Source organism: Streptococcus sp. 10F2 (assembly GCF_054331515.2).
Map to the genome: position 1 here is coordinate 1 of NZ_JBTGGE020000005.1, position 57,671 is coordinate 57,671.

50 protein-coding genes and 3 pseudogenes (1 of these 53 running past the window's edge) are annotated in these 57,671 nt (G+C 41.8%); 23 read left to right on the forward strand and 30 right to left on the reverse strand.

Features of this window, described 5'->3' with window-relative positions; all coding sequences use genetic code 11:
* The first annotated feature begins 640 nt into the window (after nucleotides 1-640).
* From ACXM1Q_RS02155 to ACXM1Q_RS02175, 5 genes and pseudogenes are all read left to right on the forward strand, one after another.
* Nucleotides 641-997: a helix-turn-helix domain-containing protein gene (locus tag ACXM1Q_RS02155; protein WP_458515732.1), complete on the forward strand. Its 357-nt coding sequence runs from the start codon at nucleotides 641-643 to the stop codon at nucleotides 995-997.
* 5 nt (nucleotides 998-1,002) lie between these two features.
* Nucleotides 1,003-1,398 (forward strand): ImmA/IrrE family metallo-endopeptidase, encoded by a 396-nt coding sequence (locus ACXM1Q_RS02160; protein WP_458515826.1) that lies wholly within the window; start codon nucleotides 1,003-1,005, stop codon nucleotides 1,396-1,398.
* A gap of 49 nt (nucleotides 1,399-1,447) precedes the next feature.
* Nucleotides 1,448-2,095, forward strand: coding sequence for a DUF4190 domain-containing protein (locus ACXM1Q_RS02165; protein ID WP_458515734.1), 648 nt, complete (start codon nucleotides 1,448-1,450; stop codon nucleotides 2,093-2,095).
* Between the two features lie 181 nt (nucleotides 2,096-2,276).
* A pseudogene (locus ACXM1Q_RS02170) lies at nucleotides 2,277-3,847 on the forward strand (IS3 family transposase).
* A gap of 113 nt (nucleotides 3,848-3,960) precedes the next feature.
* Nucleotides 3,961-4,719, forward strand: coding sequence for a trypsin-like serine peptidase (locus ACXM1Q_RS02175; RefSeq protein WP_458515736.1), 759 nt, complete (start codon nucleotides 3,961-3,963; stop codon nucleotides 4,717-4,719).
* Nucleotides 4,720-4,770: 51 nt separating this feature from the next.
* Here ACXM1Q_RS02175 and ACXM1Q_RS02180 read toward each other — a convergent pair whose 3' ends face one another.
* From ACXM1Q_RS02180 to hisS, 5 genes are all read right to left on the reverse strand, one after another.
* Nucleotides 4,771-5,439 (reverse strand): NYN domain-containing protein, encoded by a 669-nt coding sequence (locus ACXM1Q_RS02180; RefSeq protein ID WP_135038922.1) that lies wholly within the window; start codon nucleotides 5,437-5,439, stop codon nucleotides 4,771-4,773.
* A 183-nt stretch (nucleotides 5,440-5,622) separates the two neighbouring features.
* On the reverse strand, nucleotides 5,623-6,558 hold the full coding sequence (locus tag ACXM1Q_RS02185) for a YitT family protein (protein ID WP_458515739.1): 936 nt from the start codon (nucleotides 6,556-6,558) through the stop codon (nucleotides 5,623-5,625).
* Nucleotides 6,545-8,299: an aspartate--tRNA ligase gene (gene aspS / locus ACXM1Q_RS02190; RefSeq protein ID WP_458515741.1), complete on the reverse strand. Its 1,755-nt coding sequence runs from the start codon at nucleotides 8,297-8,299 to the stop codon at nucleotides 6,545-6,547. The genes ACXM1Q_RS02185 and aspS overlap by 14 nt, the downstream gene beginning before the upstream one ends.
* Before the next feature lie 4 nt (nucleotides 8,300-8,303).
* Nucleotides 8,304-8,507, reverse strand: a complete 204-nt coding sequence (locus ACXM1Q_RS02195) for a hypothetical protein (RefSeq protein WP_458515743.1) — start codon at nucleotides 8,505-8,507, stop codon at nucleotides 8,304-8,306.
* 4 nt (nucleotides 8,508-8,511) lie between these two features.
* Nucleotides 8,512-9,804 carry a histidine--tRNA ligase gene (hisS, locus tag ACXM1Q_RS02200; RefSeq protein WP_458515745.1) on the reverse strand — a complete coding sequence of 431 codons (1,293 nt, stop codon included), beginning with the start codon at nucleotides 9,802-9,804 and terminating at the stop codon, nucleotides 8,512-8,514.
* A gap of 1,147 nt (nucleotides 9,805-10,951) precedes the next feature.
* On the opposite strand from hisS, the pseudogene ACXM1Q_RS02205 reads away from it, so the two are divergent.
* The 4 genes and pseudogenes from ACXM1Q_RS02205 to rpmG form a co-directional block, all read left to right on the forward strand.
* A pseudogene (locus tag ACXM1Q_RS02205) lies at nucleotides 10,952-12,490 on the forward strand (nuclease); the annotation flags it as partial.
* A 42-nt stretch (nucleotides 12,491-12,532) separates the two neighbouring features.
* Nucleotides 12,533-14,203, forward strand: coding sequence for an LPXTG cell wall anchor domain-containing protein (locus tag ACXM1Q_RS02210; RefSeq protein WP_458515828.1), 1,671 nt, complete (start codon nucleotides 12,533-12,535; stop codon nucleotides 14,201-14,203).
* 126 nt (nucleotides 14,204-14,329) lie between these two features.
* Nucleotides 14,330-14,512, forward strand: a complete 183-nt coding sequence (gene rpmF / locus ACXM1Q_RS02215) for a 50S ribosomal protein L32 (protein ID WP_135038419.1) — start codon at nucleotides 14,330-14,332, stop codon at nucleotides 14,510-14,512.
* Between the two features lie 18 nt (nucleotides 14,513-14,530).
* Complete coding sequence (gene rpmG, locus ACXM1Q_RS02220; RefSeq protein ID WP_002262412.1) at nucleotides 14,531-14,680, forward strand: 50S ribosomal protein L33; 150 nt, start codon at nucleotides 14,531-14,533, stop codon at nucleotides 14,678-14,680.
* Nucleotides 14,681-15,014: 334 nt separating this feature from the next.
* Here the strand turns inward: rpmG and ACXM1Q_RS02225 are convergent, their stop codons facing one another.
* Entirely contained in the window at nucleotides 15,015-15,122 is a 108-nt protein-coding gene (locus tag ACXM1Q_RS02225) for a putative holin-like toxin (RefSeq protein ID WP_458515749.1), read from the reverse strand.
* A gap of 398 nt (nucleotides 15,123-15,520) precedes the next feature.
* Here ACXM1Q_RS02225 and ACXM1Q_RS02230 point away from each other — a divergent pair, with 398 nt between their 5' ends.
* Nucleotides 15,521-16,057, forward strand: a complete 537-nt coding sequence (locus tag ACXM1Q_RS02230) for a hypothetical protein (protein ID WP_458515751.1) — start codon at nucleotides 15,521-15,523, stop codon at nucleotides 16,055-16,057.
* Nucleotides 16,058-16,392: 335 nt separating this feature from the next.
* Complete coding sequence (locus ACXM1Q_RS02235; RefSeq protein WP_458515753.1) at nucleotides 16,393-17,061, forward strand: MIP/aquaporin family protein; 669 nt, start codon at nucleotides 16,393-16,395, stop codon at nucleotides 17,059-17,061.
* A gap of 91 nt (nucleotides 17,062-17,152) precedes the next feature.
* Here ACXM1Q_RS02235 and ACXM1Q_RS02240 read toward each other — a convergent pair whose 3' ends face one another.
* On the reverse strand, nucleotides 17,153-17,998 hold the full coding sequence (locus ACXM1Q_RS02240) for a patatin-like phospholipase family protein (RefSeq protein WP_458515755.1): 846 nt from the start codon (nucleotides 17,996-17,998) through the stop codon (nucleotides 17,153-17,155).
* Between the two features lie 466 nt (nucleotides 17,999-18,464).
* Between ACXM1Q_RS02240 and ACXM1Q_RS02245 the strand changes: the two genes are divergently transcribed.
* Both ACXM1Q_RS02245 and ACXM1Q_RS02250 read left to right on the forward strand, forming a co-directional pair.
* A complete protein-coding gene (locus ACXM1Q_RS02245) occupies nucleotides 18,465-19,751 on the forward strand; it encodes a DUF262 domain-containing protein (protein ID WP_458515758.1) in 1,287 nt (428 codons plus the stop codon).
* On the forward strand, nucleotides 19,751-21,595 hold the full coding sequence (locus ACXM1Q_RS02250; protein WP_458515760.1) for a GmrSD restriction endonuclease domain-containing protein: 1,845 nt from the start codon (nucleotides 19,751-19,753) through the stop codon (nucleotides 21,593-21,595). Before ACXM1Q_RS02245 ends, ACXM1Q_RS02250 begins: the two co-directional genes overlap by 1 nt.
* Before the next feature lie 137 nt (nucleotides 21,596-21,732).
* On the opposite strand, the gene ACXM1Q_RS02255 is transcribed toward ACXM1Q_RS02250, so the two are convergent.
* The 8 genes from ACXM1Q_RS02255 to ACXM1Q_RS02290 all read right to left on the reverse strand — a co-directional run bounded on the left by ACXM1Q_RS02255 (nucleotide 21,733) and on the right by ACXM1Q_RS02290 (nucleotide 29,935).
* A complete protein-coding gene (locus ACXM1Q_RS02255; RefSeq protein WP_458515762.1) occupies nucleotides 21,733-21,855 on the reverse strand; it encodes a hypothetical protein in 123 nt (40 codons plus the stop codon).
* A gap of 53 nt (nucleotides 21,856-21,908) precedes the next feature.
* Nucleotides 21,909-22,874 (reverse strand): helix-turn-helix transcriptional regulator, encoded by a 966-nt coding sequence (locus ACXM1Q_RS02260; protein WP_458515764.1) that lies wholly within the window; start codon nucleotides 22,872-22,874, stop codon nucleotides 21,909-21,911.
* Nucleotides 22,875-23,330: 456 nt separating this feature from the next.
* Nucleotides 23,331-24,737, reverse strand: a complete 1,407-nt coding sequence (gene lacG, locus ACXM1Q_RS02265) for a 6-phospho-beta-galactosidase (RefSeq protein WP_458515766.1) — start codon at nucleotides 24,735-24,737, stop codon at nucleotides 23,331-23,333.
* Nucleotides 24,738-24,749: 12 nt separating this feature from the next.
* Nucleotides 24,750-26,390 carry a lactose-specific PTS transporter subunit EIIC gene (locus tag ACXM1Q_RS02270; protein WP_458515768.1) on the reverse strand — a complete coding sequence of 547 codons (1,641 nt, stop codon included), beginning with the start codon at nucleotides 26,388-26,390 and terminating at the stop codon, nucleotides 24,750-24,752.
* A gap of 3 nt (nucleotides 26,391-26,393) precedes the next feature.
* Nucleotides 26,394-26,705: a PTS lactose/cellobiose transporter subunit IIA gene (locus ACXM1Q_RS02275; protein WP_458515770.1), complete on the reverse strand. Its 312-nt coding sequence runs from the start codon at nucleotides 26,703-26,705 to the stop codon at nucleotides 26,394-26,396.
* A gap of 16 nt (nucleotides 26,706-26,721) precedes the next feature.
* Nucleotides 26,722-27,555 (reverse strand): PRD domain-containing protein, encoded by an 834-nt coding sequence (locus tag ACXM1Q_RS02280; RefSeq protein ID WP_458515772.1) that lies wholly within the window; start codon nucleotides 27,553-27,555, stop codon nucleotides 26,722-26,724.
* 501 nt (nucleotides 27,556-28,056) lie between these two features.
* Complete coding sequence (gene lacD / locus ACXM1Q_RS02285; RefSeq protein ID WP_458515774.1) at nucleotides 28,057-29,001, reverse strand: tagatose-bisphosphate aldolase; 945 nt, start codon at nucleotides 28,999-29,001, stop codon at nucleotides 28,057-28,059.
* 1 nt (nucleotide 29,002) lies between these two features.
* Complete coding sequence (locus ACXM1Q_RS02290; RefSeq protein ID WP_458515776.1) at nucleotides 29,003-29,935, reverse strand: tagatose-6-phosphate kinase; 933 nt, start codon at nucleotides 29,933-29,935, stop codon at nucleotides 29,003-29,005.
* Between the two features lie 371 nt (nucleotides 29,936-30,306).
* Here ACXM1Q_RS02290 and ACXM1Q_RS02295 point away from each other — a divergent pair, with 371 nt between their 5' ends.
* The 4 genes from ACXM1Q_RS02295 to ACXM1Q_RS02310 all read left to right on the forward strand — a co-directional run bounded on the left by ACXM1Q_RS02295 (nucleotide 30,307) and on the right by ACXM1Q_RS02310 (nucleotide 33,646).
* Nucleotides 30,307-31,092: an excalibur calcium-binding domain-containing protein gene (locus ACXM1Q_RS02295; RefSeq protein WP_458515778.1), complete on the forward strand. Its 786-nt coding sequence runs from the start codon at nucleotides 30,307-30,309 to the stop codon at nucleotides 31,090-31,092.
* Between the two features lie 230 nt (nucleotides 31,093-31,322).
* Complete coding sequence (locus ACXM1Q_RS02300; RefSeq protein ID WP_458515780.1) at nucleotides 31,323-32,375, forward strand: glycosyltransferase; 1,053 nt, start codon at nucleotides 31,323-31,325, stop codon at nucleotides 32,373-32,375.
* The gene (locus ACXM1Q_RS02305; RefSeq protein ID WP_458515782.1) at nucleotides 32,362-33,264 is read left to right on the forward strand and encodes a phosphodiester glycosidase family protein; all 903 of its coding nucleotides are present in this window, start codon (nucleotides 32,362-32,364) and stop codon (nucleotides 33,262-33,264) included. The genes ACXM1Q_RS02300 and ACXM1Q_RS02305 overlap by 14 nt, the downstream gene beginning before the upstream one ends.
* Nucleotides 33,245-33,646: a hypothetical protein gene (locus tag ACXM1Q_RS02310; RefSeq protein WP_458515784.1), complete on the forward strand. Its 402-nt coding sequence runs from the start codon at nucleotides 33,245-33,247 to the stop codon at nucleotides 33,644-33,646. Before ACXM1Q_RS02305 ends, ACXM1Q_RS02310 begins: the two co-directional genes overlap by 20 nt.
* Before the next feature lie 20 nt (nucleotides 33,647-33,666).
* Here ACXM1Q_RS02310 and ACXM1Q_RS02315 read toward each other — a convergent pair whose 3' ends face one another.
* The 8 genes from ACXM1Q_RS02315 to ACXM1Q_RS02350 all read right to left on the reverse strand — a co-directional run bounded on the left by ACXM1Q_RS02315 (nucleotide 33,667) and on the right by ACXM1Q_RS02350 (nucleotide 42,806).
* On the reverse strand, nucleotides 33,667-34,170 hold the full coding sequence (locus ACXM1Q_RS02315; protein ID WP_458515786.1) for a hypothetical protein: 504 nt from the start codon (nucleotides 34,168-34,170) through the stop codon (nucleotides 33,667-33,669).
* 329 nt (nucleotides 34,171-34,499) lie between these two features.
* Nucleotides 34,500-37,595, reverse strand: a complete 3,096-nt coding sequence (locus tag ACXM1Q_RS02320; RefSeq protein ID WP_458515788.1) for a type I restriction endonuclease subunit R — start codon at nucleotides 37,593-37,595, stop codon at nucleotides 34,500-34,502.
* A gap of 45 nt (nucleotides 37,596-37,640) precedes the next feature.
* Nucleotides 37,641-38,942, reverse strand: coding sequence for an anticodon nuclease (locus tag ACXM1Q_RS02325; protein ID WP_458515790.1), 1,302 nt, complete (start codon nucleotides 38,940-38,942; stop codon nucleotides 37,641-37,643).
* 19 nt (nucleotides 38,943-38,961) lie between these two features.
* Entirely contained in the window at nucleotides 38,962-39,447 is a 486-nt protein-coding gene (locus tag ACXM1Q_RS02330; protein WP_458515792.1) for a restriction endonuclease subunit S, read from the reverse strand.
* 58 nt (nucleotides 39,448-39,505) lie between these two features.
* Nucleotides 39,506-40,639 carry a restriction endonuclease subunit S gene (locus ACXM1Q_RS02335; protein ID WP_458515794.1) on the reverse strand — a complete coding sequence of 378 codons (1,134 nt, stop codon included), beginning with the start codon at nucleotides 40,637-40,639 and terminating at the stop codon, nucleotides 39,506-39,508.
* A 139-nt stretch (nucleotides 40,640-40,778) separates the two neighbouring features.
* A complete protein-coding gene (locus ACXM1Q_RS02340; RefSeq protein WP_458515796.1) occupies nucleotides 40,779-40,946 on the reverse strand; it encodes a hypothetical protein in 168 nt (55 codons plus the stop codon).
* An 18-nt stretch (nucleotides 40,947-40,964) separates the two neighbouring features.
* Nucleotides 40,965-41,240 carry a cell filamentation protein gene (locus ACXM1Q_RS02345; protein WP_458515798.1) on the reverse strand — a complete coding sequence of 92 codons (276 nt, stop codon included), beginning with the start codon at nucleotides 41,238-41,240 and terminating at the stop codon, nucleotides 40,965-40,967.
* Between the two features lie 18 nt (nucleotides 41,241-41,258).
* The gene (locus ACXM1Q_RS02350) at nucleotides 41,259-42,806 is read right to left on the reverse strand and encodes a type I restriction-modification system subunit M (RefSeq protein WP_458515800.1); all 1,548 of its coding nucleotides are present in this window, start codon (nucleotides 42,804-42,806) and stop codon (nucleotides 41,259-41,261) included.
* A gap of 618 nt (nucleotides 42,807-43,424) precedes the next feature.
* On the opposite strand from ACXM1Q_RS02350, the gene ACXM1Q_RS02355 reads away from it, so the two are divergent.
* Nucleotides 43,425-43,670: a hypothetical protein gene (locus ACXM1Q_RS02355; protein ID WP_458515802.1), complete on the forward strand. Its 246-nt coding sequence runs from the start codon at nucleotides 43,425-43,427 to the stop codon at nucleotides 43,668-43,670.
* Nucleotides 43,671-44,330: 660 nt separating this feature from the next.
* On the opposite strand, the gene ACXM1Q_RS02360 is transcribed toward ACXM1Q_RS02355, so the two are convergent.
* From ACXM1Q_RS02360 to ACXM1Q_RS02370, 3 genes and pseudogenes are all read right to left on the reverse strand, one after another.
* Nucleotides 44,331-45,521: an ABC transporter permease gene (locus ACXM1Q_RS02360; RefSeq protein WP_458515804.1), complete on the reverse strand. Its 1,191-nt coding sequence runs from the start codon at nucleotides 45,519-45,521 to the stop codon at nucleotides 44,331-44,333.
* Nucleotides 45,518-45,850 (reverse strand): ATP-binding protein DrrA1-3 family domain-containing protein, encoded by a 333-nt coding sequence (locus ACXM1Q_RS02365; protein WP_458515830.1) that lies wholly within the window; start codon nucleotides 45,848-45,850, stop codon nucleotides 45,518-45,520. The genes ACXM1Q_RS02360 and ACXM1Q_RS02365 overlap by 4 nt, the downstream gene beginning before the upstream one ends.
* A gap of 21 nt (nucleotides 45,851-45,871) precedes the next feature.
* A pseudogene (locus ACXM1Q_RS02370) lies at nucleotides 45,872-46,411 on the reverse strand (ABC transporter ATP-binding protein); the annotation flags it as partial.
* A 130-nt stretch (nucleotides 46,412-46,541) separates the two neighbouring features.
* On the opposite strand from ACXM1Q_RS02370, the gene ACXM1Q_RS02375 reads away from it, so the two are divergent.
* The gene (locus ACXM1Q_RS02375) at nucleotides 46,542-47,702 is read left to right on the forward strand and encodes a carbohydrate-binding domain-containing protein (RefSeq protein ID WP_458515806.1); all 1,161 of its coding nucleotides are present in this window, start codon (nucleotides 46,542-46,544) and stop codon (nucleotides 47,700-47,702) included.
* A gap of 126 nt (nucleotides 47,703-47,828) precedes the next feature.
* Here the strand turns inward: ACXM1Q_RS02375 and ACXM1Q_RS02380 are convergent, their stop codons facing one another.
* A complete protein-coding gene (locus ACXM1Q_RS02380; RefSeq protein ID WP_458515808.1) occupies nucleotides 47,829-49,067 on the reverse strand; it encodes a Fic family protein in 1,239 nt (412 codons plus the stop codon).
* A 380-nt stretch (nucleotides 49,068-49,447) separates the two neighbouring features.
* Here ACXM1Q_RS02380 and ACXM1Q_RS02385 point away from each other — a divergent pair, with 380 nt between their 5' ends.
* Genes ACXM1Q_RS02385 through ACXM1Q_RS02400 form a run of 4 tightly spaced genes read left to right on the forward strand, consistent with a single transcriptional unit; the run spans nucleotide 49,448 to nucleotide 53,200 of the window.
* The gene (locus tag ACXM1Q_RS02385) at nucleotides 49,448-50,227 is read left to right on the forward strand and encodes an ABC transporter ATP-binding protein (protein WP_458515832.1); all 780 of its coding nucleotides are present in this window, start codon (nucleotides 49,448-49,450) and stop codon (nucleotides 50,225-50,227) included.
* 9 nt (nucleotides 50,228-50,236) lie between these two features.
* Nucleotides 50,237-51,166 (forward strand): iron-hydroxamate ABC transporter substrate-binding protein, encoded by a 930-nt coding sequence (locus ACXM1Q_RS02390; protein ID WP_458515810.1) that lies wholly within the window; start codon nucleotides 50,237-50,239, stop codon nucleotides 51,164-51,166.
* Between the two features lie 8 nt (nucleotides 51,167-51,174).
* Entirely contained in the window at nucleotides 51,175-52,197 is a 1,023-nt protein-coding gene (locus tag ACXM1Q_RS02395) for a FecCD family ABC transporter permease (protein ID WP_458515812.1), read from the forward strand.
* On the forward strand, nucleotides 52,184-53,200 hold the full coding sequence (locus ACXM1Q_RS02400; RefSeq protein WP_458515814.1) for a FecCD family ABC transporter permease: 1,017 nt from the start codon (nucleotides 52,184-52,186) through the stop codon (nucleotides 53,198-53,200). The genes ACXM1Q_RS02395 and ACXM1Q_RS02400 overlap by 14 nt, the downstream gene beginning before the upstream one ends.
* A 395-nt stretch (nucleotides 53,201-53,595) precedes the next feature.
* Here the strand turns inward: ACXM1Q_RS02400 and ACXM1Q_RS02405 are convergent, their stop codons facing one another.
* The 3 genes in view from ACXM1Q_RS02405 to mutS are tightly spaced (at most 11 nt apart) and all read right to left on the reverse strand, a layout consistent with a single transcriptional unit that may run on beyond the window.
* Nucleotides 53,596-55,362: an ABC transporter ATP-binding protein gene (locus ACXM1Q_RS02405; RefSeq protein WP_458515816.1), complete on the reverse strand. Its 1,767-nt coding sequence runs from the start codon at nucleotides 55,360-55,362 to the stop codon at nucleotides 53,596-53,598.
* Nucleotides 55,363-55,365: 3 nt separating this feature from the next.
* Nucleotides 55,366-57,093 carry an ABC transporter ATP-binding protein gene (locus ACXM1Q_RS02410; protein WP_458515818.1) on the reverse strand — a complete coding sequence of 576 codons (1,728 nt, stop codon included), beginning with the start codon at nucleotides 57,091-57,093 and terminating at the stop codon, nucleotides 55,366-55,368.
* Nucleotides 57,094-57,104: 11 nt separating this feature from the next.
* Nucleotides 57,105-57,671, reverse strand: the 3' end of a protein-coding gene (gene mutS / locus ACXM1Q_RS02415) for a DNA mismatch repair protein MutS (protein ID WP_458515820.1). The gene runs 1,971 nt beyond the window's last position; the window shows 567 of its 2,538 coding nt (coding positions 1,972-2,538); its start codon lies off the right edge, out of view; it ends in the stop codon at nucleotides 57,105-57,107.

Genomic DNA, 57,671 nt, shown 5'->3' on the forward strand with positions numbered 1-57,671 from the left:
ATGGTGGTTTTAGAACAAGATAAAAGCCCGTTGTTACGGGCAGTAGTCAAGTAATTATAGCACTAACCTGAACGAAGTTCAGCGAACGCCTTTAGGCGTCGCTAGAGAGAACCGGCTTATAGCCGGTGTACAAGCCACCCGTTTTCACGGGTGGTTTTGACTTTTTAATAGGATAAATGCGGATAAACGCTAAAAATATTTCGGACGAATTAGAAATTCGAAACACCAGAGACTGGGCAAGAACTATACACCTTAGCAAATAGGTATAACATATGTCCGAATTCATCCAAATAATACTCATCGTAACCATTGAAGCTATCATTAGCTGGTTGGTAGATCGCTGGTTAGACAACCATTTTAATAAGTAGCACTTAGTTAGTATTAACTAACCCCAGAAAGTGAAAAAATTAGAAAAACACATAATTTCTTGAAAAATTTTAAAACTAGTTTTAAAATTAAATCATGGAATAACAACGTTTTAAACACTAATAAAACATTTAAGTAGAGTTTAGCGACCATATGTATTTAGTTTTTAGAATGTTTTTAACTTCGTTTTTTACTAACTTAATCATCTTACAAAAACTATTTTAAGTCTAAATTAGAATAGTTTTGTCAATCTCTTAGAAAGGTTGATAAATCAATGTCTGTAACATTTGAAAGGATTAAAGGTTTAGCCTCTAAGCAAGGTTTATCCTTAAATCAATTGGAAAATAGATTAGGAATAAGCACTAATTCTCTTTACGGAATTAAGAAGGCAAATCCTAAATCAGACCGCTTGCAAGAGATAGCTAACTACTTCAACGTTAGTACCGATTACCTTCTAGGACGTACGGACAATCCAAATATCGCTAACGATAGCGCTGTTGACTCTCCTAATATTAAAGTTGAAAATCTAGCAGATAACGTTATGATGTTTGGTGATCGGGAACTAACCGACGAAAAAAAGAAAATTATTCAGTCTATCATTGAAGGGTACCTCAAGGAGGCTGAAAAATAGGGGTAATTTATCTCACCGAAAAAGACGCCATCAGTCAGTTTAGAATCACTATCCGTGTTTTCAACGGCGACCTGATGGCTGACGAATTAAGGTTTTACGACCCTGAAACAAATATCGCTTTTCTAACAGATAATTTGTCCAGGAAAGAACGATTAAAAATTCTACTCCATGAACTTGGACATACGCAACATACAAGTACAGAGTATAAAAATGCCCGTATTCGATGTGAAAACGAGGCAGACAGATGTATCATTCATCATCTTGTAAAAGACGCAGTATTCCAACTAGATGATGCTAAAGATTTTAACTATCTGAAATTCATGGGGTTTTATAACTTTAAAACTATGACCGAGGAAATAATGGTCAAGGATGAATATCAAAATATAATTAAAGAAATGTAAGCTAATGTGCAAAACTGATCCACACTAAAAGCTGAAGGAGATTTTTATTATGCAACCAGAAAAGAAAGTTTTAGGTATTCTTGCTATCGTATTCGGCGCACTTGCTCTACTTGGTTCATGGGTTCCTATTATCAACAATCTATCATTCGTTATTGCCATTGTTGGACTAGTCCTAGGTGGTGTGGGTCTTTACATCAATCGACAAAATACAAAAGTTTTAGCAATTGTAGGTACTGCACTCTCAGTAGGATCAATTCTAATTGTCATTGGAACACAAATGATTTATGGCCAAGCTATCAAAACTGCAGGAGAAGTGACCAAGACAGTCATCGAAGCCTCTAGCGAAATCGAAGAAGCAGCCAGCTCTGCTAGTAGTGAGCTTAAAGAGGTTGCCAGTTCTGCAAGCTCTGCAGTAGAGGAAATAACCGAAGGTGAATTTAAATGGACAAAAGCATCTTTTGACGCACTTACTGTAGGAGATACACTATCTGGTGCTGGCGGAGAAAGCTACGATTCTGTTATTAAACAATTTGGAAAACCTGAATCTGAAAGTGAGTCTACTATTGGCGATGTTAGCAATAAATTAGTAACATATACTACTTTTAATTCCGGATTCAAAAGTGTTAGCCTTAGTTTCTCTAAGCAACCAGATGGTCAATTCTTATTAAGCTCAAAATCAGCAACAGGCTTGGAATAATTTATATTAACTTAACCGTCTCAATCAAGAGGCGGTTAAGGTTTACTTATCGAGACCTCAGAACTAGCTGAAGAAAAAATAATCCCCACCCACCTTACCAACGATGAAACAGTGATATGCTCCCCTTATAGTGGACAGTGAAAAAACAAAATTTCACTAGAAGCTATAGGGGTGTTTTCTTATGTCTAAAAGAAGTTCAAAATCAGTAGGAGAGAAACTTGAGATTGTATTGCTTTATCTCAATCATCATAAATCCATAGGTTACTTAGCTAAACAAAGCCAGGTATCCTACAAAACGATTCAAGAGTGGATTCGAAAATACAAACAAGATGGTATTGATGGTCTCTATGAAAGTCGAACTTGGAAGAAATATAGCCAGGAGCTGAAAGAACAGGCAGTACTTGACTATTTAGAAGGCCGAGGAAGCCAAGCGAGTTTGGTTAAAAAATATGGAATATCAGATCGAAGTGTTCTCAGAAAGTGGATAAACGTTTATACTAGTGGTAATAAGTTGAAATCTACTAGTAGAGGTTATTCTAGGATGAAAAAGGGACGTAAAACAACTTTTGAAGAACGGCTTGAGGCCGTAAACTTTACGATTGCTCACGATAAAAACTATCAAGCAGCTATTGAAAAATATGGCATTTCTTACCAACAAATCTATTCATGGGTAAGAAAATTTGAAAAAGAAGGTAGTCGAGGCTTAGAAGACCGTCGTGGAAAAGGACTTGAAAGCAAGTCGAATTTAACTAATGAAGAGGAATTACTCCTTAAGCTTAAACAATTAGAGGAACGCAATCGACTACTAGAAATGGAGAACGGTCTTCTAAAAAAGCTTCAAGAGATCGATCTACGGAATATGAAGTAAGGTTAGGTCGACTCACTTCTAAATTCCAAGCAATCAAGGAATATCATGAAGAGAACAATGGAGCTCCGATTCATCTCTTATGTCGACTCTTGAAGGTTTCTCGTTCAGGCTACTACAAATGGCTGAACCATGAGGAGACTGAATACGAGGAGACAAATAGAGAGTTGGTTTCACTGATGAAAGAACTTCATGCTCAATACAAAGGTATTCTAGGCTACCGTCGCATGACACGTTTCATTAATAGAAAACTAGGAATAAACTACAATCCTAAACGAATCAGACGTCTCATGCGTATCCTTGGTCTTCAATCTGTCATCCGTCGTTCTCGTGGCTATTGCACAAAAACTAGTTTTAAGAATATCGAAGACAATCTTCTTAACCGCGACTTCACTGCAACAGCTCCAAACTAAAAGTGGTGTACAGATGTTACCTTCTTACAGTATGGAATGGGTTCAAAGGCTTATTTAAGTGCCATTAAGGACCTTTATAATGGATCAATCGTAGCCTACCATATCGGTCTTAATAATGATAATTCGCTAGTTATGGAGACGCTTAGAAAGGCGATGGAAGCCAATCCAAATGTGACACCACTTATTCATAGCGATAGAGGCTCTCAGTACACCTCACAAGAATATCGCATGAAGACGACACAGTATCAACTGACACGCTCTATGTCTCGTGTTGGTAAATGTATTGATAATGCGCCAATTGAGAGCTTCTTTGGGCATTTTAAGACCGAATGTTATGATTTGAAGAAGTATAAGACCTTTGAGGAGTTGGTAGCTGATATAGATGCTTATATTCATTTCTACAATCATGAACGTTTTCAAGAGCGCAATAACGGCCTTGCCCCTCTTGAAATGAGGAACAAGGCCGTCGCATAATCTTTTATTATTTCACTGTCTACTTGACAGGGAGCAGTTCATTATCCACCTTCTTTGCGTTTTCTTCTTTCAAAAAACGAATTAAAAAGAAAAAGACCACAAAGGAGATAATCATGAAGAAACGACTACTCACACTGCTACTTACTCTGGGAAGTATGCTTCTACCTACAGTCATGCTAGCAGAGGCTCGGAAAGAGGTCAGCCCACAGGAAGCAAGTACCTATCCCTTTCATCTAACACAAGCTCTCATCGCTAAGAGGGGGTCTGGGCAAACCACTCGGGGAACTGGAACCTACTTAGGTAAGGGTGCTTTCCTCACCGCAGCCCATAATCTCACTAATGAGCGGGGACAGCTATGGTCTGGGCAAACCATCCACACCTATAACGCTCAAGGAACAGAAGTTTTCCACACAGGGTCATCTGCCAAGCCCTACTACCTATCCACATCCTATAGCGGATACGAGGATTTGAAAAACGACCTTGCTCTTATCCAAGTCGAGTCCAGTTTGGGACTCCCTACAGATAAACAAGAACTCCAGCTTACCGTCTATCTAGAACCCCAAAAACTACTAGGGAAAACTGTATCGACTATGGGCTTCTCTAGTCTTACACGCCCGCCTTACACTCAAGCATCCGGTAAGATTGTTCGTGTAGAGGCAGATGGTACCTTAACCGCGGATCTTGGTCTAGTACAGGAAAATTCTGGCTCCCCTGTTTTTCTCAATGGTGAGATTATTGGTATTATTACCGCAGTAACGGAGGAATGCCAAGGTCAAAGTATCTGCCACCAAGCTACTATCACACCTTTAACAAAAGATCTAAAAGAACGGGTCTTGGATAAACTTAAACTAGGGGTTCGACTTGTGAACTAGGGTATGCAAAAGACAGCTTTCAAACGAGTGAAAGCTGCCTTTTGTCTTCTCTTAGTGTCCTAAGTAAGCTGTGTCAATTGTCCGGAGTCCATCAATATGAAGACTGAGATTATCCTTGATTGGCCCACCTAACGGATCCAGGATAAAATCAATGCCTTCACGTCGGGCCAGTTTGGCGGCGGGGACGAAGTCACTGTCGCCAGCAATGAGGATAATGCGGTCCACTTGTTGCTTATAGGCTAGAGAGGAGATATCTAAGCCGATACGGATATCGGTTCCCTTCTGCTGGAGGTTGAGACGAAAATCGGCCTCTTGAAGTTGATCTACTCTTCGTTGACCGGACAAGAGGTCTTGTAAAGCCTCTTCCCGTAAAGTATAGAGCGGTTTATTCTCAGAGAGTTCACCCATGCGCAAGGCCACGCGCCGCTTGCGACTCAACTCTACAAAAAATTCTTCAGTCCATCGTAGCGTGTCACTCCTACTGTAGTCAATAACTCGATCTCCGAAAGGGTTGAGTAGGCTTGCTTGCAAAGGGGGACAATCATAATAGAAAATACGATAAAGGTCATGCCGCACCTCTGCCTGATAACAAGACTCCTTGAGATGCCGCGTACAATATTTATACAAACGCTGGGCTGATTGAGCTGGATCTTCCGAACCAAAGGCCAGATTACTCCGCTTACGGTAATAACCACCATCGACTAAAATTGCTGTTTTCATAAAACTCCTTTTTCTTTCCTCGGAATAGACAGGGTGACTCAAGTTCCCCTTACCTCATGATGGCACCCTACTTTTTCCTCGGCAAACCTTATAAAATCTGAGAGTTTTCCCTCTCATCTTTTCATTCGAAAAAGAAAGTAAAAAAAGAGACCTAACGAAAAATATTTTCGCTGGTCTCATTTTTTAAAATTCAACAAAACGTCCTAGAACGTGCACATTATCTGCAATCGTTACAAAAGCCTTAGGATCTGTTTCCCGCATAATCCACTTAAACTCATGGTATTCTGCTCGGGTAATGATTGTAATCAGCACAGCCTTCCGCTCATGCTCATAAGCTCCCTCAGCATCATTCAAAATGGTCACTCCCCGCTCCAATTTTGCATGAATTTCCTTAATCACCCGCTCCGGACAACTGGTCACAATCATGGCCTGCATTTTTCTCTGCTTGGTAAAAACCAAATCGGTAACCCGTGTAGAAACAAAGAGAGTCACCAAAGAATAAAAGGCATAGGGCCAACCAAAGGAAAGACCGGCTAAAAGAATGATTCCACCGTTCAGAGCCAGGGACAAGTTACCGACCTGCCGACCCGTCCGCTTGCGGATAGTCAGAATCAAGACATCCATCCCACCACTGGAAATATTGGCCCGCAGGGCCAAACCAATTCCCAAGCCCATCAGAACACCTCCGAAAAGGGCATTGATAATAGGATCAGCGGTCAAGGTCAAATCTGGAATCCACTCCATAAACAGACTCGAAAAACTAACCGTTATGAAGGTAAGGATCGTAAACTTTTGACCAATCTGATACCAGGCTAGAATCATCAAAGGAATATTAATCGCATAGTAAATTAGGGATAACTGCAGATTAACTCCTAGATGATTGGCCAACTGAGCTTGAAGAATCTGTGCCAATCCTGTTGCCCCTGCAGAATAGACATGTCCGGGCTGATAAAAAAAGTTGATTGCAATAGCGGACAAGATGCCATATAAGACTGCTGCCGATAATTTCTCATCATACTTCTCACGCGAAATGTTCTGCAAGAGCTTGATAAAGTGGAAACGCCTCCCTAGTTCATCCAACCAAGACCGAAAAGCACGGTAATATTTATTCCTTTTCATCCTCTTGAACCCGTAGACTCAGTTCTTCCAATTGGCTCAAAGCCACTGGACTCGGTGCCTGAGTCATAGGGTCTGTGGCCTTGTTGTTTTTCGGAAAGGCAATAACTTCCCGAATATTATCTTGACCAGCTAGAAGCATGACAAAACGGTCCAAGCCGATTGCCAATCCTCCATGTGGAGGGAAGCCGTAATCCATAGCTTCTAAGAGGAAACCAAACTGTTCCTCTGCTTCTTCTTGACTGAAACCAAGAGCTTTAAACATCCGTTCCTGTAGCTCTCTCTGGTTAATCCGAAGACTTCCGCCACCCAATTCATAACCATTCAAGACAATATCATAAGCAATGGCTTTCACCTTGCTGAGATCACCCTCGAGTTCAGTTGCAGTATCCATTTGTGGTAGTGTGAATGGGTGATGGGCACTCATATAGCGGCCTTCTTCCTCAGACCATTCAAACATCGGCCAGTCTACAACCCAGAGGAAATCAAATCGACTCTCGTCGATAAGTCCTAACTCTTTTCCTAAGCGCACGCGCAGCGCCCCTAGAGTAGCATTCGCCACTTCCATTTCGTCCGCAACAAACAGAACCAAGTCCTGCTCACCTAAAGCAAGATGAGAAACCAATTTCTCTTCATGACTAACCAAGAATTTAGCAACTGGACCTGTGAGAGCACCGTCCACATACTTGATCCATGCTAGACCCTTAGCACCATATTGCTTGGCAACTTCGGTCAATTTATCGATGTCTTTACGCGAATACTGGTCAGCTGCTCCGCGTACAACAATGGCCTTAACAGCTGGAGCCTCTGCAAAGACTTTAAATTCAACGTCAGACACAAGATCCGTTAAATCTTCCAGCAGCATCTCAAAACGAGTATCCGGCTTGTCCACACCGTATAGACGCATCGCTTCATCATATTTCATTCGTGGGAAAGGTAGGCTTACTTCAATACCCTTAGTATCTTTCATAACCTTGGCAATCATGCCTTCTACCAAATCCTGAATTTCTTGCTCAGACAGGAAGGAAGTTTCCAAATCTACCTGTGTAAACTCTGGCTGACGATCTCCGCGTAGGTCCTCATCACGGAAACATTTCACAATTTGATAATAACGGTCAAATCCAGCATTCATCAAGAGCTGCTTGGTAATTTGTGGACTTTGAGGCAAGGCATAGAAATGTCCCTCGTGCACCCGACTTGGAACCAAATAATCCCGAGCCCCTTCTGGAGTAGACTTAGCCAAGAAAGGCGTCTCCACATCGATAAACTCATGCTCATCCAAGTAGTTCCGAATGCTATGGGTAACCTGTGCCCGAAGTTTAAAGTTAGCCAGCATCTCTGGACGACGCAAATCAAGGTAACGGTAACGCAAACGGGTATCATCATTTACCTCAATACCATCCTTGATCTCAAAAGGTGTTGTTTTCGCAGTATTCAAAATAGTCAACTGCTCCACCTGCATCTCCACCTGTCCTGTTGGCAACTGATCATTAGCCTGCTCACGCGCCAAGATTTTCCCAGTCACCTCAATCACATACTCAGACCGTAAACTTTCAGCCGCCTGCATCACAGATGCATCCACCAATTCTGGATTGATAACCAACTGCATCAATCCTTCCCGGTCCCGCAAGTCAATAAAGATCAAGCCTCCCAAATCCCGACGACGACCAACCCAACCTTTTAAAGTTAGCGTCTGACCAATTTGCTCCGAGCGCACACGCCCCGCATACATCGAACGTTCCATCAACCTATTCCTCTTTCTCTGTTTGATTTATTTCATGTAAAGTTTGAATAACAGTGCCCGTTATAAAATGAGCTAATCCAGCCAAAAAACCAAAAATCAGGGCCAAATGGCGGTAAAAAAAGTCATCCCGAACGAGGGTACACACACAGCCAATGACCAAAGCCACCACAACTGCCTGAATAACCGCCCCTAAAAGCCTCTTTTGCATATCCTTACTCATTTCCTAGTGCCATTACCTGAGCCAGAATCGCTGGTGCATTCTGCTCCAAGTCCCGCATGGATACTTCCAACTGTTCTCTCGTTTTATTATTCTTCAAGACAACAGAACCAGACTCCAACTCGGATCCCCCTAGAGTCAGCAAAGCCTTAGCCTGGAATTGATCTGCAGCCTTAAACTGAGCCTTTAACTTCCGATTTAGATATTCTCGTTCAACTGTCAAACCTTGGCGACGCAAGGACTGAACCAAAATCGTCGCAGCTTCATTGACTTCAACACCTAAGGTAGCTACATATACGTCTAAGGCTGGCAAACCTGGAAGCTCAACTTCTTGCTCCTCCAATAAGAGCAATAAACGTTCAACTCCAAGACCGAAACCAAAACCTGGTGTCTCTGGACCACCGAAGTAAGATACCAAACCGTCATAACGACCACCCGCACAGACCGTCAAATCGGATCCATTGACTTCTGTAATAAATTCAAAAATCGTGTGATTGTAGTAATCTAAACCACGTACCATCCTCGAATCCATGACATAATCAATCCCCAAAGCATCCAAGAGTTTCTGCACTTGATCCAAGTGTTCCTGACTCTCCGAATCTAAATAGTCCAAAATAGAAGGTGCCCCTTCTACAACCTCTTGGTCAGCTTTCTCTTTAGAATCCAATACTCGCAGTGGATTCTCTTCCAGACGTCGTTGACTATCTGCCGATAACGATTCCTTATGCGGTAACAGATAATCAATTAAGGCCTGACGATAAGCTGCTCGAGACTCTGGAGTTCCCAAACTATTCAAGTGCAAGCGAATTCCCTGTAAACCAAGCTCTTGGAAGAAAGCTGCCGCCATCGCGATGACTTCCACATCGATAGCCGGATTACTGGAACCAAAAGCCTCTACCCCGATTTGGTGGAACTCTCGTAAGCGACCTGCCTGAGGGCGCTCATAACGGAACATGGACCCCATATAGAAAAGCTTCACTGGCTTTTGCACCTCTGGCGCAAATAATTTATTCTCCACATAGGAGCGGACAACTGGTGCAGTTCCTTCTGGCCGCAATGTAATATGACGATCGCCCTTATCATAGAAATCATACATCTCCTTGCTGACGATATCCGTTGTATCGCCAACCGACCGACTAATAACTTCATAATGTTCAAAGAGAGGCGTCCGAATCTCTTCAAAACGGTAGCGCCCAAAGATTTCCCGCGCTCGGGCCTCCACAAATTGCCATTTTCGAGACTCACCAGGCAGAATATCCTGTGTTCCCTTTGGTTTCTGTAGTTTCATAACGTTCCTTTTCCTTTAATGACATTAGTACAATTTTAGCATAATTCCCCCCTCTACGAAAGTTCTATCCCCCACTTCATCATCTTACTTGAGAGTAATCCAACGAGTTCCGCTTATCCTACTTTCAAGCAAATACAACCGAACCATCAACTCTCTATACTCTTGAAATATTCGGATTATAGTTGGTTTATCGCAGTCTTTCTGATACAATAAAAGCATCAAACAATAGGAGATACCCATGGAAAAAAAGGCTGTTTATAAGTATATGCTAAGAGCTTCTCTTCTGCTAGCACCACTTGTCTTATCGACTACACTAGCCCAGGAGCATGTCTCGGCTGATGGTTTAACCCCTACAACTGAAACTCTACAAACGGATACCAATCAACCGAACAGCAATCGTTCGGATTTATCAGAAACTCCAACGGAATCAACCGAAGCCCCCATTGCAGATCAGCCGCTCGAGGCAGTTGCAATCGACTCTAACACCTCAACGACTTCCCTAGAACAAGCACGGGAGAGTGAAAAAGGGCAGACCCTAACGGTCGCTGGTAAAGTCATCAGTAAAGTCAACGCTTGGGGTGGAAATGGCTTCTACATCCAAGATACCGCTGGCGATGGTCTCTACGTTTATCCCGGCAAAAAGCAAGATGTAACCATGGGAGACACCGTCCAATTAGAGGGGACCTTGGGCGACTTCAATGGTGAACTGCAACTAACCAAGGTTGCTAATCTTACCAAAGTCGCTGACATTCCTGTTCCTGAACCAACTGTCACAACAGTTGAAGGCTTAACTGATAAACTCCAGTCTACTCTCGTAACCTTAAAAAATGTGACAGTTGGTTCCATCTCTAGCGATAAAAATGGAACATCAACTTTTAACATCAGCGACCTCAATGGCCAAACAGTTGCCGTCCGTGTGGATAGCCGTACAGGTATTACCAATGCCATTTTAACCAATCTGATTTCAGAAAATGACACCATCAACATCACTGCCATTTTATCCACATATAGAGGTAAAAACCAATTAAAACCATTCTTGGAAAATCAATTCGAAGTGGTTAAAAAAGGGACAGCACTCCCTCCAACAGAAAAAAGTATCTCCATCGGAGAAATCCAGGGTGAAAGTCACACATCCCCTCTCGAAAATCAAACAGTGACTGTTAAAAATGTAGTGGTAACTTACGTTGCCAACAAGAATCATTTCTATGTGCAGGATATCGTACCCGATGGCAATCCTAAAACATCCGATGGAATCAACGTTTTCCTAACAAATCATCAAGTAGCTGTTGGAGATCGTGTAACCGTGACGGGAAAAGTGGTTGAATATCTCGGAGCTGGTTATAGCGAAAAAGCACAAACCGATTTGACCACCACCCAAATTGCAGCAACATCCGTTGTCAAAGAGGGCACAGCCACTGTACCTGCACCAATTCTTCTCGGCATTGATCGCATCGCCCCAACAAAAATTATTGAAGACGATGCTTTTTCATCATTTGATCCAGATACAGACGGCCTTGATTTTTGGGAATCACTAGAAGGAATGCTTGTCGGAATTGACAACGCCAAAGTGCTTGGTCCGCAATCCAACAAGGAAGTCTATGTCGTTCCAGGGAACTATACTGGACCGATGAACAAGGTTGGAGGTCTGACCTTAGAAGCAGACAACGCCCATCCCGAGAAAATTGCGGTACTGTTTGATAAAAATCTAGTCACCAAAACGGGTGACTCCTTCCAAGGACGAATTTACGGTCCAATCTCCTACGGTTATACCAATTATAAATTACTAGCTACCGTTGCCAATTCCCCAGCGGTCACAGATGGGGGTGTAACACCTGAAGTTACAACGATTATCAAAGATCCAAATAAGCTCACCATCGCCTCTTATAATATTGAAAATTTCTCAGCCAATAACAAAACAACCAACAATGCCAAAGTCAAACGCATTGCTAAATCTTTTGTCCACGACTTAAACTCTCCAGACATCATTACCCTTATTGAGGTTCAAGACAACAATGGTACGACCGATGATGGTACAGTTGATGCTAGCCAGAGTGCTCGTCGCTTAATTGAAGCCATCAAAGCCGAAGGAGGACCGACTTACCAATACATTGATATTGAACCCGAAAACAACATGGATGGCGGTGCTCCTGGATCCAATATCCGCACAGGATTCCTTTACAATTCTGAACGCGTATCCTTATCGGATAAACCAAAAGGAGATGCGACAACGCCCGCAGCTTGGGAAAACGGAGAATTAAAACACAGTATCGCCCGCATCGATCCAACCAATGCAGCCTGGAAAAACTCCCGTAAACCAATCATCGCAGAATTTCAATTTAACGATCAAAAGATCAATGTGGTTGCCGTTCACTTAAATTCAAAACGTGGGGATAATGGACTATTCGGAAAAGTTCAACCAGTCAGCTTTAAATCCGAAACACAACGCCACCAAATGGCTAACATCATCCATCAATTCATCTCCGAGGGAATGAAGCAAAATGCCGATTTAAACGTTGCTATGCTCGGAGACTATAATGACTATGAATTCACCAAAACGCTAGACATCGTCTCTGGAGACATCATGTCCAATTTGGTCAGTCGCCATGATTTAGCCGATCGCTTCTCCTACTTCTATCAAGGAAACAACCAATCCCTTGATAATATCGTCATCTCCAACAATCTCCTCGACCGTTACGAGTTTGACATGGTACACGTAAACTCCATCTTTATGACCGATCACGGCAGAGCCTCTGACCATGATCCACTATTACTACAACTGGATCTACGGAAAAAACAACATGGGGAGGGAACCAAAGCTGAATCCAAACCGGCTCTTGACCCAGAAAAACTCAAAGAGAAACAACACGGGGATGGAACTACGGCTGAAAACAAACCAGCTCTTGATCCAGAAAAACTCAAAGAGAAACAGCATGGGGACGGAACTAAGACTGAAAGCAAACCAGCTCTTGACCCAGAAAAGCTCAAAGAGAAACTACATGGAGACGGAACTAAGACTGAAAACAAACCAGCTCTTGATCCAGAAAAACTCAAAGAGAAACTACATGGGGATGGAACAAAAGCTGAATCCAAACCGGCTCTTGACCCAGAAAAGCTCAAAGAGAAACTACACGGAGATGGAACTACGGCGGAAAACAAACCAGCTCTTGATCCAGAAAAACTCAAAGAGAAACTACATGGAGACGGAATCAAGACTGAAAACAAACCGGCTCTTGATCCAGAAAAGCTCAAAGAGAAACTACACGGAGACGGAACCAAGACTGAAAACAAACCGGCTCTTGACCCAGAAAAACTCAAAGAGAAACTACACGGGGACGGAACTACGGCTGAAAACAAACCAGCTCTTGATCCAGAAAAGCTCAAAGAGAAACTACATGGAGACGGAACTAAGGCTGAAAACAAACCAGTTCTTGATCCAGAAAAGCTCAAAGAGAAACTACATGGAGACGGAACTAAAGCTGAAAACAAGCCAGCTCTTGACCCAGAAAATCTCAAAGAGAAACTACACGGAGACGGAACTAAGACTGAAAACAAACCAGCTCTTGACCCAGAAAATCTCAAAGAGAAACTACACGGGGACGGAACTACGGCTGAAAACAAACCAGTTCTTGACCCAGAAAATCTCAAAGAGAAACTACACGGGGACGGAACTACGGCTGAAAACAAACCAGCTCTTGATCCAGAAAAGCTCAAAGAGAAACTACATGGAGACGGAACTAAGACTGAAAACAAACCAGCTCTTGACCCAGAAAATCTCAAAGAGAAGCTACATGGAGACGGAACTAAAGCTGAAAACAAACCAGCTCTTGACCCAGAAAATCTCAAAGAGAAGCTATATGGAGACGGAACTAAGGCTGAAAACAAACCAGTTCTTGACCCAGAAAAACTCAAAGAGAAACTACATGGAGACGGAACTAAAGCTGAAAACAAACCAACTCTTGACCCAGAAAATCTCAAAGAGAAGCTACATGGAGACGGAACTAAAGCTGAAAACAAACCAGCTCTTGACCCAGAAAATCTCAAAGAGAAGCTACATGGAGACGGAACTAAAGCTGAAAACAAACCAGCTCTTGATCCAGAAAAGCTCAAAGAGAAACTACATGGAAACGGAACTAAGACTGAAAACAAACCAGCTCTTGGCCTAGAAAAGCTTAAAGGGAAACAAGAGGAAGTCAAAAAACCATCAGAGAAGGTCACACCATTAAGTCATCAAAGCAACCGAAATACAGTGGCATTACCTTCACAATCTAAGAAGAATGAATCTTTCCAACCTAACCGCTTACCAAACACATCTGCTCAAGAATCAGCCGCTCTAACAGCAATGGGATTCGGTTTGTTGGTAACCCTTGGAGCCGTTAAAACCAAACGTCGCAAATCTTAATGCTAGGACCACTGACAAATCTTTTTTGAAAAAAGTTGTCAAGTAACTTTACTTTACAATTCATTTGTGTTATTCTTTTAAAGTTGACGAATCGTCAAAGAATATTCTATTGGAGGAAATAAAGAAATGGCAGTACCTGCACGTCGCACATCAAAAGCGAAGAAAAACAAACGTCGTACACACTACAAATTGACAGCACCATCTGTTCAATTCGATGCTACAACTGGTGACTACTCACGTTCACACCGTGTATCTCTTAAAGGATACTACAAAGGACGTAAAATCGCTAAAGCTCAAGCAGCTGAATAAGAATAGAAGGGAGCACTCATGCGCGTAAATATCACACTTGAACACAAAGAATCTGGTGAACGCTTGTACCTTACTTCTAAAAACAAACGCAACACACCAGACCGTCTTCAATTGAAAAAATACTCACCAAAATTGCGTAAACACGTAATCTTTACTGAGGTGAAATAGGGTATCAATACATATCAATAGGTGCTAGAAAGCCTTATAAATCAAGCTTTCTGAAAATATGAATTTCACTACTTTGCATTGAAATTCAGTTTTATGGTATCCTTTTTCGAAATTCACTTGAAAGACAAGTCACAGATGAGAATAAAAATCCTAGTTTCTACACTAGGATTTTTTGTTAGTACCTACAAATAAAACTTGCACTACAGCCTAAGAATGGGTATAATAGAAATGAAAAAGGATAGTTGCGTCAACAACTACCCTTAGTAGAACCGTTTAAGACGGTGACCTTATAAGTTGAGAATAACTCGTCCTACCTAGTCAAAGTGGGGACGGGTTATTTCTTTTTGTCGTTATTTTTGAAGATTGTATAACATAAACCAATCAAAGCAATGGTAAAGGTACCAAAGCCAAGAAGAGTTTGAACAATCTCAAACGCTGTCAAAAGAAAGGCTCCTCCTTTCCGTCAGATTTTGATGAGTTGCCCAGTAGGGAGAGTCTATCCCCAGACTCTCCCTACACCTCTCTTCGGTTTCCAAAGCCACCGTCTCTACTTTTCTACTCTACCATTATACACAGGACAGTACCCTCCTGGCTATAATAAACTGGGGGGTATCAACTAAAATAAAGACGATTGAAAAAAGCTCTAGCAAATCCAATACTAATCAAAAAATCAATTTAATTAGTATCGGATAACAATTCTAATTGGATTTTCCTTCTTTGCAGTGCTTACTTTTCGCATGGATAATCCTACCATCAAAAAACTTTAAACTGATCCACCACCTCCTTTCATCTTTTTTTCATGTTTCTCTGCTATACTACTAAACACAAGGAGGTTGTAACATGTTTTTATTTGCCTTTCCGGGTATGGGGAAGACAACTTTGGCTAAGAAATACAACACTGTGGTGGATTTGGAGTTGTCTGATATCAAATACGACAATTCCAGCGTAAGCCATCTGACTCGTGAAGAACGGAAGTCGACCAAGCGACCTATTAAGGATAAGAATTACAAGAAAACCTATATTTCTATGGCTTATACTCTTCATGAAAAAAGAAATATTGTCCTAGTTGCTTTAAATTTACTGTTTCCTTTCCTAAAAGAGTTTTGGAGACAAGGCATATTTCCATTTCATATCTTCGTACCACACCCTTCCCTAAAATCCGAGTATCGTCAGCGTTATCTAAACCGAGGAAATAACCACCGTTTCATTTTTGAAGTCATGACTATTTGGTACCCAACGCTCGTTCCACTTTGGCTTCTATCCAAAATTTTTCCAAAATGGATTACTGTGACAGGTCCCGGAGAGACCTTGGAAAACTACGAAATTCAAAATTTCCACCAAACAGAATCTCGGAACAAAAAATTAATCTTAGAATAAGGCTAAAATCTATACGAGAGGCCAGATTATTCCTTATTCCGTTGTCTATAATGTAGCCATAGTCTGGGGATAGACTATGGTTACTCCTCACCCTCAATCTTTAAAAGTCACCGTCTCTACTTTATTCATTTCATACAGACTAGACAACCCTTGAGTGACAACTGTAAATTTAAGAATATCTTTGCCTCACAACTCTATAATAAGCAGGAATCCTAAGCATGTCTCCCCTAGCCAGATTTTCAAGAATCTCTTAAGATACAATTTTTAAGAAATTCCCAAGCGAATTTCTTGAAAATTTTTAGGAAACATTCTATGATTGAGCACGGAGGTTTAATATGTCTAAAAAATTCTTTGCCGAGTTAATCGGTACTTTTATGTTAGTCTTTATTGGAACTGGTGCTGTTGTCTTTGGAAATGGTCTTGAAGGAATCGGCCATCTGGGGATTGCCCTTGCTTTTGGTCTTTCCATCGTCGCTGCAGCCTATAGTATTGGAACGATTTCAGGTGCACACCTAAATCCAGCTGTATCTTTGGCTATGTTCGTCAATAAACGTATGAACGCTCAAGACTTCTTGACTTATGTTCTTGCTCAAGTTGTTGGAGCCCTTCTTGCTTCCGCTACTTTGAACTTCTTCCTTGCAAGTTCTGGTCAAGCTGTCACTAGCTTGGGAGAAAATGGGTTTACAACCGTTTCTGCAATGGGAGCCTTCCTCTTTGAGGTTATCGCTACTTTCCTTTTTGTACTTGTAATTGTTACCGTAACCTCTGCAAGCAAAGGAAACGGCAAAATTGCTGGTCTTGTCATTGGTTTGACCTTAACTACACTGATCCTACTTGGTCTAAACGTTACTGGTCTTTCAGTAAACCCAGCTCGTAGCCTTGCCCCTGCCCTCTTGCTAGGTGGGACAGCTCTTAGCCAAGTTTGGGTCTTCATTTTGGCACCACTTGTTGGTGGTTTCCTAGCTGCCTTAGTTGGTCAAAACTTGCTTGAGACTGAGAAATAAGACGATTCGCATCTTTCTTCTTTTGAAAAATCAAGAGAAGAAGGTGCTTTTTTCATTTATAAAAACGGACGGCTTTCATGCCCGTCCGTTTTTATACTGTGGCTAAATACTGTTTCAACTCCATTAGTTGCTTCTGACTATCTTGAAAACCAAGGGTGTAAACAGCTTCGAGCTTCTCTGGGTCTCTCTCTAAACGCCGCACAGCCAAAGACTGTTCTGGGCGAATCACATAGATCTCGCCAGCTTCCTCCATGCGAATAATCTTTTCCACCGTATCATTGTAATGCTGGTAGCGTTTGGAAGCTACTTCCACAAACTTCGGATACTCCTTATAAAAGAGACGGTAAAGCCGCCCACTTGAGGCTTTTTTCCGATAATTCAAAGGCTGGGTCAAAATAACAATAAGTTTATCAAAGCCCAAGCTTTTAGCAAAATCCACCGGAATTGAATCTGTCAGTCCTCCATCCAAGTACTTCTTCCCATCAATTTCAACAATTTGTGAAATCAAAGGCAAGGCTGAGCTAGCTCGGAGATACTCCATTTGATCAAACACATGATCAATTTTAGGATATTCTGCCTGGCCGGTTTCCAGATTGGTCACCGTCACATAAAAAGGCACATCCGATTGCGCAAAAGCTTCCTGATCAAAAATATCTAGCTCCATCGGAATTTTATAATAGGCCATCTCCCGATTAACCATATTTCCCGTTTTCAACCAGGACAACAGACTAATGTAATTTTTATCTCTGATAAAGCGTTTATTATAGCGAAGCGCCCTTCCCCTTTGACCCGAAAGAAAATTCACCCCAAAAAGAGCGCCGGCAGAGACACTAACCAAACCATCTACCTTAATTCCGGCATCCAAGAAGGCATCTAACACGCCAGCCGTGTAAAGCCCGCGCATCCCACCGCCTTCCAGAACTAGACCAACCTTCATAAAAGCCTCCTTATTTCTGTTTTTATTAGGGTTTTTATTAGTGTAACAGAAAGGAGGTGAAAATTCCAAAAAGTAGTGGACAGTTGACGTCCACCACTTTTTGTATAGTAATAGAAAAAAGGAGATATATAAGATGAAAATAATAGGTATGAGACACATCCCTAGAGAGCAGTTTGAAGCTCAAGGAACCTTAGCAAACGTTCTAAGGATATATAAAAAAAGATGGTTTTTCAGTCACCCAACACGGAAAAGGAAATGGGAAATCGCTCATTTATAAAAAACACAACTACTTTTAGATGTGGAAGATGACGGAGAAATAATTTCCATTGATATTACACAGGAAGTGAGAAATATATATGATAGGCAAAATATCACCAAAAGACTCGTACAGCAACTACAGGAGGATATCGAGAGCGGAAAACTTAGCTTAGAGGACTTTTAACTTTTTAGAATAAGGAAAACTATAATGAATTTTACTGCAATGACCATAGCTCAGATACTCGGAAACAGTCAACTCCATATCCCAAACTACCAACGTCCATATAAGTGGACACGTAAACAAATTAGAAATCTCTTTTATGACATAAAAGAACTAATTGAAGATCCTACACGTGTTTCTGGACCTTATCACCTTGGTTCTCTTATCCTTCATCAGCATCAAGGGAAACTGGAGATTGTTGATGGACAACAACGACTAATTTCCATCTCATTGCTCCTACATACACAAAAATTATTAAATCTATATCCAGGCGCACAAAATATTTTAAAGCAAGAACACATTTCCACTTCCCTCATTCATGCCAAGGAGAACCATGAAGAATGGGTGCAGTTATTATCGGAAATTGATTCAATCACTCATAACCAGATTATTGATTATCTAATTAATTCTTGTTACCTTTCCGTCATTGAGCTGCCAGATGACCATTTGTCAGAAGCATTTCAACTTTTTGATTCTCAAAACAATAGAGGGAAACCTCTGGAGCCCCACGATCTCCTTAAGGCCTACCATCTACGAAGTATCCCTAGTGAGAGACAAACAGAAGCCCTAATTAGCAAATGGGAAGAATTAGTGAACGACACCTCTTTAAACCTTAAAGATCTTTTCGATAAACATCTATTCAGATTAAGACATTGGGTTAACGGAGAAACTGGATTTAATTCAAAAAAGCGCCAAACACAGCTCCGTTTCACTGAAGACTCTTTAAATGACTTCAAAGGAGTTTCTCTCAAAGAGCAACATTCCTATCCATATCTAACGATCTATAAATTACTAGCCGAACAAAACTTGGACTTCCCTCAATCTCTAATCATGCCAATCATTAATGGGGAACAATTTTTCAAATATATTGAAGCTTCACATCAACACTTTATTCATCTGGAAAAACTTATTTCCGAAAAAGTTTCAAACGATAGCCTGCTCCTTATCCGTCAAAATAACGGAAAATTTCAACGAAATAAAAATCTATTATTTAACATTATAGCCATATTTATCGATCGGTTTGGCCCTACCGAATTGACAACTGAAATCATTGATACGTTCACTATTTGGGCCTTCTATCCCAGAACTGCAAAAAGAGTCCTAGATTCTACAATTGCCAAATACGCAGCTGGTGGGTCTTTCCAACAAAAAAACGTCCAAAAAGTTTTTCAGTTGATTCAACAATCACAAACACCTAATGATTTTTTACAGAAATTAAATCGTGAGCAATTTGAAAATCACACACTTCAAACTCTTCTAAAGGAAATTTTATAATGCAAAACAATCATCAAAAAATCACTATTCAAAATCTATATTCCCACAGCTATAATATTCCACTATACCAACGCAATTTCTCCTGGACTTATAACGAAATCGAGCAACTAATCCTCGACATTGATGATGCACGAAGAGAAAAAAAGAAAAATTATTACATTGGAACCTTGGTGATTGATTCCCAATTTAACATCATTGATGGACAACAGAGAAGCACAGCTTTAACTCTGATTGCATTAGTTCTCCAAAACGAATTTAACTATCCCTTATTAACTCAAATCCCCATTACTTTTTCTGCCAGAAAAAAATCCAACACAACACTTCAACAATTATTGAATAAACAAATGCCAAGTGAACTTGATGAAATTGGCCAAGGCTATCTCAATGCCAAAACTGCTCTCCAAAAACTTGAAGTAACATCCGACTTCGTGGAATATCTTCTATCCCATGTTATTTTATTTCAAACCACACTTCCTGAAAGTCTGGAGTTGAATCTCTATTTTGAGAGATTTAACTCCAGAGGAGAACAACTTGAAGCACATGAAATCATAAAGGCCCAAATGATGTCCAAACTAGATCAAGTAGATGCTTCAAAATTTGCAAAGATTTGGGAAGCTTGTGCAAACATGGAGTCTCCAGTGACGACTGCATTTAAAATGCGTACAAAAAGAAAAGAAGCATTCCAGGAAAGAGAAGCTATTTTTAATTGGAGCTTCGACCACTACCCACTTCATAATCCTTATAAACATATCACCTCTGAAGACTATCACAAACAATCTCTATTAACAGTTCTGAATGAACCAGAGAGCAGATTAGAGACCCCAGAGATAACCTACCATTCAAGTGAATCCTATCGTACTTTGATTCCCTTTGAAATCTTACTAATCTATGCATTAGGAATTTTTGAAAACACGGATCCTTCAGAAATACAATTGGATGACAAAAAGTTACTTAAGCTCTTTCAAATAGAAAACAAAGATGCTATCTGGGTACGTCAATTTTCAATCGTTCTTCTCCAACTACGTCATATCTTCGATCATTTCATTATTCGAAATGCAAATGAAGAAGGAAGTAATCGAAGAAAAGATGATTGGTTTTTACAAAAATCGACTTACTATGAATATCAAAAGAGAGGTAGAGGAAGTGAATACTATGTTGAAGCTCACTTCTCTAACAATACCTTTCCAAATCCTATGAATCGAAAAATTCTTCAGGTACAGGCCATGTTTGCCGTCACCTTTCCATCCAATCGTGACAGTCGATGGCTTTACGATATCATGTTTTTCCTTTACCAAGAAATTGAAAATCTAAATAAATCCGAATTTGCCTCACTGTTCCTAGAAAAATTGGAAACATTAGCGATAAACTATGCAAAAACACGCATATTCACAGACGATAGCTCAAAAAAAATTAAATCCTATGACCTAGGACTGCCAGTCTTTGCATTAAACTTCATCGACTATATACTTTGGACACAACGGGAGTTCTTGAAAGAACATTTTTTTGAATCCCATCGCTTTAGATTTACCTATCGCCGCTCTATCGAACATTGGTATCCTCAACATCCGAATGAAGATTTAAAACAGTCTACCCTACCTGACAACATTCTACATTCAATCGGAAATTTAGCATTAATAACTGACAGCCAAAATTCAAAATTCAGCAATCTCTCCCCAACTTCAAAATATCGAGAATGGGAAAATATTTTTGATCGTCAAAGTTTGAAAATGCAGTGGATGGCAAAAATCACAGAAAAAGAGGGCACATGGACTAGTAAACACATTCTCCATATGACAGAAGAGATTGAAAAGCTAATTGCAGACTTCATTGATGGTCATAACTAAGGAGCAATGCAAATAAATACTCCCAAATTTACAACAGAAAGTAAATCTTAGTCACCTATTAAATTTGGAAATAAAAGACCGATAGTTTTCATAATCGAAACTATCGGTCTTTCATTTTGTATACTATCATTCAGACACTATTTTTTCATCTCAACTCGAGCATTCGGAATTGATTGAGCAATCATTTCTGCTGCTGATCTATCATATAGACCCTGATGAAGTACATTTCCAAACTGATCTACAACAATCCATTCTTGCATATTTTTCACCTCCTTTCAATAATACAACTCTTTTCAACTCAAGGCTAAAAATTTTACCCCCCCCCCCCGATTTTCCTATATCTTTCAAGCATTCGTTTCAAAGATTCTTCCATATCATTAACTAAATATTCTGGTTGTAAAACTTTCAACGCCGCTCCTTGGCTTAATAACCAGCGTTTCAAGCCAGGTGTATACTGTGTTTTAAATTCAATTTCCACCTCCCCATCATAATTTGCAATAACTTCAGCATCTGGAAATTTGTCTAGGACAATAGTGGGATCAAAGGCAAATAAAATTCGAACATAGATAGTTGGTCCAATAAATGAATCGACACGATAATTTCGAACATCTCCATCCCTAAATTTTTTTCCATAGGGAATCGTAGGTTTTTTCTCAGATGAAGGGAGCCAAGTTGAGATTCGATCTAACTTAAGAGTAATATAGTTTTCATAGTTCAAATGAAAAGCTACTACATAAAAATAACGAGTGTCATAAAAAATCGAAACAGGTAAAACTGTCATTTCTTTCTTGACTTGATAGGGAGATTGGTAAACAATATCAAGAACTTGCTCCGATCGAATGAACTCACTCCATGCCCATATTTTATCAATTCGAGCTTGAGGATCCGTTATTGGTGCGTAATTTAATAATTCTGAGGCAATAACCTGCTTAATGGCCCTCCGTTCTTCCTTTGTTAGAAGTTGAAGAAGATTTTCTAAAACTCTCTGGTTTTCATCTTGATTAAGAGCTCGATTTTCAAGCAACACTTTAGAAATAAATAAAGCATCTTTTTTATTAAACAAGGCTCTTCCTTTGAAATGACGTGTATGATTTCCAGGGTCGTAAACCAATTCAGCTGCAATCATCGTTTGTCTGTCCAAAATCTCAGCCAACAAGGCAAAATCTCTCTGTATTGTTTTAGGACTAACCCCATATTCTTCTGCCAACTGTATTTTCGACAAGTGAGCTCCCGATTGCAATCTTAAAAAAATTAATAAGAGTCTTTCTTGATCATTCATTAAATCTCACCTTTAAACTATTAATCAGTCATTTCACCATCTGTGGATTAACTAATATATCTATAGTAATTTTACAAAAAAGGTTGGACACTATGTGTCCAACACCACATGCTATTCAAAAAAGTTTCACGCGGAACACTCTATAAGAAAAGATCTCCCACTTTCCACCATACTACTAGGGTTCATCTTGTACCCTAGTCAGCATAAAAGGCTAGTACAAATCATTTCCAATGGAAGCAATCTCAATCCCACAAAGTTCCTAACATGGATATTCGTATTCTTCAACACTATCGGGCTAATACCAAAGACATCACCCTTATAGATGACCTGCATCATGAATTTACAAAAAATCCAGAAACAAAAGCTAACTTCTTTGATAATCTCAGATTAAAGTCCAACGTTTACTCCAAAAAAGCAGAAGTTCTTCTCTCTAACCTTCGAACTTCTGCTTTTGTTTTAGTCTATCCACCTATCCTTAGATAGTTTTTGATACCAGTAGGCACTTTGTTTAGGATAGCGTTTCTGAGTTTCAAAGTCTACATAGAAAAGACCATAGCGTTTCTCATAACCATTAGACCAAGAAAAAACGTCCATTAAAGACCAGAGGAAATAGCCTTCAACTTGAGCTCCATCCTTGATAGCATCTACAAGAGCGGCTAAATGTTGGCGGATGTAGTCAATCCGATAGGCATCCTGGACAGTATTCTGCACGAATTGATCTTTGTAGCCCAAGCCATTTTCAGTGATGTAGATTTTTTTATAATTTGGATAATTCTTCGTCACGCGCATAATCTGATCATAAAGTCCCTTTGGATAGATAATCCAATCCCAATCGGTTTTAGGGATCGATGCCGGTGCCAAGCGACGACCAACTCCCTGAATCTGGTAGGAAGAGGTTCCTTTTTCGCCTGTGCCATTATGAATAATTTCTGTTTCTCCATCATAAGCCTGCATCCAATCACTCATATAGTAATTAATTCCAAGGAAATCATTTAAATCCTTAGCTGCTTCCAGAGCTTCAAAATCAGTCGGACGGAGATCCAATTGTCCACCGTGAATTTTCAGTAGTTCCTGCACTCCAGCCCAGGTCTCAGAAGAATAATGACCTAGATAAGTCGCATCCAAAATAAATTGATTATGAATAATGTCTTCCAGTTCGGCGGCTCGGATGTCGGCGGGGCTACTTGGATCATAGGGGTATTTAGTAGGCAGAGCATGAACCACACCAATCTGTCCTGCATAACCTGCCTGCTTATAAAGTAGGACTGCTCTAGCGTGAGCAACCATCATATTATGGTGAGATTGGAACACCTTCGCGAGGTCATACTGGATACCTGGTGGAAATTTTCCATTCAAATATTGCCCATCCCCAATCGGTCCAATTTCATTAAAAGTAGTCCAATAAGTGACTTCTGAAAATTCTTGAAAGCAAAAATCTGCATAATTTACAAAATGATCAATGGTTTCTCGATTCAAGAAATCACCCGCACTATGTAAAACTTCTGGAGTATCGAAATGATGCAATGTTACAAAAGGCTCCACTCCATGCCGACGACATTCCTTAAACAAACGATGATAAAATTCTACACCTTTCGCATTCAACTCTCCATAGCCCTGAGGAAAAATACGTGACCACGCAATCGAAATCCGAATGGCCTGAATTCCAAATTCCTTACACAAAGCCAAGTCAACAGGGTATTTGTGATAAAAATCAGAAGCTGGATCCGCTTTAAACCAATAATTGTCCGCTAAAAATTGGTCCCAAGCTACTGCTCCCTTACCATCCACACACGTCGCTCCCTCAGCTTGGTAAGCTGCTGTCGCTCCTCCCAAGATAAAACCGGGTGGCAACTGTCTCCTCATAAAACACCTCCCTTACTGCAACTGCTTCCGGACAAAGTCCAAAGCTCCTTGTCCATCTCTAGTCAACTTAATATACTCCGCTCCTTCGGTCTTAGCCAAGCGGATTCCTAATGCATCAGTTTCCTGCCTGATATCCTCGTAATTCGAAGCGACCTGCGGTGCTAATATCACCAAATCATACTCCGGTAAAATATCCCGGTGAGCCCCATAGCTGCCCGCTGCTGCTGCTACAGGCACTCCATATTCTTGAGCTGCCTTGGTGAGCGCATTGGCCAAAAGACCGCTGGTTCCACCCCCCGCACAAAGAACCAAAACATTGGTTTCCTCGGTCACTTCTACTTGAATTGATTTTTCTTCCTTTTGGTTCAAAACGGACTCTGGCTGACCCGCTGCCTCCTCTGCTAAAATCTGTTGGTCATAGACCTTAAGGAAAGGATAGTAAAGAGCTGTGTCCACTACGACCAAAAGAAGCGCCAGCAAAAAGGCTAGAGGAGCAAAGTTCGTTCCCATAATAATTCCCAGTGGACCAGGTGTTGTCCAAGGCAGGTTAACACTGAAGGAATTCATTTTGAGACTGTCCACAAAAAATTTAAAGATCCAGACATTCACAATTGGAGCCAAAACAAAGGGAAGGAAAAAAACAGGATTGAGCACGATTGGAGCACCAAATAAAATCGGTTCATTAACCCCAAAGAAGGTTGGGATTACCGACGCACGACCGATAGCCCGATTCCGCTTAGACTTGGTAAGCCACATAAACATGAATGGAACTACCAAGGTCGCCCCAGTACCGCCCATGGTTACAATAAACATCTGAGTTCCTGAAGTCAAAACCTTGTCCGCATGTTGACCAGCCTGCAGAAGTTGAAAGTTAGCTTCTACATTGGCATATGTAATAGCTGCAATGGCGGGTTCTACAATGGAAGGACCATGAATCCCGACAAACCAAAACAGGGCATAAGCTCCAAAGATTAAGGTAATCCCTAGATAACCATCTGCTGCTGTAAATAACGGTTCAAAAGCTTTCAAAATCGCAGCGGCTACACTGGTTCCAACCATCTGACGACTCATAAGATCTAAACCATAGAGGACAAAAATAGAAGCCGCATAAGGGAAAATATCCTTAAAAGCTTGGGAAACATTCGGAGGAACTTCTTGTGGCATAGGGATGGTTACATGATGTTTCACACAGACTCGGTAAAGATTGACGGTTATAAAAGCGGCTAAAAATGCCGTCAACAAGCCCTTCGTCCCCATATAACCATTGGCGAAACCTCCATCCAAACTATCTGCCGCTAAAAGCAAGAAGCCAGAAATCGAAGCCATCATGGTTGATAGAAAATTAATTTGATTCGTTTTCGGCAAATCCCGGTTAAAAGCATCCGTCAAAGATTTTGCTGTCGTTCCAGCAACCAGCATCGCCACAATTCCCATCGTATAGCCATAGGGTTTCATAATGGCTGCCACCATCTCCTCAGACCAAGTAAATCCAAAGATATTCGGAACAAAAGCGACTAATAAAAAAATACTGGAGAAAAGAATAACTGGCATGGCAGCAATAAAACCATCCCGAATAGCTCTCAAATAAGGATTCCGAGAAACCTTCTCAAAGAAAGGCTTTCCTTTTTCAATCCACGCAATCAAGTGATTCATACCTTACCCCCTCTTATACAACGCAATCAGATGTTTCATCAAATCCTTCAATAACAAAGTTGTCATCAGATGATCCTGTCCATGCATCAAGGTCACACTATAAGCCAAGCTCTCCCCCGCGGCCTCTTTTTGCAAAAGGCTGGTTTGAGCTTGATGGGCTTGCACAATGCACTCACTAGCTTCTTCCACTAATGTCTCCGCCCGCTCATAGTCGCCACTTTGCGCCGCATTCAAAGCCTCTAAAAGACGAGAACGTGCATCTCCCGCATAAGCTACAATTTCAAATCCTAACAAAGTACTTTCTTCACGATTCATCACTCAACCTCCTCTTTTACAATAATCGTTGAATATGTAAAACCAAGTAAAACCGTTCCGTATTCGGAATTGTTTGCCCCATCACCTCTTGAATCAAGGCGAAAATCTGGCTCCCGATTTCATAAGCCTTGGGATTGCTCTGGCGAAGAGATTTATCTAATTCCTCTAAAGCCAAATGCCCTTCCTCCTCCCTCCCTAGATTACTAAGGAAATATGAAAGATGAAGCATAAAACGGTCATAAAAATTGCCATTGCGACTTTGCCTACGAATCCCATATTCTTGCAAAACCTTTTCTACCTTTTCCATAAGAAGCTTACTTAATTCCTGCTCCTGTTGACGATCCGGCAGGGTTTCACCCTTGGCATTTATGAGATGAAGGGCAATCCTCCCTACTTCGTCCTGGGGAAAATCCTCCGACAGCTTTTGGCGAAAAAGCAATAGGGCTTCCTCAGCCATTTGGTATTCAACAGGGTATTGATTGGACATATCCGGTAGGCGACTTTCTTGGTAAGCTCCCTTTAAAATTGCTTGATAAGAACAACGCATATGGTCTGTAAGGGTCACATACAAATATTCCTGAACCGGATAGTCGTAATGTTCCACCAAGTAGTTGATGACCGAATAGCTAACGGTAATAAAATCCAAAGGGATATCCCGAAGCAGGGTTAGGAAATTTTCCTTAGCTTCTTCATTGTGAAGAGAAAAAACTGTCTCTACCTTTTCAGAACCTAGAAGATCTCCTTTTCTTTTTTGAAAGGCAATCCCCAATCCCATGACAACAGCCTGCTCTCCCCTTTCATTTTTAACCAAAGCCGCATTATTATTCAGACTCTGTAGGATGCGATACATAATTCCTCCTTTCTAATTTCAGAAAAAGAAAAAGACTACAAACAAACCGAGAACCCCTGTCCTCTGATTCATCTGTAGTCTTGCCTAATCGAATTAGTTACAATCCACCCTATTCATACTATTAAGTTCGTTATAGCATATTACTCAGGATTATGTAAACCCTTTCTTTTTTATATCCATCACATTTCAAGATGTAACTTTGTTAAACCTCTTCGAAAAACGGAAGAATTGCGTACATAACAGACTGTATCGACCCTATTCAGTAAATCCTCCATACCTGTTAGGAGGGAGAAAAAACTCTTCCAAACAATCTTGTTCGTTCCACATTCCTATTTCAAACTATAAGCTAAAACCATCTCTTCCCAGACCCTCACAGTTGATTCAGGCAGATTAGGGGAAATTACCAACAATGGTCATTTGCTTCGCAAACTCTATCCTCTGCACTGCTTCTTCATGATTGGTTTGAAATGTTGCGGACATCTGATTTTACGTTAGCTTAACCTACACTGGTGTAGCTGTTTCAGCTAATACACGATTCAGACTTTCCAGATTCTCCCGGCCAACTGTCTGTAACCAAGTACGCGCAGCCTCTTCTCCTTCTTGCACATAGACAGGAACCACTCCAGCCCAGGTAGCTCGACCACATAGAACACCATTAAAATGGGCACCTGCTTCTGCTGCGAACACCAGAGTGTCCTGGAAAAGTTTGGCAGATACACCTGCACTGAGGTAAATATACGGTAAGTCCGTTGCGGCGTCTTGCTCACGGAAATATGCAGCTGCTTCTTCCCGACTATAGGCTACTTCCCCTGTCGCAAAGCCCTCCACAAAATTCATATTGACCGGTACCTCTACCTTGAGCACAGCTACACCAAATCGTGAATCTGAGAACACCTCCATCGCCTGATTCACCTTATGCGGCTTAAGCCGAGCATACTCCAGACTCGTGGTATCTGCCAACTGCTCATCATAAGACACAATCTCCAAGAAGAAGGGAAGCCCCTCAGCTCGACATTCTGAACCCAAACGTTCCACATAGGCCTGTTTCTGTTGATTCACCTGTGGATCCCCATCCACATCATAATAAAGCAAGAATTTCACAGCATCCGCTCCCGCTTCCTTGAGCCGCAAAACAGACCAATCTTCTAAGCAATCCGGCAAGCGACTCGTAGAAGTCGCATCATAGCCCGTTTTTTCATAAGCCAACAAAAGACCCGCAGACTCCACCCGTACCTGAGCTGCTGGCAAACCAAATTCCGGATCCAGTAGAATGGACGACGCATAAGGTGTCAACTCCTCAGACACTAAACGCTTCAACGTTTCCATTTGCTGTGCAGTCGGCTCCACCTCCTGGTGTTGAGCCAGCATCTTCTTTAAAGCTCCCCGTTGGTCAAAAGCCAAGGCTGAAATCAAACCAGCCTCAGTGGTCAATTTTTTCAATCCCATCTCACACCTCTTCCACTTCAATCTGCTCGAGCAAATCTGCAGCCTTGTCCAAATTCACAAAGCCTGTCGCTTCCTCTTGTGCATTCAACATTCCCAAGAGATTCCCACGCTTCAGCATTTCTCCATCCTCTAAACCATGTAACAGACCAGAAGCTAGACCTGCCACCGTCGCATCCCCTGACCCAACAGGATTCACAACAGAAATCTTCGGAATTTTCACCCGATAATAACGATCTCCATGTTTGGCAAAAGCGCCTGCGGCGCCAAGAGAAACTACAATCCAGTCAATCCCAGAAAAACGATCCCCAGCTAAAATAGCTTTCAAATCATCAAGGTCCGAATGAACCTCACGCCCCACCAACTGCGTCAACTCATCCAAATTGGGTTTAATGAGACTAGGGCGGTAAGAACTATCCAAAACAGCCTCCAAAGAAGCTCCCGATGTATCCAAAATCACACCAACCCCTGCCTCTTGACATAGCTGAATGAGAGATACATAGTAGTCCACTGGCAAACCTTTCGGCAAACTACCCGAAAAAACCACCCAATCCGCCTGATCTAGGAGTCCCTTAAAATGCTCTTTAAAAGCCCGGGATTCCTCCGCCAAAATTTCAGGCCCCTGCTCCAAAATCTCTGTCTGCTGACCTTGGTGCAAAATTGCTACACAATTACGTGTTTCCCCTGCAATCTCTTGAAAAGAATGAGCAACCCCTTGTCGGTCTAATTCTTGAGCTAAGACCTGTCCCAAGCCTCCTCCAAGAAAACCCGTCGAAAGCACTGGATCACCGAACTGCTTCAAAACACGAGTCACATTTAAGCCCTTACCACCCGCTGTCTTTCGAACATCCTGTACCCGATTGACAGCATCCACATGTAAAGTATCTAACTGGTAAGCCACATCTATCGATGGGTTGAGTGTCACTGTAATAATCATCCTTCTCTCCTCATCCTTCTAAAACCCATAAGCCTCTCCTCCAAGAAACCTATTATGATTCGCCTACTATCCAGTTCCCTCCTTTTTGTTTACATTCTACACCTAAAAACAACATAAATCAACATATTTTGTTTGATTTATCGTTTAAAAACCAAACATGCAATCATACGGATCAAATTTTTGAGAGAATCAGCCCACTCATCGCATATCTGACGCAACCGATTACACTCGAAATACCATTCGCGAAAACGTGTTAAAAAAACCACTTTTTGTTAAGTCTCTTCCCATAATCCCATTGGCAGACTTTCATTTTTTTGCTAAAATGAAATCAAATTGTAAACGCATTCATTTTATATAAAGGAGCCATATTCATGAAAACTATTCTAACTCTCATCTTTCTCATATCCGCCGTGGGTATCTGGTATTTCAGCAAACGTGAACCCAATAAACTATTTCGTAGAGTAACTATTGGTACCACTATTTGGTCCGCCCTCTTAATTGGCTACACCAATCCTAAGCCAGAAACCACTACTAGCCAAGCAACGATCAGTAGCTCTAGCACAACTTCCACTTCTAGCACTAAAACAAGCACTAACAAAGAAAAACAACCAACAGAGGCAGAAAAACTAGTCAATCATTTAGAACAAGAGCAAACCCATGAAAACCTTCAAGCTGCTCAACAAGCAGTAGATAAACTCGACAATACAACGACAAAATCTACTCTCCAAAAACGAATTGATACCGTTGCTAACCAAATCCAGAAAAAAGAAATATCAGAAAAACAAAAAGCAGAAGAAGCACAGAAAAAAGCAAAAGAAAAACAACAAGCAGAACAAGCTGCCAAAGAAGCCGCGGAAAAGGAAGCACAACTAGCTGCTCAACAAGAAGCGGAGAGACAAGCACAACTGGCCGCTCAACAAGAAGCGGAAAGACAAGCACAACTGGCCGCTCAACAAGAAGCAGAAAGACAAGCACAACTGGCCGCTCAACAAGAAGCAGAAAGACAAGCACAACTGGCTGCTCAACAAGAAACTGCCAGCAGCTACTACCCTAACTGTAGCGCTGCTAGAGCAGCCGGAGCAGCACCTGTCTATAGCGGTCAACCCGGTTACGGAAGACATTTAGACCGTGATGGTGATGGAATCGGATGTGAATAACAGCACATACCTCAATACTTTATCTATCATCATTCAACTCACACCTGAGGTATTAGGTATAAAATCTAACACCTCAGGTGTATTTTTTTGCAGGAAACTTTAGAAATAGACCCTGTCTCAACTTTTTCTTAATCAACCCTTAACCCAATTCGTCATTTCGCTTATTTTCAGATTGCTTTCAGAAAAGTCCCGTATTCTTAAACGCAAGAAGAAAAAACGAGGTAAGCGATATGTATTATGTAGTGATCCCAGCCTATCAACCAGATGAGAAACTAATTCAATTATTAACCGTTATGAAACAGCGCTTGGACTGTCAAGCTATCGTCGTGGACGATGGCAGCACGGGAAAGTCCGCAGAAATCATCGAGGCTGCCAAATCCTACGCTACTGTCTTGCACCATGAGAGGAATCAAGGAAAAGGGCAAGCCTTACGAACGGGCTTCCAATATCTTCAATCCTCTGAACAAGCAGGGATCGTGGTAACCGCAGATGCGGATGGACAGCATGCTGTGCAAGACATCGATCGCCTAGCACGCGCAGCCATGAACCTGCCTAACCGCCTTATCTTGGGTGTTCGCCAGTTCACCAAGGACATCCCGCTACGCAGCCGTTTTGGCAACAAGCTCACCAGGGTCTTGTTCCACCTGCAGACTGGAATCAATGTGAGCGATACCCAGACTGGCCTCCGAGCCTTCCACACCGACCTGCTTCCTTTCATGCTAGAGGTTGAGGGGAAGCGCTACGAGTATGAGATGAACATGCTCAGCCAGGCAAGCCAGCGTTACAAAATTACCGAGATTCCGATCCAAACCATCTACATCGATGACAACGCCAGCTCCCACTTCCGGCCGATTCAGGATAGCTTGCTAATTTATAAAAATCTCTTTAAATTCGCCCTCTCCTCCCTTAGCAGCTTCCTAGTTGATTACGGGGTCTACGCCTTGATTCTCCTGATGTCTACAGCACTGCCAACAGCAACCCGCCTGGTGCTAGCCAATACCATCGCTCGCCTCACTAGCTCCATTTTCAACTTCAGCCTCAATAAGAAGCTGGTCTTTAAGAACAGGAACAGTCTTACCCACACGGGGACTGGCTACTTTACCTTAGCCTTCACCCTCTTCCTTGCGGACACAGCCCTTCTTTACCTTTTCCACCAAATTTTAGGAATGGATCTTTATATGGTAAAAATTGTAGTGGGCTTCTTCCTCTTCCTGCTATCTTGGACAGTGCAAAAAAACGTCATTTTCAGAGAAAGGAATTCGTATAGTCGTGAAATTGCTTAAGAAACCCTTCGCCTACGCCTGCATCTTCGGCCTACTCCTGACTGGCGGCTTCAGCTACTCCCTGCTAAAAACCTTTGTCCTATCCCAAGCCATGACCAGCGTCAGCGCCACCAACACCACTTCATCTGCAGGCAAAAGCCCAACCAATGTCTCCACCACTGACACCAACTACACAGATGACAACATCCAAGTTAACTTGGAAGCCATCACCACCAATAACACAACCGTCTACGTTGCCGATATTCAAGTAAGCTCCGCAGACTACCTCAAAACAGCCCTAGCTCAGAATACCTATGGCACCAACATCACCGCCAAGACCTCTGAGACCGCCAGCAATAATAACGCCATCCTTGCCGTTAACGGCGACTACTACGGTGCCAACGCATCCGGCTACGTCATCCGCAACGGTCAACTCTACCGTGACACCGTCCGAGACAATGCTGACTTCGGCGACCTGGCCATCTATGCCGACGGCTCCTTCAAAATCATCAAGGAAAACGAAGTTACCGCCCAAGAACTGGTTGACGACGGCGTCGTCAACCTCCTAGCCTTCGGACCAGCCCTCATCGAAAATGGCCAAATCGCTGTCGACACCAGCACCGAAGTCGGCCGTGCCATGGCCTCCAACCCCCGCTCCGCCATCGGTATCATTGACGAAAACCACTACATCATCGTCGTCGCCGACGGCCGCACAGAAGAAAGCCAAGGACTTTCCCTCTACCAAATGGCAGAAGTCCTAAAAGAATACGGCGCCCAAACCGCCTACAATCTAGACGGCGGTGGCTCCTCCACCCTCTACTTCAACGGCCAAGTCATCAACAACCCCACCACAAACGGAAACACTATCTCAGAAAGAGAGGTCAGCGACATTGTCTACATCGGTTATTAATCCCAACCAAAGATTCAGAAGAAGCCTGTTCACCTACCTAGCCTTCACAGTATTCCTCTTACTCTTCAGCCGTATCTACGAAAGCCTCAGCTATGGCGAAATTTCCTTCTTCATGCACTACCTCTGGACTGTCCCCCTAGCCGGTGGCAGCCTCCTCCTGACACTCATGAAAGTCAGACCCAACCTCTCACGACTCAGCTACAACCTCTGGAACTCCGGCATCGCCACCCTCACTGCCGGCTTCCTCCTCCGTGGCATCATTAATTTATCCGGCCGATCAACAACCTTAGACCAACCCTATTGGTTCATCGGAGCTGGATTCCTAGTTCTAGCTCTTCTTTCTTTATTTATTCATTCGAAAAACACGCCTAAAATCCAATGATTTTAGGCGCTTTTTAATCATCAATCCATTTCAGACAAGTAAGCTTTAATCCCATGCCAAAAACGTTGAAAATCTTCCCTCTCCGTCGGCCAAATCTTGGTCACACGGTCTATGGCAATTACAAACACCGCCAACATCTCATAATCAGCAGCTGATTGAGAAACCAGACCCACACGCTTGCCGACAATCAAAAAAAGATAGAAAACAAACAAACTCGTACGCTTGGGAAAAGCCAACAAAGCCTCCATCCCCATCCGCAAACCACGATAGAAGACCCCTCGCTTCCTCCCTACCTCAAGCCAAGACAAAATCCGACCATACAGCCAGTCGGACGTTAGAAACAGCGCTTGAATGGCAATAATGATCATGGCTACATTGTTGGCATACTCCTCAGACATCCCCAAAGAGCGCGTGATGTCAAAAATCATATCCCCATTAAAAAGAGCCAAATAAAGCACACCTACTACCAAAACCAAGGCAATCAGAAAAACCACCAAAATTCGTGGCAAATTTTTTAAAGTCATAAAATCTAGTCCTCTTCCTTATATATCTGTAGAATAAAATTCCCTAAATACTCCACATCCTTAAAATTATACACTGCTGAATCAAAAAAGTCCCCCACATATACTGCGGGGAACTCAGATAAATCTAACTATAAGTGAAAATATAAATTACCCAAGAACATGCCAGTGATACTGTTTGCTTTGTTTCTATTTACAGACAAGATATCCACTTAGATGAACTTGGATAGGATTAGTATAGCATAGGGAGAGAACGGGGGCAAGGAGGGGGAAGTTGTCATCTTTAGAAGAACTTTTTCACCATTAGTTGGTCAATTCAAGATAAATAATTACTACAATACTCCACCGATACCCTTGAATTTTTCAACAAGCATGCTAATCTTTTGAAATACCATTTGTTTCTTAGTGTGATACTGAGGATTCAGTGGACTCATCCTAGGCAGAGCCTCATTGAGAGCATTGCCATTCTCACTGGCATATCCATGATTCAAAGAGGTCTGAATATAGCGCTTGGTATTTTCTACATGTAAGCCTTCCGCCTGAATCAACGCTTCCACTTCTTTTTTCTGCTCCTTCTGAGCAAAGAGGAAGAATTGCTTAATGATATCGGTTTTATTCGCAAAACTATCCAAATCACTATAGTGAATAAAATCCACAATCAGATCTTCCTTGGCTCTATTTCCAAGACTGGCACGAATAGTACGCGAAATTTCCTCAATCAAAACATCTTTGTCAGAAACTTTTTTATTGGTTTCAAAAATCAGTTCCAAAATATAATCCAGATTGATTTCCTGAGATTTTAACAGCTCCACTTCAAAGACGACAGAATCCCAGTCTACTTTTGACTGACTATCTTGCTGATTTCGGCGTTCGTTAGTATACCAATCCCTAATGTCATTGTAGGTAGAACGATAGTCCTGAATTTCTCGTACTGTCGGCAAGGTCAGCTGAGATAAGTCCGCCATAGTCGCATCATCCATATGATACTTGGCCTGAAATGCTGCCACTTCCTCTGCATTTTCAAAATCAACCTCTTGCAAAGCCTGTAAACTCACATAATCATCATAATTCTGAAGAATGTTATCCAGTTTCAAATACTTACCGAACAAATCAACAAAAGCTTTTTTATCACTTTCTTTTACAATTTCACTTGGATTTGGAAAACGTTCCCGAAGCTCTTGAACAACCGACAAATAGCCTTCCTTCTGCTCTCCAGCATCTACATAGCCATTTAAATAGTCATGATAAGAGCGCTCCAACAGCACCTCTGCTGTCTCTGTTTTACCAAAAAGTTTAATCGCATCAGTCGTTGCCTTTTCCAAATCGCGAAAAGTCACAATATTCCCGAAGGTTTTGGTCGTATCATAAATCCGATTGGTCCGTGAGAAAGCCTGAATAAGTCCGTGATAACGAAGGTTTTTATCAACAAAAAGAGTATTGAGAGTCGGCGCATCAAAACCTGTCAGGAACATACCCACCACAATCAGCAAATCCACCTCACGCGTCTTCACGCGCTTGGCCAAATCGCGATAATAATTTTGAAAATCATTGCCATTAATTGTGTAGCTAGTCTGGAATAGCCTATTGTAGTCATCTACACAGCGGCTTAGAAATTCTTTGCTACTGAGATCTGGCAAATCTGTTGGGTTAAAGGTCTCATCATCAATTTCTCCGATAGCGGACTGTGCTTCGTTGGCTACAAAAGAGAAAATAGTCGCAATTTTTAGCGGTTTATCACGACCTTCCTGCTGCTTTTGCAGCTCCTGATAATAAGCTTTAGCCGCATCAACACTGGACACCGCAAACATGGCATTGAAACCGTGTCCTGACTGTCGGTGTGTTTTTTGATTGAAATGCTCCAAGATATAACTTGAAATCTCTGAAATCCGTGTTGGATGCAGAAGAGCTTTCTTAGTTTCAGCGGCACTCAATTTGTCCAAATCCTGCTCAGTTTCATAGTCCTTAAATTGAGGGCGGACATCATTATAATCCACCATAAATTTCAAGACTTTCTGATCCCTAATGGCATCTGTAATGACATAAGAATGAAGCTCATCTCCAAAAACCGAAGCTGTCGTCTCAGAGCCAAAGGCATTCTCCACCTTAATCGGAGTCCCTGTAAAACCAAACTGGCAATATTTCTTAAACTTCTTTTTCAAACGTTTTTGAGCCTCACCGAATTGCGAGCGATGACACTCATCAAAAATGAAAACCACTTGCTTGTCATAAATCTCATGTTGCTGCTCACTACTCATAAAATTATTGAGTTTTTGGATAGTGGTCACAACAATCTTGTCATCATCTTTTTCGATATTTCGCCTAAGACCGACTGTACTATTGGAACCATTGACTGAATCTGGCGAGAAGCGCTGGTATTCCTTCATAGTTTGATAATCCAAATCCTTTCGGTCAACAACGAAAAAGACCTTGTCCACCTCATCCATCTCCGTCGCAAGCCTTGCCGCCTTGAAGCTGGTCAAGGTCTTACCAGACCCTGTCGTATGCCAGATGTAGCCTCCTGTATGAGGGCCACTCTTGATTTTGGAGGCAATGGCAGAACGGATTTTCCAGATGATCCGCTCAGTTGCCGCAATCTGATAGGGTCGCATGATGAGCAGCGTATTGTTGGTGTCAAAGACCGAATAATGGATTAAAACATTAAGCAGGGTGGTTTTGCTGAGAAAAGTCGCTGTAAAGTCCTTCAAATCCTTAATTGGTTCGTTGTTTTTCAAGGCCCAATTCATAGTAAAATCAAAGGAGTTCTTATCCCGCTTAGTGGTATTAGCAAAATAGCGACTATCTGTCCCATTTGAAATGACAAAGAGCTGGAGGTATTTAAACAGGGAATTTTCTTCGTTGAAACTTTCCTTGCTGTAACGATGCACCTGGTTAAAGGCCTCACGAATAGCTATCCCTCGCTTTTTCAGTTCAATCTGCACCAAGGGCAAACCGTTGACCAAAATAGTCACATCATAGTGATTGGTGCTAGTCCCTGTTTGATTCATCTGATTGATGACTTGCACCTTATTTCGGCTAATATTCTTTTTATCCCAAAGGTAGATATTTTGAATATGTCCATCATCAAAGATGAAGTCATAAACATAGTCATCATGCAACTTTCGCGTCCGATCAATCAGACTCTCACTAGCTTTATTCAGGTATTCATCCAAAAAACGTTGCCACTCCACATCTGTAAATATCACACGATTAAGGGTTTCCATCTGCTTACGGAGATTACCCAAAAGTGCATCAGGAGTAGTGATATAATTCATATATTCATACCCCTGCTGCTGTAAGTCACTAATCAATTCTCTCTCCAATTCAGCCTCCGTTTGGTAGTGACTAGGCTGCTCTTTTTTAGTGTACTTTTCAAGGACAATAAAATTATTGGATTCGATAATCGGGGCTGTTTGAATGAATTCGGACATAGTTACTCCTTATAATAAAATTACTCTCAAGCTTAAAGTTTTATATCATCCAGATTTAAAGTTATATTTGGAAATAAACCACCCAAATACATTCTTAAAATGAATTAAATCATCTTCTGGAATTTCTGAATTTTCTTCCATCGAATGCTTATTGTGACTAAATAAATTTAATTTTCTACAATAAATATCAATATCTCTTTGAGTTAAGCCCTTATCCTCATCTGGGACCAGTAAATCTTCCCAATTTCCATACCCCAAAAATGTAGAGGTTTTTTCAAATAAAGTTCTCAACAAATTGAAATGGTATTTTTTTATACTATTGTTTTGAACAGATTGCTGAATGACTTCGACTATTTCTATATGATACGAAAATGGAGAATCATTAGTATCTTTCAAAATATACTTGTCCAAACCATTATGAAAATTAACAACATGCTCTAGGATACTTGGAGAATAATTATTATTTTTTTCTTTCTCCACCTCTCTATCATTCTTTTTCTTTAATTCATTAAATAACACGTTAAAAAACAAGGGATGATGTGTTGTTACGATGAATTTTATTCCTTGATCGTTTGGATTTTCACTATCTCTAGGTTTATAATTACTTTCTCTAATTAAGTTAGCAATATCAATTGCAACCTCAATAACTCTTTGCTCATCAAGAGAAGAAACCGGATCATCAATAATGATATACTCAACTTTATCGAACTCACCAGTTCTATCATTTCTCCCTGTAATTACTTCCTTAATAAAAGTATAAAATAAACTCCAAATAAAATTTGTCTCCTCCCCTTTTGAAAGTTTAATATTTTCTTCAGTTATTCTCTCATTATTTCCATTATTCTTTTTCGTATACGTTTTACTAAAGGCAACGCTTCTTGAACCGTCGAATATAGGTTCTATAATATTTTGTAAAGACCTCCCTTCTGCCCCAACAGGAAGAATTCCTAGGTAGCTTTGAAAAGTATTAATGACATCATTGTGCATTCCCTGTACATCAATAATATACTGTACAAACAATGATTCATTATTAATTTTTAATTCCCGATTAGTATCACCTGATAAATCATTGTCCCAAGTAAACAAGTCCTCAGTAAAAGCATTGAAATAAAACAATTTCTTTTTCTTCATCAATTCTATGATTTGCATATTACTAGACTGTTGCCTAGTAGATTCACTTACTTGATTTTCCTCGCCAGAAGATTTTATAGCTAATAGTTCTTTTATTTCCAAAGATAACCGTGTTTTTCCGCTACCATTAAACGCATAAATTAACTGAGTTTTAGTTTTTCTTTCAATTAACTTTGATGCTACTTCAGATAACGTTTCAAATGAGCTTGATGTCATAAATTTAATTCTCCAAATTTTATCTAAACTTCAACAATTTATCCCTAAAATATTCATACTGTTTTTGACGCAGTTCAATTTCTTTTGGCAAGCCTTCTACAATATAGCTGGTAAGGCTATCAAAAGTGTCAAGAATGGAGACGATACGGGATTGGACTTGCTGCGATGGTAGAATGATAATCAAATTTTCGACACTCATTTTCGATAATCTGGGAACACTTGCTTTTCTTACCTGACCTTTCAACCTATCTTGGTTATTTAGTAGCGTATGATAAATAAATCTCTGTTTAATGACATCCGTCTCAATCGTCCACACATCATCCGCTTTCCAAAAATTCTGGTTACTATACCCAATTTCTCCCGCTGCACCAGCACTAATAATAAATGTGCTATCTCCTAATGTATTCCAATCTTTATAATAACCTAATGCAGTCAGACTATTTTGATAGACAGGATAACCTCCCATATCAGACAAGTCCTTCCGGACTAAACGTTTCCCACGCACAACATCTGATACCGCCCCTAACTGTATTCGTATCGGTCCAAAAACCCAGTTCAAGAGCCTAATCAGGTCTTGTCTGTACTGTACTGTCAGTATACACGCCTTCGGCGGTGAAGTTCAAGAGTTTATCCCGAAAATATTCGTACTGTTTTTGACGTAGTTCGATCTCCTTGGGCAAACCAATCTTTAGATCGCTACAAATCGAGTCAAAATTGTCTAAAACTTGGACAATGCGAGACTGGATATCAAGTGAAGGGATAGGTAACTTAATCTTATCAATAATAGCTTGAGTTAAACTTGGCCTTGTTGGATTAGTAGCCATTCCTTCCAAATCTACAGTTGTCAGGAAATAATACAGATATTTTGGAATAAGTTGCTTGTCATCAATCTCTGTGTAATAGATTGTATCAACGTTCCAAAAAGGTTCTTCAAGGTAATATAAATTAGATATAGAACCTTTTCTTGGTATTAACACTGTAGGCTGATCATAAGAAAACTCATCAACATAAACCTCCATATTCCCACCACTGCCATACACAGGAATAGAGCCTTCAGACAATTTTTTCCAATCCTTACCATTTTTTAATTTCGCCACATCTCCCAAGGTCCTCCACTCGACTTGATAAACCTCCTCATCAAAGGAGAGGAGTTTATCCCGATAAAAAGAATATTGCTTCTGGCGGTCGGTCAATTCTGTGGTCAATTCTGTAACATATTTCGTGAATTTGTCAAGTGTTTGTGCGATTTTTCTTTGGTTTTCTAGCGATGGTACTGGAAGAATCATCTTAGTAATCTTATCACTCTTTAAAGCCGGAATGCCCGCCCCATGTTGAAAATCCATTAAATAAGATTGCTTCATTTTTAGAAAATGATACAAATATCTATTGTCAACTAGCTTCAAATCTGGCAGCAAATAATAACAATGTGCATTTGCCCAAAATTTCGTTGTCACAAAATTAACAAATCCCGCAGATGCTCCTCCTTGACTGATTATTATGGTATTCTCTTCAACATTATAATCATTAGTTCGACCAGAATATGTCCGTCCACCATTATAAGCTGGATACTGTCCATCATCTGTCAATAATGTCTTGTTTAACTGTTTCCCTTTATTAACATTACACACATCCCCCAATTCTTTCCACTCTACACTATTGTGACAGTGTTCCTTGAGCAATTCATCAATATAAGTCATCCTAAACCTCCACCAACTACTATAATTTAATGTCTTCCACCTTTCTCTCCTGCTTTGAACAGTTTCCTAGGTCGTTCAAACACTCTTCCCCACTTAGACAGAGGTCAGTTATCATCATTTCCTCTATTTTTGTCATTCTTTACAACACCTCTTTCTTATAAAGACTATAGCTTTCATACATAGTCTCGGCATCTCGGATAGAGCGATGCTCCATGGCTAAGAGGTAGTCTTCCTTATCTACCTTGCAGCAATCAACACCTTGGCCAACCTCTACTTTCAGAAGGTAGTGCTCCAGCCACAAGCGCATACTGCGACCATTGTCCTCTCAGAAAGGATAGACAATATTCATTTCCACATATTTCACAAAGATTTCTGCCACAGTAAACTGAGACATCCTGTCAATATTTTCAAGTGAGTGAAGCAAGTGCCTAACTGAAGTAAAATAAAAATTACACTTGATCATACTGACATCACGAGCCTGACCTGCAATAGCATAGATATCCTGAAATAAGGTTTTATGAATAAATACTAAAGTATCAACATAACCAATTTCCTTTGTATCCAGCAAACCTTGCCAACTCCAGTGAATCCGTAATTTCAAGTTTATTGTCCAAAATCATTAGTTCAACTCTTCTACAATCCTATCAATCTCCGCGCGCAAAACATCAATTTTTTTCACCGTTTCAGCGATGTCTTTATTTAACTGTACAATGTCAATCTTCTCACGCGTATCTTCTTTTTCCACATAGGTCGAAACAGATAGATTATAGTCATTCTCGACAATCTTCTCATAAGGAACAAGTGAGACAAAGTATTCTTTGACTTCTCCTCTTTCAAAGCCATCCAAAATTTTCTGGATATGTTCTTCTGTCAGCACGTTATTGTTAGTTTCTTTTTTAAATTCCTGACTGGCATCAATAAAGAGAGTATCTGTTGTAGTCTTATTTTTGGCTAACACAAGAATACAGGTGGCAATAGAGGTTCCAAAAAAGAGGTTATCTGGCAACTGGATAACGGCTTCAACAAAATTGCCATCAACCAAGTATTTCCGAATTTTTTGTTCCGCACCGCCACGGTAAAAAATCCCCGGGAAAGTGACGATAGCAGCTCTACCTTTTGGCGATAGATAAAATAGACTGTGCATGATAAAAGCAAAGTCAGCCTTTGATTTAGGTGCCAAAATCCCGGCAGGTGCAAAGCGATCATCATTGATCAGAGTCGGATTATCATTTCCAACCCATTTGATAGAGTAAGGCGGATTTGAGACAATGGCATCGAATGGTTTATCATTTTTATGTTTTGGATCTAATAAGGTATTCCCACGCTCAATACTAAATTTATCGTAGTTGATATTATGGAGAAACATGTTCATGCGAGCTAGGTTATAGGTGGTCATGTTGATTTCCTGACCATAAAAACCATCTTCAATGATATGCTCGGAAAATTGTTTCTTAGCTTGAAGCAGGAGAGAACCCGAACCACACGCAGGATCATAAATTTTATTAATCTTATTGTTCTCATCTTTTCCCAGCATCACAATCTTGGCCAAGAGTCTGGAGACGTTTTGCGGTGTGAAAAACTCGCCGCCTGATTTCCCTGCATTAGACGCATAATTAGAAATCAAGTATTCATAAGCATCCCCAAATAAATCAATATGGCTATCCTCAAAGTCACCAAAATCCAAGCTAGCGATACCTTCTAAAATATCTGCCAGACGTTGGTTCCTTTCCTTCACTGTATTCCCAAGTCGATTACTCCGAGTATCCACATCATCAAAGAGACCTTTGATATTATGCTCACTATCATAGCCTACAGCACTAGACTCAATTGCGTCAAAAATCTCCCTCAAATCTGTATTCAAGTCATCATTATTTTTAGCATTTCTAACAACATTTGAAAAGAGCTGATCTGGGTAAATAAAGTACCCTTTTGTTTTAATCGCATCGTCCTTAATATCATCTGTAATCAATTCTATAGGAACATCTTCATAATTGATGTCTGGATCACCGCCCTCAATATACTTTTTGAAATTCTCACTTATAAAGCGGTAAAATAAAATGCCTAATATATACTGCTTAAAGTCCCATCCATCTACCGCACCACGTACATCATCAGCAATCGCCCATATTTTCCGATGGAGCTCCTGTCTTTGTACCTGTTCTGACATAATCCTACCTCATTTTTAATCTTTTTAATACCATTTTATCACGTTCTTGAAGTAGAGAACATACCATTCTTCGAGTGCTATGCAATAATTTCCTTCTATCAGAAATTTTCTTAATTTACTGTAAACGATAGGGATGTTTTTAATTCTGCTATGGAAAAGGCATATAATAAAATAACAAGTTCACTGATGCTATCTACGGTGCTTGGAATGACAGTAACGACCCTCATCACAAAAAACGGAATCGTCATGCTAGAATGTATTATCAGCAAATTCGAAATCGTAATAAGGCTATTGAGATCAGGAAAGTTTCGCAAAGTACTGGTTTCCCCACTTCTGCTATCGAAAAATATACGAACATATCTTTATTAAGGAACATAAGAAGACGGTTTTAAGCGATTTGATCCTTGTTATGATATGGCCGAAAGTTAGAGATGATTATCCGAATCACATGGAGAAAGCATCCAAGCACACGACCTAATGATGTTAAAACATGAATTTCTTGAGAGCTCGTACATGCAAGAGCGGCTTCAGTTATATTCAAACCCACAATAAGACCGATGAACTTTACAACTATTACCAAGCCCTAAAACAAGGGCAACAAGAAAGAGGTGATTCACAATGATGCTTTTCCTTCAAAAAATTCAAAACTCAGATAGTCTCGGCTATTTTTATACACCAGAGAATTATCCGGGACCAGGTATTGTCGAAATAGAACCCCTGTCCGGAGAGGTACACATTGTTGAATTATCTTCTTTTGATAAAAAAGAGGGGCATCCCTACTTCGCCAGCATTGCCAGAGGTAAAGTCAAGCAAATGTGGGATCAACAAGACTTGCCTGACGAAAAATTCTTTGCTTGGGGATAAAATGGCGATTCATAATACTAACCAGAGGTTCTCTCTATAGATCATGATAGTTATAGCAAATCAAAAATTGACTTGAAATTTTCAACTTTAGAAAATAAGATGGCCAGTAAATTCGAATTACTCATCCCGAAATGGGATACCGGTGTCCAACAAACTCTATCCCAAACCAAGATTCTGCAGCTTGAAAGAAAAAGCATCAAGAAATTAAACAAAGAAAACAACCACACACTGATTTATCCACTCGCTTCTATCTCTCACCGACCTAGTCATTTCGATTATCGTCAACCTGTTTCTCTGGTAATATCTATTTCCCACACTCCTTTAAGCTTTATTTAACCTTTCCAGGCTATACTATTCTCAATCCTAATAAAACTTTTCTTTTTCATAATAATCTCCAAGGAAGGGCTGCCTGCTATGGCAGTTCTTCTTTTTTACTTTTTAGGCTTTCCTGCTATGGTGGGAGAGGTTCCTCGATGGGCTCCTTACTTTTTACCTCGCATGCTCACAGCAGCAATACTTTTTCGTAGTTGCTTCTTTACTTGATTTGGCATTCTATCCACCTCCTTTAGCCTAAGTATAGTAAAAAAAGGATTTCGAAAGCTCATAAATCGAGCTTTCGAAATCCTTAACTTAATGACATTGGACAGAATCCGATCTCTTTTATTTGCTGGCAAGGCCTTTTTTGAGGGATTTCCAGAGTCCGAGGTCGTCGGTTTGGAGGGCGATGCCGGAGTAGGATTTGCCGATGAGGTAGGCTAGGGTTACGGTAGCGGCTAGGAGGAGAGAGAGGGAGAGGAGGGGTTCAAGGATACCTACATAGCCATTGATCATGCGGACGGGCATGAGGAAGATGGAGAGTCCTGGGATATAGGATAGGACTTGTAAAATGAGGGTGTCTTGGCCTCCTTGACCGAAGATGATGGTACTGAAGAAGCCGACCATAACAAGGACTGTGATAGGTTGAACAGCCTTGTTCGCATCCTCTTGGCGAACAACGATAGCTCCACAGAAAGCAGCTATGACAACATAGAAGGTCAAACCGACTAATAAGAAAGGTAAGAGGAGCCAATTCAAATGTGCCAAGAGAGCTTGGATGAAGGGAAGAGCGGAAGCTCCAAAAGGTTGGCTCAGCAGGAAGAGATAAGCTAGGGTACCTCCCAAAGCATAGATTCCTAGGTGCGTAAAGAGAGCCAAGACTACTCCCAAGACGCGGCCGTAGAAATAGAGGTCTGCAGAAATACTGGAAAAGATAATTTCTAGAATCTTAGTTCCTTTTTCCCCTGCAATTTCTTGGGCTGTAGCTACTGAATAGGTCAAAGTCATCATATAGACAACAAAAACTAAAGCAATAATGACAACTATTTTAGCACCTACGGCCATGTCTTGTCCCTCAGGGATTTCTTCTTTAAGGGTCGGTTGGCGGTCCAGAATGCTAGCTTGATCTGTACTTAATTGGGCATTCTGGTGATTGAGGTCTACTTGAGCTTGGTTTAAGGCTTTTTCCACTTGATCTTTTTTATCAAAGGCCAATCCTTCTTCCCCATGATAGGTGGCTGTGAGAAGACCTTTTTCTTCTGAGACAACCAGGTAGCCTTCAACCTCTTCCTCTTTTACTGCGGCCTTGGCCGCAGTTTCATCCGGATAGGATTTCAGGAAGTCGAGGTCGGATAGGATTTGAGTTTGTCCGACCACTGCGACTGGGGTGGAGTTGGAGCCAAATTGGGAACCTAGGTAGCCGCTCCCTGCGGAGAACAATAGGGTTAGAAAGGGGGCTAGGACCAAGAAAAGAAAGGCCCAGGATTTGACTTGACGGATATAGGTTTCTTTAGCGACTAGGAGTACTTGTTTCATGAGGCTTCCTCCGATTTCATTTTAAAGATCTCATCAATACTTGGAGCTTGTTGGTCAAAGGTAGTGAGGTAGCGACCTTGGCTAATACGGTCAAAGAGTTCAGGACCGGCCTCTTCGCTATCCAAGATTAGACGCCATTTGCCTTGCTTGGTATCCTCAACAGAGAGAACATGGGGAAGAGCAGCTAACTGCTCCTTATCCAAGTCTTGAGAAACAAAGAGACGAGTGCGACCGAACTGCAGGCGAACACTTTGAATGTCACCGTTGAGAGCAATGGTGCCATCTTTAATCATGATCAGTTGATCACAGAGTTCTTCCACATTGGTCATAACATGATCCGAGAAAATAATCGTCGCTCCACGCTCCTTCTCTGCTAGAATCACTTCCTTGAGAAGTCCAGTATTGACAGGATCTAGACCAGAGAAAGGCTCATCCAGAATAATCAATTGGGGCTGATGAATTAAGGTCACAATCAGCTGGATCTTCTGCTGATTCCCTTTAGACAGACTTTTAATTTTGTCATTCATGCGGCCTTTGACCTGTAGTTTTTTCATCCAGATGGGCAGGCGTTCTGCCACTTCTTGTTTACTCATCCCCTTGAGGCTAGCTAGGTAGCTAACCTGCTCCAGTACAGTCCACTTCGGCATGAGGCTGCGCTCTTCAGGAAGGTAGCCAATTTGCGAGTAGCGTTCCTTGGTTAGGGGATTGCCATCCAAGAGAATCTGCCCCTCATAGGTCAGAAAGTTAAGTATGGAATGGAAGAGTGTCGTCTTGCCAGCTCCATTTTTCCCGACCAAACCACAGATCGTTCCAGATGGAATGCTGAAGCTGAGATCCTTGAGGACTTTCTTATTCCCGTAAGCTTTGGACATATGCGATACTTGCAACATAAGTTTCCCTCCTTTTTTCTTATATTATACTCTTATTTTTCCTTTTAGGCTTTTTTAAGATAAATTTAAAAGAATTTTTAGCTTTTATTTTTATACTTATTTAAAATTAAAAAGAAAAGAAGTACCTCGTATGAAGAAAAAACCAATCCTAACCGCTACTCTTGCTTTCCTAACCCTAGCGAGCTTAGCGGCTTGCAGTCTCCAAAATAACCAAACCCAGTCTACAACAGGTCAAGTGGTTCAACAGAGCCTCCCAACTCCTTCGATTGATTGGGACAGTCTTCCCAGCCAGGACGTGACACTAGATAATAAAGGCTTAACCATTACAAAAGCCGGCACCTATGTTCTCAAGGGAGATACTAGCGCAGGAGTGACCGTTAATACTTCTGGCAATGTCCGCCTCATCCTAGCCGGTGCAACAATTTCCTCCTCTGATGGTCCAGCCATCAATGTAGAAGAAGCTGGAACTGTCCAATTGGAACTCCAAGATGGCACACAGAATACCATTAAGGATAGCAATACTCACAGCAATGAAGACCTGGAAGGAGCTATCCATTCCAAAGCTAATCTCATCGTGACCGGATCTGGAGACCTAACCGTTGAAGCCAACTACCAGGACGGAATCGTCTCCACAGGCGACCTCTACCTTGAAAATGGCAACATTCAGGTTACCGCAGCTGACGACGCCATCCGCGGACGAGACAACGTGACCATCAACGGTGGTACTATCAAGGTCACCGCTCAAGGTGATGGCATTAAATCCAACAACGACGAAGATAGTGACAAAGGAAACGTCACCATCAACGGCGGTGACATCTCCGTATCCGCTGGCGATGACGGCATCAAGGCTGAATCTAGCCTCGTCATCAACGATGGAAACATCTCTGTCCCACAAAGCACAGAAGGACTGGAAGGAACCAACGTGACCATTAACGGTGGAGCAGTCAATGTATACGCAACCGACGACGGTATCAACGCAGCTAGTGATGTCACCGGTTCCGAGATCTTTATCAAAGTCACCGGCGGTAACATCAAAGTCGAAGTCGGCCCAGGCGACACCGACGCCTTTGACTCCAACGGCAACCTCGAAATCAGCGGTGGTACTATTGACATAACTGCCCAATCCGCCTTTGACTTCGACGGTAGTGTCAGCTTCACCGGCGGAACCGTAACAGTCAACGGTGAAAAACAGACTGAAATTGTCCAAACCGGACCTGGCAGCCCCGGTGGCATGGGAATGCAAGGTACTATGCCACCAGGCGGAGGCCAAGCTCCTACTAGCCGTGGATAATCGATTGCTAAACAGAGGTTGGGCAACAACGAACAATTTCTAGTTTCGCTTGAAGTTTGAATAGATAAAAAACAGCTTAGAATCAACGTTTCTAAGCTGTTTTCTAGTTCGAAGACTTTTTACTATTCAAACATCTCCGTCAAACGGTAGCGAAGGGGTCCTGCGGCTGACAACTTGAAGCAAATTCTTATCAACTAAAGTCCGCAAACCTTGTTTAATCGAACGAACCGATACTTTTGGAGCATTCTGGCTTACTATTTTAACCAATTCTCTCTCCTCCATCCCACTATCATCTGGCACAAATAGTTTTGCCTGAGCAAGTACAAAGAGGAGGTGTTTTTCTTGTTCTGAAGTCTCTTCTAGAGCATGGATTTTCTCACGATAGTCTTCCAATAAATCCCGTTTTTCAGCTAAGAGCATAAGGATATCTTCCTGTCCTTCTTGAATAAGTGACAAGAGACCTTGAACAAAAAAGGTCGCATCAGCGCGATTCAAATAGTCGCCCGTCTGTTGAAAGAGTTTGTAATAAGTATTTTTATGCTCATTGATTTTTTGGGAAATCACAAGAGCTGTGAAGGCATCCAAGTTATTAGCAACTGTCTTGGCCATTAGATAGCGACCAAATCGTCCATTTCCATCATAAAATGGATGCGTATTTTCAAAGAAAAAATGACCAATACAGACCTTCACTAAAAAAGGAAGCTCCTCATCTCCCAAAAATTGAAGCCAGGATTCCAACATGTTACAAATTCCTTCTTCCGATAAGGGGGGACGATGGATAACTCTCCCTGTCCGATCATCGCTTATCTGAACACCCCCTTTTCGAAAGAGCTCTCCATCCAGTTGATCTTCTGAGTCCACTTCCTCTTCCATCAAAAGATTATAAAGAGAGCGAATATCTTTCAAAGTCTGGAGATTGAGAATAGTCCCCTCTAAAATCTGTTGGTACATTTTCACCATTGAAAGGTTTTTACGTGTAGATTCTGCATCTGGAGACTCTGTCACAAAGCGATGAGCCTCTACCAAGTCCTTCCGTCTTGTTCGAATGCCCTCGATAGCATTTGTGGAAATGATTGATTGGTACATTTGCTCACTAAAAAATTGATAATGGGCGACGGCTGGTAAATCCGCTGCCAAATCCTGAATCTTACCAGAAGCAACTGTAATTTTTTCCATCAACATTAGAATCGTCGGCAAGACCACGACGAACAGGGGAAAGCTAGATGTTTGGAAGTTTTCCCTTTTCATCAATCTTGGGTAAAGTTGAGTAACGATCGTACCATATCCTTCCAAACGTTGTTGATACTCTCTCTCATAAGCCTCAAAATTCCCATAATAGACTTTTTTAAGTTCTTTGTAATCCATCAAAACCCTCCTCTCTGTTAGATCGACCTTGCTGTTACTTAAAACAAAAATCAAAATTTGTTCAAATAGAATTGAAAAGTTGCATTCTATTTTATCATTTTAGCCCTTTTGTTAAAATAGAATCTCATTTTCTAGCTCTATTTTAACACTTTGGCAATTTTGTTCAAATAGAAACTATTTATTCCCTTCTATTTTGTCATTTTCTTGATTTTGTGAAAATAGAAGTGAAAGTTAAGGTTCTATTTTAAAATATGCGGGAATTTTAATCGAATAATTTCTAATGAAAAGTATCATTCCTTAGAATTGTCTGAAAAATCTCCTTTTGAAAACTTTTATGCTATAATAAGGTGTATTTTACTGATGAAAGAGAGAAAGCGGCCATGCAAGCCCAAGGAATCCAGATCTCTTATGGAGATCGCTTGATACTGGACAATTTATCTTGTCAGCTAGAGCCTGGAAGCATCACCACCATCATCGGGGCCAACGGCAGTGGTAAATCCACTCTTCTCAAGGCCTTTACTCGAATTCTCCCCTTAGACAAAGGACAAATTATTCTCGAAGGCCAAGCCATCGCTCAGATGAAAACCAAGGAAGTTGCCAAAAAATTGGCTCTGTTACCACAAGTTCAGTCTGCAGCCGAGGGCATCACCGTTTCGGAGTTAGTTGCCTATGGTCGCTACCCTCACTTAGCGGCCTTGGGGCATCTCTCCAAGGCTGATCGCGCTAAAATTACTTGGGCGTTAGAAGCTACTCGCTTAAGTGCTTACCACGATCAGCCCGTTGATGCGTTATCGGGAGGACAGCGGCAGCGGGTCTGGATTGCTATGGCCTTAGCTCAAGATACAGACTGGATTTTCTTAGATGAACCAACGACCTACCTTGACCTCAATCATCAGTTGGAAGTGCTAGAATTACTGGCAGAACTCAATCAAACCCAGGGCAAGACCATCGTCATGGTCTTGCATGATCTCAATCTGGCAGCTCGTTTTTCCCATCGTTTGTTGGCTATGAAGGATGGGCACATCGCTTTTGAGGGTGCGGTCTCAGAGGTGATGACAACTGAAACCTTGCGTTCCATTTTTTCCATAGAAGCGCAAATCCTTCCAGATCCCGTCTATGGAACCCCTGTCTGTCTTAGTTATACGCTACTTAAAGAATAGGAGATTATTATGAAAAAACTACTAACCTGGCTAGGACTTGCTTTACTGCTCCTCACACTGACAGCTTGTGCTTCTGCAAATAAGTCATCTAATGCTACGGAAGACGTAGTTCTCTCCAGTAAACCCAAGATTGAGGGCTTTGATTATTCTGGAGATATTCCTCAGAATCCTCAACGAATTGTCAGTCTTTCCTCGAGCTATACGGGTTACCTTTACCAGCTTGGCTTTGAGCCTGTGTCTGTCACTTCCTATGACGCTAAGAATCCCGTCCTCAAGGATCGGATTAAGGAGGCTCAAGTACTCATGCCAGACGATTTAGAGAGCATTGCCAAGGCCAATCCAGATTTGATTGTCGTTGAATCCAATGATCCGAACCTCAAGGAACTGCAAAAGATCGCACCAACCTTGGCCGTAACCTACGGTAAAAACGATTACCTCCAACTCTTGAATTCTTTTGGGCAAGTTTTTGCCAAAGAAAAAGAAGCAGATGAATGGATCGCTAACTGGAAAGAGCGAACTGCCAAAATCGGACAAGAACTCCGTAACCAGTTAGGAGCAGATAAGACTGTTACCGTCATGGGGCTCTTTGAAAAAGACATCTACCTTTTCGGCAACAACTGGGGGCGTGGCGGCGAAGTTATCTACCAAGCTCTCGGTTTCAAAGCTCCTCAAAAAGTCCAAGATGAGGTCTTCAAACCTGGCTATCTAGCCGTCAATCAAGATGCCCTACCAGATTATCTAGGCGATATTGTCGTTGTAGCTGCTGAAAACGAGGAGACAGGGTCAGCTCTCTATGAGAGTCCCCTGTGGAAATCTCAACCCGCAGTTGAGAAAAACCATGTCCTCAAGGTTGATGCCAATGCTTTCTACTTTAACGACCCACTAAGTCTGGAATATGAACTAAAAACTATCCAAGAAGGATTCCAACAAATGAAATAGGAGTTTCTATGAAACCAACCCAAGCTGGGATTCCGCAAAACAAGCCAAGATTCTTTTGGCTTGTTTTTTGCAGTCTCACCCTCCTAATCCTCGGTCAATTCCTGCTGAATCTCAGTTGGGGACAACCCTGGTACGATTTTGAAACCGTCCTACAAGCCCTCCTACATTCACACAAACAGGGACAAATCGGTCTGATTATCTGGGATATCCGACTCCCACGCGCCACCGCTGCTCTATTAGTAGGAGCCAGTCTTGCTGTTTCTGGCGCCCTTATGCAGGGAATTACCCGCAATCCCATCGCAGACCCAGGACTCCTTGGGATCAATGCTGGAGCCGGACTGGCTCTAGCTGGGGGCTACGCTTTTCTTGGCTCCCTCCACTATAGCCAAATTCTAGTCCTCTGCCTACTGGGCGCGGGTATGGCAACCCTACTCGTCTTAGGTCTAGCCTACCGGCGGGGACGAGGACTAGATCCCGCTAGCCTAATCCTAGCTGGTGCCATGGTAGCCAGTCTTTTTACCGCTCTGGGGCAGGGATTGACGCTGGCTTTTAACCTGTCCACGGCAATTATTGGCTGGCAAGCTGGCGGATTAGCCGCTACAAATTGGCAGATGCTCATGATCATCATCCCACCGATTGCTTTGGGACTCTTACTTGCTCAACTCCTAGCCTATCAACTGACGATTTTTAGCTTAGATGAACAGATTGCCCAAGGCTTAGGACAAAATACCCGCTGGATGCGCCTGACACTCTTACTCGTTGTTTTAGTGCTTTCCGCTGGCTCTGTTGCTTTAGTCGGTAGTTTAGCGCTCGTAGGGTTAATCATTCCCCACCTCTTACGTCCATGGTTAGGACGTTCCTACAGCCATTTACTTCCTATTTCAGCTCTCATTGGCACCAGTTTTCTACTCTGGTGCGATCTCGGAGCCATCCTACTCCCAGGAACCCCACTCAATACCTTAATCTGTCTAATCATTCTCCCAATCTTTATAATCCTGATGCGAAAGGGACAATTGTATGACTCCTTCTAAGCGGCTACCTCAAGCCTCAACCCTACTCTTACTACTTCTCTTAGTCCTCATCGCTTCGTTCCTATCACTAGCTATGGGAGACATGGAAATCGACTTCCAAGGACTCTTTCAGTACTTTCAAGGAACAGCCAGTTCTCAAACTCGATTTATACTTCAAGAAATCCGTCTCCCCCGAACTCTGGTCAGCTTATTGGCAGGTGCTTCTTTAGGATTAAGCGGTGCTCTCCTACAAACCTATACACGTAATCCCCTCGCCGATTCTTCTACTCTTGGAATTAACGCGGGAGTCGGATTAGTCCTAACCCTCGCTCTAACGCAACTAAATCTTACCGACCCCTTCTTTATCCGTTTTCTCCCTTTTTTTGCTATTCCAGGCGGTCTTGCAACAGTTGCTCTCGCCTCTTTTCTTTCCCATCAAAAGGGACAAGGCATCCACCCTATCAAACTGATTATCGCTGGTGTAACCCTCTCCACTATCCTATCTTCCAGCCTCATTGCCATTACAGGTCAAGTCAACACCCAGAAGCTCAATTATGTAGTGACCTGGTTAGCCGGACGCATGACCGGCAACAATTGGGAGAGCCTAGCCATTGCAACGCCGATTTTAATCATACTCTGGGGATTCAGTTACAGCCAAGCAAGACCACTTAACCTCCTACAACTAAAAGATGAAACCGCCATCGGACTAGGACTTCCTCTCAAACAAAAAAGACGACTCCTACTCTTACTAGCTAGTGCACTTGTCGCTTTCAGCCTCTCGCTAGCAGGAAATATTACCCTCGTAGGTCTCCTTGCTAGCCATATCAGTCAAATCCTCTTCCCACCTGACCATCACTGGCGTCTCCCCGCAAGCATGCTGACAGGTGCACTCCTCCTCCTCACCGCCGACACCCTCACCCGTACCTATCTGGTTGGCAGTAACATCCCCACCGGCATTACCCTCACCCTCATCGGAACCCCCTATTTTCTGTATCTCTTACGCAAACAAATGAACCATTCCTAAAACCAGAAAAAAGACACGATTTTCACCCAAACATCGGAAATCGTGTCTTTTTAGTAGTGATACGTCATAAAAATAAGATCAGAATAATTGAAGAATTTCAAAAAATAGCAATGGAATGAGATTCTATTAATACTCATTGAATTTCAAAATCTGACTTTGTCAAACCTCTTTGATGAACTTCAGTTCTACCTTCATCGGCTTTCCTCGTCATTTTTTTGAAATTTTGCGAGTATTCTGATTTTGAAATTGGTTAAGTATAAGCTAGGACCTCAGTCATTTCCAAAAAATGCTTAGGAAAAAGTCTGCGAAATAGAAAACAGCTTAGAATGACGTCATTAGAAACGTTGATTCTAAGCTGTTTTTATCGATTCAAACTTCAAGCGAAGTCAGAAATTTTATTCCTCTTCACGCGCAAATTGGCTTTGATAAAGGTCGTAGTAGAAGCCTTGGTCGGCAAGGAGGCTTTCATGAGTTCCTTGCTCGATAATCTGGCCGTCTTTGAGGACCAGAATTTTGTCAGCTTCTTGGATAGTGGAAAGCCGATGGGCAATCACAAAGCTGGTACGGCCTTGCATAAGTGTTTTCATGGCTTTTTGAATCAGGAGTTCCAGACGGGTATCCACGGAGCTGGTTGCCTCATCTAGGATCAGGATTTTCGGATCCGCTAAGAGGGCACGAGCGATGGTCAAGAGCTGTTTCTGACCAAGTGAGATGTTGCTAGATTCTTGATTCATCTGCATCTTATAACCACCTGGGAGGCTGCGAATGAAGTAATCCACGTTGGCAGCCTTAGCGGCTGCCACGATTTCCTCGTGGGTCGCATCCAAATTCCCGAAGCGTAGGTTTTCTTCAATGCTGGCTTCATAGAGCCAGGCATCCTGCAAGACCATTCCAAATTGACGGCGATAATCTTGGCGATCAATGCTGCGAATATCTTGGCCGTCAACTCGAATCGCACCTCCATCCACATCATAGAAACGCATCAATAGGTTGATAAGAGTTGTCTTTCCGGCCCCTGTTGGTCCGACGATAGCTACCATTTGTCCTGGTTGGACTTCAAGGTTAAAGTTTTGAATCAATGATTTATCCGCAGTGTAGCTAAAGGAAACCTGATCAAAGCTTACCTGACCGCTCAGGGGTTGGGAAAGAGTTGTTTCAGCGGTTTGACTTTCAGCTGGCTCATCCAAGACTTGGAAAATCCGATCCAAGGAGGACTGGGCACTTTGAAGTTGACCTGCGATTTGAGTCAGAATCTGTACGGGCTGGCTGATTTGCCAAACATATTGAACAAAGGCCTGCATGTTCCCGATGGTTAGACGACCTGCCAAAACTTGAAGGCCACTCAGAAAGGCAATCATAACGTAGGCGAAATCAGATAGTCCATGAAGAAGAGGAGCCATTAAGCCTGAACGGAAGCTCGCTTTAAAGCCAACTTCTTCTAGCTCATCCACGATGTCCTGAAATTCTTCCACGGTCTGTTCTTCACGGCCATAGAGTTTTACAATCTGAAAACCAGTCAAGTGTTCCTGCACAAACCCATTTAATTTTCCTAAAATATCAGCTTGACGCTTAAAGGACGGTTGGGATAGTTTAAGAATTTGACTTGAGGTTATATAGGTAAGAGGGATGATCAATGTAACAACAATAGCTAGAGGAACATTAATCGAATAAACCATCACCAAGACAAGGATGATCGTTCCGATTGCATTCACAATCTGCAAGAAACTTTGTTGAAGTGCATTGGAGACGGTCTCCACATCACTCGTAAAGCGTCCCAAAAGATCCCCAAACTGCTGGCGGTCAAAATAGGATACCGGCAGATGGTTGACCTTATGGCTCAACTCCTTACGCAAATCGCGTACCGTAGCTTGAACCGCATTGGTCATAAAATAATTGGCATAATAAGCTCCAAGAGAATAAAGGGTCCCACGAAGCAGGTAAATGACAAGAATCCAAAAGACATAGGGAATATTCAAGCCGGTTCCCTTTCCTTGAGCCATATCCAAGAGATTACGTGTCAATTCCGTAATCGCTAACCCCAGTACAAAAGGCTCCAAAACCGACATGACAATGCTCAAAATCTTGAAAGCAACCGCCAAATAAACACTCGCACGATAGGAGCGAAGATAGGACCAGAGTCGTTTAAAATTATTTTCTTTCATATCTTACTCCTCCCCTCTATTCAGCTGCGAATTAGCAATTTCACGATAGATAGCATTGGATTCCATAAGCTCCTCATGGGTTCCACGTCCCACAATTTCGCCCTTGTCCAGAACAATAATTTGGTCGGCATCCATGATGGTTCCAACCCTCTGCGCAACAATCAACACGGTTGCATTTTCGGTCACTTCTTTAAGACGACGACGCAAAATTGCATCGGTTTTATAGTCCAGAGCTGAAAAAGAATCATCGAAAATATAGATTTCTGGTTCTTTAACAAGTGCACGCGCAATGGACAAGCGTTGTTTTTGACCACCCGACAAGTTACTTCCACCTTCTGCCAGATGAGTCTCAAACTGATCTTCCTTACTCTGAATAAAATCCAAAGCCTGGGCCACATCCGAAGCAGATTCCAGATCTTCCTGATCCGCTTGAGCATTTCCGAAGCGCAAGTTCTCTGCGATACTTCCAGTAAATAGAAGAGCCTTCTGTGGAATAAATCCAATCTTCTGCCGCAGAGCCTTGAGATTGTAAGAACGAACATCCACTCCGTCCACTAAAATCCGACCCAAGGTCACATCAAAGAAGCGAGGAATCAACTGCACCAAAGAAGACTTCCCAGAACCGGTCGACCCAATAAAGGCAATCGTCTGACCTGGCTGAGCCTTAAAGGAAATATCGTGCAAGACGGGATTTTCAGTCTCACCTGGATAAGCAAAGGTCACCCGATCAAACTCCAAATATCCCTTAGTTTCCGTTTCGGTCACTCCTTCTTCATTTGGAGAAATGGATAACGGCATATCCATAACCTCTTGCAGACGGCGGGCCGATACAGCAGTCCGCGGATAGGTCGTAAAGAGATTGGCCAAGAGTAGGCAAGACAAGAGGGCATGGAAACTATATTCAATAAAAGCAACCACAACCCCTATCTGGATTTGTCCCTGATTTAAGGGATCCAAGGCAAACCAGACAATCGCCACAATCATTGCAATAATAATCTGAGCAAAGAGAGGGTCTGTTAGTCCCGTCAGCTTGAACAGTCGATTGGAATTGGTTTGATAAGTTTCATTTTCCTGATCGAAACGCTGCTCTTGAAACTCCTCACGGCCAAAAGCGCGAATAACCCGTAAACCGGTTAGATTTTCCCGAGCAAAATGATTGATCCGATCCAAACTTTCTTGTTGCTGCTCCGATAAAGGACGACTAGCAACAGCCACATACCAGATAACGACCACCAAAAATGGAAGAGAGAAGGCTACAATCCAACTCAAGGAAGGGCTGGTCACAAAAACCATCACCAAGCTGGATAGCAACATAATTGGAGTGATAACTCCAAATTTCAAGGTCTGATCCGCAAACTGCATCAGTGTGAAGGCGTCACTGGTAATCCGAGTCACCAAGGAAGACACTCCAATCTGTTCGTATTCTTGATGGGAATAGTATTGAAGGCGTCGATAAATATCCAGACGCATATCTCGAATCATTTTATTCGTAAGACGGCTACCTGCATAAGTCTGTAGGAAACGACCTAAAATTCCAAGCAAGGCTGTAATGATCATGACAATGCCCCAAAAATAAATCCGAGACTCGTCTCCTTGAACCACTCCTTGATCAATCATTCGTGCTAAAAAGGTCGGAAGTCCGAGGTTCACAATAACAAACAATAGGGCTGCAAAAATATCCAAAGCCAAGAGTTGGGGATATTTCTTTAGATAATTCCAAATATAAAGCATGGATCCTCCTTTCAAAGTAGGGTTTCATTTAAATCTTTCTGAGCTTGATCCAAGAAAAGCAGGGCTTCTAAGGGAGTCATCTGGCTCAAATTAATTGTTTTTAATTTTTCAAGTAGGGGATGGGGTGTGCTAGGGAGGGATTCTGGTACTTGAAACAGATCCAGTTGCCCTGTCTGGGACTGAGGCTCTTGGTTTTCCAAGCTATCCAAGATAATCTGGGCACGAGCCAAAAGGACTGGAGGAAGTCCCGCAATTTTAGCAACGTGAATTCCATAAGACTGATCGGCCGGACCCGGCTCAATCTTATGTAGGAAAGTAACCGTGCCCCCTTCTTCTAATGTGGCAACATGTACATTGGCCAGTCCTCCAAGGCTGTGTTCCAATTCCGTTAACTCATGGTAGTGTGTTGCAAAGAAAGTTTTCGCTCCCACTTTATCATGAATGTATTCAATCAAGGCTTGAGCCAAAGCCATACCGTCATAGGTTGCGGTACCACGACCCAACTCATCAAAGAGAATGAGGGACTGGGCTGTCGCATGTTGCACGGCTTGATTGGCTTCCATCATCTCCACCATAAA

Coding starts and splice junctions, on each gene's coding strand:
- ACXM1Q_RS02270 (WP_458515768.1), bottom strand. CDS start 26,390: ATGAATCACTTGATTGCGTGGATTGAAAAAGGAAAGCCTTTCTTTGAG.
- ACXM1Q_RS02155 (WP_458515732.1), top strand. CDS start 641: ATGTCTGTAACATTTGAAAGGATTAAAGGTTTAGCCTCTAAGCAAGGT.
- ACXM1Q_RS02295 (WP_458515778.1), top strand. CDS start 30,307: ATGAAAACTATTCTAACTCTCATCTTTCTCATATCCGCCGTGGGTATC.
- ACXM1Q_RS02260 (WP_458515764.1), bottom strand. CDS start 22,874: ATGAATGATCAAGAAAGACTCTTATTAATTTTTTTAAGATTGCAATCG.
- ACXM1Q_RS02385 (WP_458515832.1), top strand. CDS start 49,448: ATGCAAGCCCAAGGAATCCAGATCTCTTATGGAGATCGCTTGATACTG.
- ACXM1Q_RS02290 (WP_458515776.1), bottom strand. CDS start 29,935: ATGATTATTACAGTGACACTCAACCCATCGATAGATGTGGCTTACCAG.
- ACXM1Q_RS02165 (WP_458515734.1), top strand. CDS start 1,448: ATGCAACCAGAAAAGAAAGTTTTAGGTATTCTTGCTATCGTATTCGGC.
- ACXM1Q_RS02175 (WP_458515736.1), top strand. CDS start 3,961: ATGAAGAAACGACTACTCACACTGCTACTTACTCTGGGAAGTATGCTT.
- ACXM1Q_RS02395 (WP_458515812.1), top strand. CDS start 51,175: ATGAAACCAACCCAAGCTGGGATTCCGCAAAACAAGCCAAGATTCTTT.
- ACXM1Q_RS02210 (WP_458515828.1), top strand. CDS start 12,533: ATGACCGATCACGGCAGAGCCTCTGACCATGATCCACTATTACTACAA.
- lacD (WP_458515774.1), bottom strand. CDS start 29,001: ATGGGATTGAAAAAATTGACCACTGAGGCTGGTTTGATTTCAGCCTTG.
- ACXM1Q_RS02390 (WP_458515810.1), top strand. CDS start 50,237: ATGAAAAAACTACTAACCTGGCTAGGACTTGCTTTACTGCTCCTCACA.
- ACXM1Q_RS02245 (WP_458515758.1), top strand. CDS start 18,465: ATGAATTTTACTGCAATGACCATAGCTCAGATACTCGGAAACAGTCAA.
- ACXM1Q_RS02340 (WP_458515796.1), bottom strand. CDS start 40,946: ATGCGCTTGTGGCTGGAGCACTACCTTCTGAAAGTAGAGGTTGGCCAA.
- aspS (WP_458515741.1), bottom strand. CDS start 8,299: ATGGAACGTTCGATGTATGCGGGGCGTGTGCGCTCGGAGCAAATTGGT.
- ACXM1Q_RS02195 (WP_458515743.1), bottom strand. CDS start 8,507: ATGCAAAAGAGGCTTTTAGGGGCGGTTATTCAGGCAGTTGTGGTGGCT.
- ACXM1Q_RS02230 (WP_458515751.1), top strand. CDS start 15,521: ATGTTTTTATTTGCCTTTCCGGGTATGGGGAAGACAACTTTGGCTAAG.
- ACXM1Q_RS02360 (WP_458515804.1), bottom strand. CDS start 45,521: ATGAAACAAGTACTCCTAGTCGCTAAAGAAACCTATATCCGTCAAGTC.
- ACXM1Q_RS02320 (WP_458515788.1), bottom strand. CDS start 37,595: ATGTCCGAATTCATTCAAACAGCCCCGATTATCGAATCCAATAATTTT.
- ACXM1Q_RS02235 (WP_458515753.1), top strand. CDS start 16,393: ATGTCTAAAAAATTCTTTGCCGAGTTAATCGGTACTTTTATGTTAGTC.
- ACXM1Q_RS02350 (WP_458515800.1), bottom strand. CDS start 42,806: ATGTCAGAACAGGTACAAAGACAGGAGCTCCATCGGAAAATATGGGCG.
- ACXM1Q_RS02400 (WP_458515814.1), top strand. CDS start 52,184: ATGACTCCTTCTAAGCGGCTACCTCAAGCCTCAACCCTACTCTTACTA.
- ACXM1Q_RS02405 (WP_458515816.1), bottom strand. CDS start 55,362: ATGAAAGAAAATAATTTTAAACGACTCTGGTCCTATCTTCGCTCCTAT.
- ACXM1Q_RS02240 (WP_458515755.1), bottom strand. CDS start 17,998: ATGAAGGTTGGTCTAGTTCTGGAAGGCGGTGGGATGCGCGGGCTTTAC.
- ACXM1Q_RS02375 (WP_458515806.1), top strand. CDS start 46,542: ATGAAGAAAAAACCAATCCTAACCGCTACTCTTGCTTTCCTAACCCTA.
- ACXM1Q_RS02315 (WP_458515786.1), bottom strand. CDS start 34,170: ATGACTTTAAAAAATTTGCCACGAATTTTGGTGGTTTTTCTGATTGCC.
- rpmG (WP_002262412.1), top strand. CDS start 14,531: ATGCGCGTAAATATCACACTTGAACACAAAGAATCTGGTGAACGCTTG.
- ACXM1Q_RS02325 (WP_458515790.1), bottom strand. CDS start 38,942: ATGACATCAAGCTCATTTGAAACGTTATCTGAAGTAGCATCAAAGTTA.
- hisS (WP_458515745.1), bottom strand. CDS start 9,804: ATGAAACTACAGAAACCAAAGGGAACACAGGATATTCTGCCTGGTGAG.
- ACXM1Q_RS02300 (WP_458515780.1), top strand. CDS start 31,323: ATGTATTATGTAGTGATCCCAGCCTATCAACCAGATGAGAAACTAATT.
- ACXM1Q_RS02380 (WP_458515808.1), bottom strand. CDS start 49,067: ATGGATTACAAAGAACTTAAAAAAGTCTATTATGGGAATTTTGAGGCT.
- ACXM1Q_RS02365 (WP_458515830.1), bottom strand. CDS start 45,850: ATGACCAATGTGGAAGAACTCTGTGATCAACTGATCATGATTAAAGAT.
- ACXM1Q_RS02280 (WP_458515772.1), bottom strand. CDS start 27,555: ATGTATCGCATCCTACAGAGTCTGAATAATAATGCGGCTTTGGTTAAA.
- ACXM1Q_RS02250 (WP_458515760.1), top strand. CDS start 19,751: ATGCAAAACAATCATCAAAAAATCACTATTCAAAATCTATATTCCCAC.
- ACXM1Q_RS02355 (WP_458515802.1), top strand. CDS start 43,425: ATGATGCTTTTCCTTCAAAAAATTCAAAACTCAGATAGTCTCGGCTAT.
- ACXM1Q_RS02180 (WP_135038922.1), bottom strand. CDS start 5,439: ATGAAAACAGCAATTTTAGTCGATGGTGGTTATTACCGTAAGCGGAGT.
- ACXM1Q_RS02185 (WP_458515739.1), bottom strand. CDS start 6,558: ATGAAAAGGAATAAATATTACCGTGCTTTTCGGTCTTGGTTGGATGAA.
- ACXM1Q_RS02335 (WP_458515794.1), bottom strand. CDS start 40,639: ATGACTTATATTGATGAATTGCTCAAGGAACACTGTCACAATAGTGTA.
- ACXM1Q_RS02255 (WP_458515762.1), bottom strand. CDS start 21,855: ATGCAAGAATGGATTGTTGTAGATCAGTTTGGAAATGTACTTCATCAG.
- lacG (WP_458515766.1), bottom strand. CDS start 24,737: ATGAGGAGACAGTTGCCACCCGGTTTTATCTTGGGAGGAGCGACAGCA.
- rpmF (WP_135038419.1), top strand. CDS start 14,330: ATGGCAGTACCTGCACGTCGCACATCAAAAGCGAAGAAAAACAAACGT.
- ACXM1Q_RS02410 (WP_458515818.1), bottom strand. CDS start 57,093: ATGCTTTATATTTGGAATTATCTAAAGAAATATCCCCAACTCTTGGCT.
- ACXM1Q_RS02275 (WP_458515770.1), bottom strand. CDS start 26,705: ATGAATCGTGAAGAAAGTACTTTGTTAGGATTTGAAATTGTAGCTTAT.